The following is a 57,671-nucleotide window of genomic DNA, read 5'->3' on the forward strand; positions in this document are numbered from 1 at the left end:
GGGCGTGCGAAGGATTCTGCGCGGCCACTCGCGAAGCCCTTGACTTATTTGGAGCGGTGGCTACCTTTGCCTAGTAGGAAGGAATCCCTAGCTCAACTGTCAGATCAAGTACTAGCTATTACACCTAAAACGACAATCAAGATGACTTTTTCATATCCAACATCTGCTGCAACAACGCAATCTTCTCATCCTTCTCCTTCAACAAGGCCACATACAATGCCTTATTCTCCTGAAGAACTTCCTCAATCTTATCATTGAAATGACAATTATTGAACGGTCCGTGGTTCTGAGTGGTGTGATCGTAATTATTCTGAATATTATTAATCACCGCCTCATCACTATAATTCCGAATCACCTCCGGCGAAAAGCCCAGCACCTTGGCGATGCGCCCCAGCGTCACCTCTTCAATAGTTTCATTCTGCTCAATCTTCGAAACGGCCTGCTGGCTAATGCCCAGCTCTTCGGCCATGGTTTCCTGTTTAATTTCTCTGAGCTCGCGCAGCTTGCAAATGTTGCGGCCAATGTGGGGTGTTGTGGTCATAGAAACCAAAGGTAAGGAAAGAAGTCTTGAGTCGTTAGTATTGAGTATTGAGATTTTTTGGTGGTGAGCCGTGTTTTTGGTTGTGGGGGCGCCTATCTTTGAAACAGCACCCCCTATCTGCCACGTTGATGCGCCACCTTGCCCCCGCCCTGCTCCTTGCCTGCTGCACCCTTGCCTGCAAACCACCCACCCCGCCCACCGAACACGAGGCGGAAAACGACACCATCGCGCAAACAACCGAAACGGGTTCGGCAATCTATTATGCGCTTCCTCTTGCATTGCTCTACGACACGCTGCCAGTGTCTGAGTTTGTGGCGCTCTTTAAAGAAAAAGAACGACTTGTCTATAACCTCCCCAAAGACACGACCCTGCGTGCTGTCTGGAGTTCGCCAAGCACCTTTCGGGGGCACAACATTGCTGTGAACGATTCGTTAAAAAAAATCATTCCCTTCCACGGCTATGCCATGTCTTTCCGCGAAATGAAAGGCGGCACCAAACGCATCACCTTGTCAAACGAGGCAGAGAACATCACCTATGTCTCCGCCATCACCCTCGACCGGTTCTACACCATTATTGCCTCAGCCATACTAACCAAACAAAGCGGCGACGTTGATGTGGCTCAGGAAGCCGATGGCAAGTTTGTGAACGACTCCACCTATCTGCGCACCGATGTGTTTACACAATACGATGCTGAGGGGGATGATCCTCCGGAGAGAAACATCAGCAACGTGAAGGTGATCTTCCATGCCAATGGGCAGATTGAAGAGAAGGTGCTTCGGAACTATGTGGAATATGGCCCTTCACCAAAGTAAGATGTCAAAACACCACGCACGCCAAAACGTAATCACAATCCATTAATCTTTCTATGAAACCCAGCTTGCTCATCACCATCGTCATTCTCATGCTTGTTGGTCGCGGCGCCAAAGCCCAGGACTATTTCAAAGCAGGCGACACGCTCTATGTGTGGTCTAACACCAGCCTCAACGTGCGCAGCCAGACCACCGGGGCAGTGGCAGATCAACTGCCCTATGGCACCCAGGTGATTGTGCTGGAGGGTCAGCAGCCCGCTGCTCCCAAGCAAGAGGTCATTGCCGGTCAGTTGATCGGCAAAGAACAATTTCCGGCGTTTCATCTGGTGGGCAACTACATTCCCATTCGCTATGGCAACAAGAGTGGCTTTGTGTTTGGCGGCTACCTTTCCAAACTTCCTCCGCGCAAAACCCAACGCCTCAACGGCGCCAATGAGTCGACCAAGGAATATTTTGAACGTAACTTTGGTGTGTTCAAAACCACGCACAGCGAAAAAGAAGGAGATCACGGAAAATACAAAACCGATCGCGTCGTCTATGGCAACGGCGTGTGCCTCAACTACGGTGGCGATGGCTATGGCGGAAGCGAAATCCTCATCCTCCCCGACCTGTCGCTTGTGCAAGGCTATTTGTTCCTGAACCAGATGCATAATTTTGATGCAGCCAAAAAAAATGGCAGAGACCTGTATGTGAACAGTTATAACCAGCAGACACAAACCATTGACATCTCCATGGATTTCGAATTTTTCCAGTTGCATAAGATCGGCCCCTACCTGATCGTTACGTCGGGTTGGTCAGAGTGAGAACTTGCTCTTAGCCAGCGAAGGCTTCACCCATGCCAGCTCCTAATATCTGCTTGTGGTTTGTTCGCACTTCGTGGCGTGATGTGTCGCTTTCCGTTTGAGCATTTAATAGCATCAGGTGGCTCCTGCCGGAGCCCAATTGCATTCATTGCTGGTTTTCTATAGACAGAGGGTTCTTCAGAGCCTAACTGCGTTCGTTACGGGGTTCTGAACACACACATTGCCTTGCCCAACATTCCGACACTCGAACCAATCAAGTCAACAAGCCACTTTTGCAATGTCGCGCTATTTTCTCAAGCAGGCACATAGGTCTAATTTTGCCATCCAATCAACTTTTACATTTCGTTTACATCTTTTTACAAGCGATTTACAAAGCCGAGCACAAAGGCTTGTAGGTTTGTTGGAATAGAAACTAAAATGAGAAAATGATGAAATACACATCTGGTTTGCTCTTTATACTTATTTTTTATACCTCTTGTAACGAACAAAACGAAACAAGCCTGCAAAAAGATAGTACCGACTCCGGAATTAACTTTTCTGGCGAATGGAAATCCCAAGAGTCGATAAGTATGGGCGGAAATATTGTTTGCACATATAACGGGGGTGATCGTATGCTCTCTAAAATAATGAAAATAGAACAGCAGGCAGATTTTCTAACCGTAGAAGTACCGAACCTATCTCCTGGCGCAGCACTGGGTACAAGCCAGGAGAAACTGACATTCGATGGTAAGCAAAGCGAAATTAATCATAGCCCGGAAAGAGGAAAGAAGTTTACCGTAGAGCTGTCAGCTGATGGAAAAACTATGACTGTTAACTCGATTGTACACCTGGTGGCTGTCGTTCCTTTTACTACAAATACTCAGAAGCAACAATTTGTTTACGTAACAGAGGTTTGGAAGCTGAGCGATGATGGTAATACTATTTCTGTTCAGGCCAATGCAAAAGCAACCTTATTCGACGAGGAGCGTTCCTGGAAGACCGTGTTCTATAAAGTCGGTACTCAAAAACCTTTTGAGTTTCCAGATCCATCGCCAGAGAAAATCGACAGGGATTCGCTTATGGTGAAGTAATGAGCAACGGACACACACCGGGAAGTATTGCTATGGAAGAACGCCTTGGGAAACCTTCACCACCACAAAAGAAATCGCTCTTGCCAAAATGGTTGACCAAAGTTATCAATCAGCATGAGTACACTTTTTCATTTCTTCCTCATAGGCCGTAAACAGCAACAAGCGGAAAAAAAGTCAAGGTGGCTTTGACCTTAAATGCCTCCATGTCTTGTCTTTGCTAATTCAAGCTCATGTTGATCGCAGTTATAACAGGCAGCTTCCTGCGGGGCTATTGCTGGCGTATGGGTAGCGACACGTCTTCGTTGTACAATACAACCGAAACGACATGCTTCACAACCTGCTGTGGTGTGGCACGCGCTTTCTTCTTCTGAATATTGCCGTGCCCTCGCGTCTTTGGGTTTGGTTGCTCTGTGCACATGTGTTGTGTGAGGGCAGTGTTTTGTTTCACCAAACCATCAACCCCATGACCATCGACACCAAACTTCCCCCGGCCGTCATCGACCTGCTCGAAACCGTGTTCGAACACGACAGTCCCGAAGCCATCCGCAACACCCTCATCGAAATCTACCTCGTCTTCCTCACCCACGAACATGAACACCTGCCCGTGAACTTCGACGACATGGCCCGCCACGTGAATGCGCTGTCGAATGTATTGAAACTGTCGGCGCAGGAGTTGAAGGGTTAGCAGTGAGTATTTCGAAATCATCGAGCTTAAAATTGCTATTCCGGACATATTTTGATAATAATCCGGTTTCCATTATCCCCACTGAAGCGCTTTTGCAGTGAAAGACGTTTTATTTGCCGCAAGTACTTACCGGCTTAGCATGCAAACTACCCTTGTCTGATTTTACAAATGTTTAATGGATCGAAAAATATTCATACAAACCCCCATTTCCATTGAATCAATATCGCACGCTGAAATTCTATTTGTGAGTTTTAAGGCAGGTGTAACGTTGATAAAGCTTTTGTCCAATCGGGTTGTCGTTGCAAAGCGTTCCGTGAAGCAGATTGAGAAAACAATTGACTCCAAATATTTTTATCGCTGTCATGCAAAATATTTGATTAACCTTGCTTGCATGGCTAGATATGTTCCCAAACATTCCCTTGTCGTTATGGCCGACGGCACCGAAATCAGGGTTGCTAAGGAAAGAAAATCGAAGTTTAAGAAGTACTTAATCGACATAAACCTGGCAGGTTTTGAGGAGTGATCTATCAAGAAGTTTGTCAGATAGCAAAGGGGTAAATCTTGCTTTCAGGTATTGGCCATGTAGAAGGTGAACAGTATGGCGAAAATCAGGCCGGTGCTGAGCACTATGTCGATGCTTCGATTCTGATCTGCTTCAATCTTTATCGTCCAGCCAAAGGCAAAGCTTGAGATGAAAATAGCGGCAATGTCAAGGGTTCGATTCAATTGATACCACACCGTTGATGTTAATTGCTGTTGGAAATCAAAATCCATGGTTATGCTTTTTGCTTCGTTCTTTAGAAATATGAACAAGAGACCAATCTTCAATATCTCGTTCGCCACCAGTGCGTAGATGAAGTAGTGACTGGCATGCAAGAAAGTCTTCAGGGGAAGAGATGACTTTATATATTGCAGAACAAACCAGGGCAAGCCCAGCAGAAACATGATCGTTATAAAAGTAAGTGATACGGTAATGAGCAATGTCATGTAGCTGCTCACGCGGGCCGAATAAAGAAGTGTTTCGTCAACTACGGACAGCAGTATCTCTACCTTTACGACGCCTGACACAAACAAGACGACACTGTAGCATAGTATGATTTTGACAAGACCTGATACGGAAATTTCATTCATCGTATGTTCGTTTTTATCATATAATACTCAATAGTGGCAGCGATGACTAGCAAGAGGGTGGGCAGCAGGGCAAATTTCCAATTTATGAAGACCGCGGGGGGCATGGGGTCTTTCTCTATAAGGTTTTTCCAGAACGAAAAGCCTCGGAAGCCAATCGTGCCGAAAAGCAAAAAGGCACTGATCTCAAAGATTCCATGAAAGGCAAACAGTTCAACAATACTTTCATCCTGGCATTGACTAAGGGCTCTTATTGTGAGCATGAGTATGAAACCATTCCAGGTGAAAACTGCTGCTGTTAGAATGCCACCGGTAAGAAATCCTCCGGCAGAGACCAGAATACCTATCAGTAGGTTGTTGGCTACGATGCTCAGAAAAACACTTCCGTTGATATGTAGCATACCAAAATCAATACTATCGATTTTGGCATGATGGTTAGGAGGCCTAAGAAAATATGCATGTCTTTCTGCATCTATAGGATAAGCCATCATCATACCCAGGAGCCAAAATGCAATTCCGACCAGTATGTACCGGCAATCCCTGGCATCAATATACTTCATGAATTCTGGCTAGTCTTTTCTTCAATGATGGATAGTTAAGCCCCCCTTTCATCAAGCCTCCTTCAGAAAGAATGTTAAGATTTGTAAGGGCCGTCGCGTAGGCTGCGCCTGCATGGATAGCGGCAAACTTGTCGGCGGCATACTCTATGCGGCGCTGCACCAGCCCGGGTATTAAGGCCATTAATAAACCATAGAAAACTGCGCCGTGAAGAAACACGAAAAGCCCTGCATAGGGGGTGGTCTCATAAAGTGGGAATAGATAGTAGGAGGCAACCACGCCGATGGAATACGTGACTACGTTGATGCCGTAAAGAACCAGAAGGTGATGACGGACGGTGTGCCCGAGTTCGTGCAGTATCAACCCTTTGATGTCATCTTGGCTTAAACCGTCGAAGAGCGGCCTCCCCAGAATAATGAGTTTTGAAAAAGGTATCACACCTGTAGCATAGGCATTCACGACTTCTTTATCCAGTAGTCTGATATTTACTTTTATCTTAAACGTTGTCAATACCCATTGCTCCAAGGCCTTGGTTTCTTCAATATATCGGTAGGTCTCTTTGTAAATGAATAGGCTTAGCATAGGCTGAATAACAAAGCCATAGATGGGCGAGGCGGCTGCTACAAGCACAAAAATCATGACAACCGATAATTGCCCGGTGTGCGTTCTATCCAGTAGAACCAAAACATAAAGAAGGGCAGCGAAGAACAATGAAAATAATATCCACTCAAAAAATGTGTCGCGAAACGAAAATCGGAAGGATGCATTTCCGGGTTGGATACGTTTGCCGTGCACGAATTTAAAAAAGACCACTAGATAGTCGATCAAAATCCGAATGCCCAGCATTATCGACGGCAGCATTGTTATGAGAAATATTCTATTCATTGCGTCGGCGGAAGCCCGTTACAATAGGTGAAGGAACAGGCGCGTATCTGTCGGTTTCACAATGCCCCAACACCCGCTCCAACCATGCCGCCAACGACAGCACCCACCGGACCGCCGCCCGAGCCAATTAGCCCTCCAAGTTTTGCGCCTGCCCACGCACCGGCCAATCCGCCGCCATAGCCAACGGCGCCCGCAACAGCCCACTGAGCGCCCTCGCCTCCCCCAAGCCTCGACGTAGCATACCATCCGATATTGGCCACCGTGTTGTTGCGATTGATGTTCATGATCGCTAACAAAACCGTTAAGCAAACAATGACTCCAAGAAATGCTTTGTTCTTCTTCATATGTGATTGTGTTTTAATGGTGTGGATTTTCTTAACACTTTTAAACTACACATATGTCAGACATCTCATTGACGAAAAACTACAATCCGGACACAAACGACTACAAGCCGGCGTGTGGCTTTGTGTAATGACATAAAAAAAACAGAACCAGATAACTCCGGTTCTGTTTCTTTTAAAAACTTGGTGAAGCGCCTTGCTAGTACTTCGGCTGGGCCACTTCCTTGTAGCCTGCGGGAATGTCGAACTCTGACGAGGCTATGGATTGTTTTTTGATTTCGGTCACCAGCATTTCCATGTTGCCCTGGGGCATGGTCATGTCTATCTTGAGGGGCACGCCGTCTATCTGTTCGTAGAAAATGTTTTGTTGTGAGTTGCCCATGCGCTGGCGGGCCAGGCTTTTGAAGTCGATGCCTTTAATTTCGGTGGTGGCCCAGATGTTTTGGGTCATGGCGGTCATCTTTTCGTTGGGATCTTTGGGGGTCACCTTCACAATATATTTGGTGCAGGTGTAGCCCAGCACCTTTGTGGTTTCGGATGTCTTGGTCACTTTCACATCCACCTTTTCCTGCGTTTTGTCGTCGGTCGATTTGGGCAGTATTGAATAGGTTTTGCCTTCGCGATCGAGGCTGTAGGTAATGTCTTTGTCGCCTTTGTGCAGAATAGACATGTGGGCCATGAAGCCGCCGTCCATGCTGGTGATGGAGTTTGTGCCCTTCACTTTCATGTTCATGCCTTTGGGTATCATGGCCGAGAGGCCGCCACCGCCCTGTGCGGCTTTTATCATGTTCATGATCTGCGCTTTCATTTGGGGGTTCGACTCCAGCATGGCTTTAAATTGGGGGTCGTCCATCTTGGCTTCCATCTCCTTCATCTTGGCCTGGTTGGCGGGGTCTTTCATTTGTTTGTCGGCCGCTTCCATTTGTGCCTTCATTTGCGGATCGGTTACCTCCATTTTCATGGTCCACGCCACGGTGCCTTCAAAGTCCTGGGCATGAACAAAGGTGATGGCCGTGATGGCAAACAGGAAAAGGAGAATGAGGTTCTTTTTCATAGTGAATCGTTAATGGTGGTTAATCGTGTGTTTAAAAATTGAGGGTTTCACACGTAGGGTCAGAAACCGGGCAACAAGTTAACAAAGAATTGGAAATAGTGTTTTTGCTTTCTTCTTCCTCCATTTTGTTCTAACTTCCATACACATTCCTACTCATTTCCGATTTTCTAAACCGCTCGCCTTATGAAGTGCTTCTCTGGTGTGCTTTCCCGTCTGCTGCATTCTGCATCACCGCACGTCATGCGACGATCAAAACCAAACGCTCATGAAAATCTACGACGAAAAGCACCTCAAGAACATTGTTCTGTTGGGTGCGCCCAAGGCCGGCAAAACCCTGCTGGCCGAAGACATGATTTTTGAAGCCGGCATCATTCACCGGAGGGGTACCATCGAAGGTAAAAACACGGTGTCGGACTTTCACGAAATTGAACAGGAGCGCGGCAACTCAGTCTTCGCTTCATCGATGCACACCGAATGGCGTGACTACAAAATAAACATCATAGACACCCCGGGCTTCGACGACTTTGTGGGCGAAATGATTTCGTCGGTGCGCGTGGCCGACACCTGTGTGATGGTGATCAACGCCCAGCACGGTGTGGAAGTGGGCACCGAACTGATCTGGGACTACATAGACCAATTTCAGAAGCCAGTGTTGTTTGCCATCAACCTGGTTGACCACCCCCGCGCAAACTTCGACAACGCCCTGCAATCGCTCCAGGAAAGATTTGGAAGCGCCGTGGTGCAAATGCAATATCCCGTTAACCAGGGCGAACCCTTCAACGCCATTGTGGACTTGCTGAAGATGGTGATGTATAAATTTCCTCCCGAAGGCGGCAAACCCGAGAAGCTGCCCATTCCCGCAAACGAAAAAGAAAAAGCCGATCGCCTCCACAACGCGCTGGTAGAAAAAGCCGCCGAGAACGACGAGCTTCTCATGGAAAAATATTTCGAACACGGCACCCTCGACGAAGACGACATGCGCGAAGGTCTGCGCCTGGGCATGATTCACCACGATGTGTTTCCCGTGTTTGTTACCTCCGCCAAAAAGAACATGGGCACCGGCCGCATGATGGGCTTCATAGACAACGTGGCCCCCTGCCCCGTTGATGCCAAACCCGAACGCACCACCGACGGCAACGAACTGCCCATTGACCAGACAAAACCCACCGTGCTGTTTGTTTTCAAAACACACCTCGAACCCAACCTCGGCAAGCTGTCGTTTTTTAAAGTGATGTCGGGCGAAGTGACCACGGCATCCGAACTGGTGAACAGCCAGACGGGCGCCGTTGAACGCATTCACCAGCTCTTTATCATGGACGGCAAAACACGCAACCCTGTAGACAAACTGGTGGCCGGCGACATTGGCGCCACGCTGAAACTGAAAGACACATACACCAACCAAACCCTGCACGCCAAAGGCCACGACGTCACGCTGCAGCCCATCACCTACCCCGAGCCCCGCATCCGCACCGCCGTGATTGCCCTCAGCAAAAACGACGACGAAAAAATTGGCGAGGTGCTTCACAAAATCCATCACGAAGACCCCACGCTCATGGTGGCCTACTCCAAAGAAATTAAACAACTCATTGTGTCGGGCCAGGGCGAACTGCACCTGGCGGTGTGCAAGTGGATGCTCGAAAATGTATACAAGCTTCATGTAGACTTTGAAAGTCCGCGCATCTCCTATCGCGAAACCATTCGCAAGTCGGCCACGTCCACCTATCGTCACAAAAAACAATCGGGTGGTGCGGGGCAGTTTGCCGAAGTGCACCTGAAGGTGGAACCGCTCATAGACGGCATGCCCGACCCCACGGAGTTTCCCGTGCGCGGCAAGGAAGTGATTGACCTGGAGTGGGGCGGCAAACTGGTGTTCTACAACTGCATTGTGGGCGGCGTGATAGACGCCCGCTTCATTCCCTCCATTCTGAAAGGTGTGATGGAGAAAATGGAAGAAGGCCCCATCACCGGATCGTATGTGCGCGACGTGCGCGTGATGGTGTTCGACGGCAAGATGCACCCCGTAGATTCTAACGACATCTCGTTCAAGATTGCCGGCATGATGGCCTTCAAAGATGCCTTCCTCAAATCGGAACCCCAGTTGCTGGAACCGATCTTCGACGTGGAGATTATGTTGCCCGAAGATGTGATGGGCGAAGTGATGGGCGATTTGCAAACACGTCGCTCGCTCATTATGGGCATGGACAGCAAAGGAAACTACCAGGTCATCAAAGCCAAAACACCGCTGGCCGAACTCGATCGCTATTCCACCACGCTGCGCTCGCTGTCGCAAGGCCGCGCACGGTTCACCCAAAACTTTGCCGACTTCTCGTCGGTGCCTTTCGATCTTCAACAAAAACTATCACGCCAACTCCAGGAAGCCGAAGCGGTGTAAGCGATAAGGGCCGAAACAAAAATTGTGGAACGTGTTTCCTTCCCGAGTCCGCGCAGGTGAAAGTTTATGTTCACTGCGTTTGGTTCAGGCCTGCACGGGCATGTCGTTATTCAAAACAGAAGATAACGCTCCGCCTAGGGCATTGCCGAAAATGCCTGGACACTACCAAAATCAGCGCGACGCGCGCCCGAAAAGGAAGCGAAAAAACTGGATGCACGCGCTGCAACACCATCACCGCAACTCAATTTGCATTGCGGATCTCTACTTTTTTTGACGCTCATGCCGCATTAGTCGAGCAAATGCGCGCATTCATCTAATTGTAATCAAAAAATCGGAAACCAGGATTTGGAAACGATTGTTTAACTAATGACTTTTTTTAGATTTGTCAACTTAGGCTATCTCCGTGAGCAACGCAATTGTCATCATCCCTACCTATAAGGAACGCGACAACATCCGCGCGATCATCGATGCCGTGTTTGCTCTTCCCAAAGAATTTCACATCCTCATTGTAGACGACAACTCTCCCGACGGAACGCCCGAGATTGTGGAGCAGATGCAAGCCTACTACAACCAGACCGAACACAAACTTCACATGGTGAAACGCCCCGGCAAACTTGGCCTGGGCACGGCCTACATCACGGGCTTCAAATATGCCATGGACAAGGGCTATGAGTTTATCCTGGAAATGGATGCCGACTTTTCGCACGATCCCAAAGACCTGATCAATCTATACCTGGCCTGTTCAGAAGGCAAAAGCGATGTGGCCATCGGCTCGCGCTATGCCACGGGTGTGAACGTGGTGAACTGGCCCATTGGCCGGGTGCTCCTGTCATATTTTGCCAGCAGCTATGTGCGCCTCATCACCAGCATTCCCATTCGCGACACCACGGCAGGCTTTCTCTGCTATCGCAAAAAAGTGCTGGAAACCATTCCGCTGGATCAGGTAAAATTTGTTGGCTACGCCTTTCAGATAGAAATGAAATTCCTCGCCTGGAAGTACGGATTCGTACTGGAGGAAGTGCCCATCATCTTCACCGACCGCACACGGGGGGAATCGAAGATGTCGGCGGGCATCTTTAAAGAAGCCTTTTTCGGTGTACTTCAAATGACCGTACAAAGTTGGTTTAAGAAGTATATTCCGTTAGGTCAATCTTCTTAAACCAATCTGTATCCTTCGCTATTCTTGAAACCCTACAAAAGTTATCGGGCCCACGTGTGATTTCACCAGTTCCAGATCGGGTTCGGTGATTTCGACTTCGTAGCCATCTTCCTTGAGCATGTTCAAAATATCCTCGGCGGCTTCGTGCTGTTTGTAGATGTGATAGTCTTCGCGGGCAAACACGGGATAACGTCCCAGTTTTTGTTCGCGGTCCACAAAGTTAAAGCCACAGAGGTACAACTTACTTGCGCTGTGCTGAATGCGATATAGCGGCATCTGAGGATACTGCTGCAACCATTCCACCACTTCTTCACGCGTTCCTTGTATGATTTCCGTCAGCTTATAAATCTTCATCACTTCGCCTTGGTTGGGTTTGTCCAACATTCTAAGATCGAAGTTGTGAACATAGGCTGACAGGCCTACGCATCCGCACAATACCATCAATGGATTTTGCGCGTCACCATGCAATCGCACATCCAGATTCTTCGCATTGAAGAATGCCTGAAGTCTACGATTTCGCTTCTGAATCGTGTTTGTTAGGTCCGGCCTAACTGGATTTTTGAATTTTAATTGCATAACATTTTAAACGTTACTGATAAGGTGGGCTCCTTATGTAACAAAAATAGAAAAATATTTCAGTTTAATATATTGTTAACTAATCAAAACGGATGGCCTTAATGGGATTTATGCGGGCAATCACAATGGTAGGGATCAGTAACACGATTGTGACCACTAAAAACGTGAGCAGGTTCAGCATCGCAATCACTTCCCAATGCCAGGCGATAGGCACGAAACTCATGTAATAATCATGCGCATTTAGCTTAATTATCTTCGTTTGATCCTGCAAAAAGCACAAACCCAGTGCTAATGCATTGCCCAATAACAGCCCCTTCACCAATAAGTTTATGCCGTTGTATAGAAAAACAAACCGGATGGTGCGGTCGGTGGCCCCCATGGCCTTCAGCATGCCGATCATCTGGGTGCGCTCCATCACCAGAATGAGGATTATGGAGATCATGTTCACGCAAACCACCGTTAAAATGATAAAAAGCAGAATATTGACCTGTCGACTAATGAGATTGAGCCATTCAAACACCTGCACATATTTGTCGCGGATCAGTTCCACACTAAAATCCAGGTCCATGGCTTCGCTCAGCGCAAAGGCATCGGCCTCCACGGCCTCGGGGGCGGTGTCGCGCACAAAAACTTCGAGGCCACCGGCCAGGCTGTCTGACCAGTCGTTCAGTTTCTGAATCATGCGGATGTCGCCCAGAATCACCTGGCTGTCGAAATATTCGGAGAGGTTTGTTTCATAGATGCCGCTTACGGTGAGCTTGCGCGAACGGATGGGGTTCTGAAAAAAATGGATCACCAGGTTGTCGCCCACTTTGGCGTTGAGCTTGCCGGCAATGATCTTGCTGATGATGACCTGGTGGGCATAGCCGGAGTCGGGGAAATCGAAAAACTTGCCGTCCACCATGTTGTCGCGAAAGGCGTTCACGTCATAGCTTTTGCCCACGCCCTTCAGCAGCACGCCCAGCACTTCGTCGTCTTTGGTTTTAACGAGGCCGGGTTTGTGGGCAAACTCCTGCATGTGCACCACGAACGGATATTTTTCCGGATGCACATAGGGCTCCACATGATAGTTCATGGGCCGCTCTTCGGTGGAGTTGCTCATGGTGAGCCGCGTCACCAGCATGTGGCCGTTAAAGCCATACACTTTGTTCTTCACCGTTTCCTGAAACCCGTGCATCACCAGAAACGAAATGATGCTGGCGGCAAGACCAATGCCGATGCTGGCGATGGCGATGTTGTGAATGGCCGATGCAAAACCCTGCCGTTGCTCGCGGCTTATTCTTTTGGATATGAAATAGGAAAGGTTCACCTGTTATTGCTAACTTTTCAGCCGTTAATGATCCCTGCAAAATAAGACAACCACACACCACAATCAACAGCCCGAATCCGATAATGAAGAAAGTCATCGCCTTGCTCTTGATCGTTGCACACAGCACGTATTGCAGCAGCCATAAACAAACGCCCGCACAAGCCGCATCGCTCGCCACACCCGTGGCCACACAAACCACGGTGGTGACCGGCGCACAACAGCTCGACGTGCTGGTGCCGAAGCTCGCCGGCAAACGCGTGGCACTGGTCGTGAACTACACCGCCATGGTGGGCAAAACACACCTGGCCGATACGCTGAAGACACTCGGTGTGAACATCAAAAAAATTATGTCGCCCGAACACGGCTTTCGGGGCAACGCCGCCGCCGGCGAACATGTGAAAGACGGCGTGGACCCCAAGACGGGACTCGCCGTGGTGTCGCTCTACGGCAACAACCGCAAGCCCACCCCCGAACAACTGGCCGACGTTGACGTGGTGGTGTTCGACATCCAGGATGTGGGCATCCGGTTCTTCACCTATGTGGGCACGCTCCACTACCTCATGGAAGCCTGCGCCGAAAACAACAAGAAGGTGATTGTGCTCGACCGCCCCAACCCCAACGCCTCCTACATAGACGGCCCCGTGCTGTTGATGGAATACAAGTCGTTCATAGGCATGCATCCTGTGCCCATTGTGCACGGATTAACCACCGGGGAATATGCTCGGGTCATTAATGGCGAAGGATGGCTGGAAGGTGGCAAGAAATGCGAACTGGAGGTTGTGCCCCTCAAGCATTGGACACACGCCGACGCCTACTCGCTGCCCGTGAAGCCATCGCCCAACCTGCCCAACGACCAGGCTGTACGCCTTTATCCATCCATCTGCTTTTTCGAGGGCACGCCCATCAGCCTGGGTCGCGGAACACAAACACCTTTCCAGGTGATTGGCCACCCCGACCTGAAAACCCTCCCTTACCAGTTCACGCCCGTAGACATTGCCGGCATGGCCACCGACCCGCCACAGGAAAACAAACTCTGCTATGGCCTTGACCTGCGCAACGTGCCCGTGCCCAAGCGGGTGGACCTGCACTACCTCATCGACATGTATAAGCTCTATCCCGACAAGGCAAACTTTTTTGTGAAACACTTCGAACGCTGGTCGGGCACACCGGCGCTGCGTCAACAAATCATAGACGGCCTTTCCGAAGATCAGATCCGCGCCACCTGGCAAAGCGACCTGGACAAGTATAAACTGATGCGCCAGAAATACGTGCTCTACCCGTAAAGCATTTCCACTACCGTTCAACCCCTGGCACACACGCGCGGCATCACCATGACGAAAGCAGAAAAAGTAAACGACATTCTCGGCACACTCGATCACTATTATCCCGAGCCGCCCATTCCGTTGCATCACAAAGATGCCTACACCTTGCTGGTCTCCGTTTTGCTTTCGGCACAATGCACCGACGAGCGCGTGAACAAAACCACACCCACCCTCTTCAAGCAGGCCGACAATCCCTACGACATGGTGAAGCTGAGCGTGGAAGAAATTCGCGAGATCATTAAACCCTGTGGCCTCTCGCCCATGAAGTCGAAAGGCATACATGGCCTCTCACAAATCCTGATCGACAAATACAACGGCGAGGTGCCCAACACGTTCGAAGGGCTGGAAGAACTTCCGGCCGTGGGCCACAAAACGGCATCGGTGGTGATGACGCAATGGTTTGGCGTGCCCGCCTTTCCCGTAGACACACACATCCATCGCCTGGCCTACCGCTGGGGCTTGACAAACGGAAAAAGCGTGGAGCAAACCGAGAAAGATCTGAAGCGCCTCATTCCCGAATCGAAATGGAACAAAGCCCACCTCCAGATCATCTACTATGGCCGCGAATATTGCCCCGCCCGCGGCCACCACTGGCAAGAGTGCCCCATCTGCGCGAAATATCTGCGCAAAGACCTTAGAGACTAACACCCATCGCGCATAAAAAAAGCGAGACACAAATCCTTGCATCTCGCTTCATATTTTCACACGCTGGTGCTTCTCACTTCACCACCGCGGCATCTTCCAGCCACGTGGTGGTGATGTCGTTCAACACTTTCACCTTGTGATTAAAATCCCCTTTAATCTGGTTGCGTATCTTCTGCATGTTATCCAACAACACATTCGTATCGTCGGGGATGGCTTCGTCCAGGTATTCGCGTATGCGCTTGGCAACCGTGGGCGACTTGCCGTTGGTTGACACTCCGATTTTCAAATTGCCTTTGGTCACTACCGACCCGAGATAAAAATCGCAGAGGTCGGGTGTGTCGGCCACGTTCACCAGAATTCGTCGTGTGCGGGCCAGCTTCTGAATGGCTTCGTGCAAAATGCGGTTGTCGGTAGCCAGCAACACCAGGTCTTTGTCCCACAAATCCCACAACTTGAAATTGCGCTCAAACAACTTCACCTGCGGATGCGCCTTGGCCAGTTCCTTTATAGAATCCTGAATGGTACGGGCCACCAGCGTCACCTTTGCCAGGGGACTGTTCTTTAGAATGGCCGATAGTTTTTCAAGTCCTACGTTGCCGCCGCCCACAATCAGGGTGTCGAGCGACTCCAGTTTCAGGAAAACGGGGAAAAGGTTGTTGCGCTCCATGGGGATGTTTTATTTTATTGATACTGTGTAACTACTTCCTGCGTGAGGTCGGTCAGTGCACGGGCATGCCGCACCACTTCGCCCACAATCATGATGGCCGGGGAGCCAATGCCCACCGCCGCTACCTTGGCCACTATGTCGTTCACCTTGCCGGTGACCATGCTTTGACTTGGCAACGTGCCGTTCTGCACCACGGCCACCGGCGTTTCCGATTTGCCATGCTGTGCAAACAGCTGCATGATGGATTCAATTTTATTGAGCCCCATCAAAATCACCACCGTGGCCGACGACTGTGCGGCCAGGGCAATGTCGTTCGACAGGTCGCCCGACTTTGTGGTGCCCGTCACCACCCAAAAGCTTTCGCTCACGCCGCGCTCCGTCACCGGCACGTTCACGCTTGCTGGCACGGCCAGCGCGCTGCTAATGCCCGGCACCACGGCGGTGGTCACGCCATGCAGTTCGGCAAAGGCCACTTCTTCGGCACCACGGCCAAACACAAACGGATCGCCGCCTTTCAGCCGCACCACGTGGCCAAAGGCATAGGCATATTCCACAATCATTTCGTTGATCTCGTCCTGGCTGTGCGAATGCGCGCCCGCACGTTTCCCTACCGAAAACGCCGGCACCCCCACGGGTATGAGCGACAGAATTTCTTCCGACACCAGTGCATCAAACAGCACCACGTCGGCAGCCTTCAGCGCCATCAGCCCCTTCAAGGTTAGCAGTTCCGGATCGCCCGGTCCTGCTCCCACCAGCGTGACGCGTGGTGGTTTGCCAAATGTGAGCACGGTTGGTATCATTTTGCTACAGCGACTTTCACTGTTTCTTTTTCTCCACCATCCGTTTCTTCCGCTCTGAACGTGGAAACGCTGGCCATAAATTTCGTGGAGTCGGCCAGGAAGGTGCGCGCAAAACTTTCGGAAGGTTCGTTCTTGTTGATGCGCAACACGTGTTCTTTAAAGTTGCCTTCGAAGGCAAACGCGCCGGTTTCCACAAACAGTTTCTGGAAATCGAGTATGGTCTGAATCTGTGTGCTGGGCTTCACATCGCGACCCAGCAACAATGCTTTCGCCGTGTTGATGAATGCGCTGTAGCTGTGATAGATCGAGTCGGCATACATGCCCTGATCCAAAGCCTCTTTTGCCCAGCCCAATTTATCTTCCGAATCATAGAGCAATGTCGACACGAGGTCGATCATCACCCCCGCGCACTCGCCCACGGCGGTGTGCAGAATGAAGTTGTGGTCTTCGCCCCAGTCGATATATTCATCGGGCGTTGTGGCCGTGATGTCGCCAAGCGGTTTCAGCAATTGGTAGAAGTGGTTTCTGCCGATGCGTTTAAAGTAGTCGTGATAATATTCGCCGGGCAGACTGTTGGCTTCATAGTCGCCCAACAGATAGCGCAGCGCCACAGGCCCACGCTTGCTGGGGATCTTGATGATTTTGTCGGAGATGATGCCATCGCCGCCCTGCAGTTTGCCACCGCCCAACAACACGACCAGCGCGGGCAACACTTTGCCTTGCTTGTCTTTGATGGTGCTGCCGTGCAAACCAATGCTGGCCAACCCGTGCTGACCGCACGAGTTCGGGCAACCGCTGATTTTGATTTTGATGTCGTTGTTATAGATGAGGTCGGGAAACTCTTCGCGCACCACTTTTTCGAGCGCCAGCGAAATGCCGGTGCTGCTCGAGATGCCGAGGTTACAGGTGTCGGTGCCGGGGCACGCCGTTACGTCGGCCACGCTGTCGAAGCCGGGCTCGGCCAATCCCAAACGGTCGAGTGCGAGATAGAGGTGTTTCAGGTTTTCGCCGCGCACAAAGCGGAGCAGGTAGCCCTGGTTGATGGTGACGCGCATTTCGTCGGCCGCAAACTGATCTACGATGCTGGAGAACGAACGCGCCATGTTTGACGTGAAGTTGCCCAGCGGCACTTTCACATTCACACCAAAGAAGCCTTCCTGTTTTTGCTCAAACACGTTGGTGTCGTGCCACTGCTCATATTTCTTTTGATCGGTGACTTCGGCAATGCCGCCAGCCAGCTCTTCGGGAATTACCGGGTCGGGCAACGCCTCTGTGTTGATGGCGTAGCTTTTGTTTTTAATGGCCAGTCGCTCTTCCTGCACCAGCGCCAGCAAGGCTTCGAGCCCGATGTCGTCGAGCAAAAACTTGAGGCGTGCTTTCATGCGGCGGTTGCGTTCGCCATAGCGATCGAACACGCGCAACACAGCTTCGGTGAAGGGCACAATCTGGTCTTCTTCCAGGAACTCGTGCGCCACCGGTGCCAGATAGGGGTTGGCGCCCAGGCCACCGGCAATCACCACCTTGAAACCACGCTTGCCGTCCACGATGCGGGGAATGAAGCCGAGGTCGTGAATGAAGGTGTAGGCGGTGTCGTCGTCGCTGCTGGAGAAAGCAATTTTGAATTTGCGGCCCATCTCCTGGCAAATCGGGTTGCGCAAAAAGTATTTAAACATTTCGTTCGCATAGGGCGACACGTCGAAGAGTTCTTTGGGGTCGATGCCCGCGGTGGGCGATGCCGTGATGTTGCGCACGGTGTTGCCGCAGGCTTCGCGGGTGGTGATTTCGTCTTTCTCCAGTTTGGCCCACAGCTCGGGTGTGCGGTCCAGGCTCACAAAGTGAATCTGGATGTCCTGGCGTGTGGTGGCGTGCAGGGTGCTGCTGGCATATTCGTCTGAGATGTCGGCGATGCGGCGCATTTGTTTGGTGGTAAGCCGCCCGTAGGGCAGTTTGATGCGGATCATTTGCACGCCGGGTTGGCGCTGCCCATAGATGCCGCGTGCCAACCGGAGGCCACGGAATTTTTCACTGTCTATCTTTCCATCGCGGAAGAGCCTGATTTTCTTTTCCAGGTCAATGATGTCGCGTGCAACGATGGGGTTGTTCAAGTCTTCTAGTTCTGAGCGAAAGCTTTCCATGTTCTGAGCGGTTGTTCGTTTGGTATGGTGGTTAAATAAAAGAGCCTTTCCTGTGGCAGGAAAGGCTCGGTATGTTGTTCTGTTTTCAGTTTCTACTGTGTCTTACGTACCGGATGCTCCTGCCTCTACATGAAAATGTTTACAGCAACACTTCGCTGTATTGATCTTCTTCGGCATAATGGTCATCACATTCTTCATACGTTCCAACGAAAGTAGGCTACGCGCCTCAAATAATCAAATTAAAATCTATTTAAATTGTAGGGTATGTAGGGCTTATGGATTAACAGTCGTTCGGGAGGCGTTGCAATCGAATGCTTCAAGGGAATTCTCCCCTCTCCTTTTCGACCAATGTCTCGCCTGAAACTCCGTCGGGCCTTCTGCCGTCATAAGCATCCCTAACGTGGTCGCGAAACAATTCGTTTCCGCGTGTGTCAAAAAACAGTTTTCATCGCACCACCGGCGCCGCGGTGTCAGAACTTCACAACAAACAGCGCGGTGGGCGTGCCCCTCCTCCGTCGGGTCGGTTGTCCGTTGCAAGTCCTCGCCCCACCGCACCTCCCGCCCTTCGCTGTGGGCTTTCCTCTTCCACCCCTCACGCGGTGTCTCCTTCCATAAGCCCTTCGATGTTAATTTGACACACGCCCCTTTCAACATCAACGCCACCCTGCAACAATCTCCACACGTGTGGCATTCGCATCCTATTCTGTTCAACGCCGGGCATGTTTATCTGCGCGCATCAAACCATCCCTTAAACAAAATCGCCCTGCTGAGCCGGAATGAATTTTGAGAAGATATTTCTCAAACACTAAACACAAACATCATGAAAAACGAAGCATCGGAAATAAAAAACCTTACCCACGAAGAGGCCATCGACAAGTTTAAAGAACTTGTGAAACATGAATCGACCTGCCTCTTCACAACACAGCTCACGCAGCTTCCCTTAACCACGCGCCCCATGGGCATTCAGAAAGTGTGCGACCAAGGAAACTTCTGGTTTCTCAGCGCCTCCGACAGCGACAAAAATCAGGAGATCGCCGACGACCCCAGAGTGCAACTCTTCATCAGCAACACCTCGAACTACGAATTCCTGTCTATCTACGGCCATGCCACCATCACCCGCGACCCACAAAAGATCGACGAGCTATGGACCGACATCGCCAAAGCATGGTTCCACGAAGGCAAAGACGACCCCCGTGTAACGGTCATTAAAGTGACACCCGAACAAGGATTTTATTGGGACACCAAAGATGGAAAGCTGGTGTCGACAATCAAGATTCTCGCATCGGCCGTTTCGGGAAAAACATTTCAGGAAGGTGTGGAAGGAACTATCACAGTTCGGTAAGGCTAAATGCGATTCGTCAAACACGGATCAATGTAACGTCATACTCAGGAACCAACGTGTAAGGTCCTTTCGCCAAGAAAGACCTTACACGTCTCTTCTACAATTCTTCAATCGGCATTGTCGGCCATGGGCAAACGTATTTCGCTACTTCTGTTCTCATTCTTCGATTTTCGAATAAAGCATTCTGTAAGAAATATTCCTGCCGATAAAACCAGGACTCTCGTAAGCAAGTTAAAAATTGAATTGGATACGTTGTCGTTCTGCGACGTTACGAACAATGATTCCACGCCTTGATTCATCCCGAGTATTGAAAGCGTTAGGTTTAAACCCACGTGAATTCCTGTGGGTAGTGCAATGCCCTTAGATCTGATTGCTGCTATTCCAAATACAAATGCCCATACTCCAGGTCCCAGTGAAGCGGTGAGGATGCTCCACCCCAGAGATATATGATAAAGAATGAACGCAACCGAAATTATGAGCTGGGCCGGCCATAGCCCCATGGTCCTTTTCAGTTTTAACAGAGGATATGATCGAAAAGCAATTTCTTCCATAAATGCCGCCGGAAGTATGGCCAAATACCAGAACCAAATGCAGGGGTCTCGGGGTTGGGGATTTTTCTGAATGTCAAGTCCGGCCAATAGCACTAACATCAACATGATTAGGGCGATACTGGCCACGCCTGTTAATAGCCCTGCAATAAACCTGAACAATGTGCCCGGTTCCAAATCAGGTCATAATCTGCGAAAGAACTTCGCTCCGATCTCAAAAAGATCCAGGTAACAAACAAAGCCAAAGCTGAACCAAAAACACCAACGGCAAAGCGGTGAACATGCGTTGAGAAGATAGTGCCGGATTGAATCAAGAAAGGGATTAATACGATAAGAAACAACGCCCAATAGCCGGCGACTTTTATAATTGGCTTTAGTTTATCAGTTCTGAAATTTGAGACACGATTAAACATTGTTTGATCCTGTTTTTAATTGCTGAAAGGATGGGGTATGGAGCATCCCAATGAAACTAAAGTTATCGATTTCTATCAGGCGGGCATAGGCCTGGCACCAACCCTGCCTTTATTCCGCATGGAATAAACTTTTCACCATGCGCCCTAAACATCCGGATAAGTTCTCTGTTTCTGCTTCAGCAACCGCTATTAAAACTGGCTCGCCTTTCAAACGTTGCCAAGGCCAATGCATTTCCTGTGCTTCAGGGATTAAGGGTGTGAGCGTGCTCGATCAGAGATCACACACACGCACACTGTGTAAATAATTCCACACCGTATCTCCCACAAAAAACACCGACAAACCCAACGATGCTACCACTGCAATAAAATTTATTGGTATATTGCGGAACTGTAGACGAGCCCAAACCCTACAAAACCTAATGACTTCATCGCTCACTCGCGGCAACGTGATTCGTAATCTGGTTGCCCTTTTTTTCACCTTCTCTTCGGCCCTTTGTTTTTCTCAAACGTTCACAGGCGCCCCCACCATTTCAACCGCTGGCCCCTATTGTGCCGGTTCTTCCATCACCGTGAACTGGGCCATATCCAGCAATTTCACGGCGGGAAACACGTTCACCGTCCAGCTGTCGAACGCTGCCGGAACCTTTGGTGCGCCCACTACACTGGGATCGGTGAGCAGCAACAGCGCCACATCACTGGCCGTAACCATCCCCCTGACACAGGCGGCGGGCGCGGGCTATGTGGTGCGCGTCACCAGTTCCAACCCGGCGCTCAACAGCGCGTCGTCTGCGGCGTTCACCATCACGCCACTTGGGCTCAGTGCGCCCACCGTCGCAGGCTCACCGTTTTGTGCTGGCACTACCTTCAACATCACGAACAATCTGGCAAATGCCTGTAGCTTCGGAGCGGCCAACACCTTCACCGTGCAGCTGTCCAACGCGGCCGGAACGTTTGGTGCACCTGTTAACATTGGCTCTGTGTCGTCCACAACGGGCGGCAACATCTCCGTGACGCTGCCTGTGGGCACGGCGGCAGGTGCCGCCTATGCGATCCGTGTGGTCAGCTCCAGCCCGGCCATCACCAGCGCATCATCTTCTGCATTCACCATCACAGCACCCGCGCTCAGTGCTCCCACCGTGACGGGCTCTCCGTTTTGTGCGGGCACTACCTTCAACATCACCAACAACCTGGCAAACGCCTGCGACTTCGGGGCCAGCAACACATTCACGGTTCAGCTGTCGAACGCGGCCGGAACCTTTGGTGCGCCCGTTAACATTGGCTCTGTTTCGTCGGTGACGGGCGGCGCCATTTCCGTGACCCTTCCCTTGGGTACCGCGGCGGGTGCGGGCTATGTTGTGCGGGTGGTAAGCTCCAGCCCGGCATTGACCAGTGCCAACAGCGGCGCCTTCACCATCAGTGCCGTTAGCCTCAGTGCACCTACCGTGACGGGTACGCCATTTTGCGCAGGCACTACCTTTAACATCACAAACAACTTACCCAACGCCTGCGACTTTGGGGCCGGCAACACGTTCACCGTGCAGCTGTCGAACGCGGCCGGAACCTTTGGTGCGCCCGTTAACATCGGTTCTGTCTCGTCAGTCACAGGCGGTGCCATTTCCGTGACCCTTCCGTTGGGTACGGCAGCGGGCGCGGGCTATGTTATGCGTGTGGTCAGCTCCAGCCCGGTAGTGACCAGTGCCAACAGCGGCGCCTTCACCATCAGTGCGCTTGGCATCAGTGCCCCCACCGTGGCGGGCTCTCCGTTTTGCCAGGGTGCTACGTTCAACATCACAAACAACCTTCCCAACGCGTGTAGCTTTGGCGCGGGCAACACATTCACGGCGCAACTCTCCGACAACACGGGCAGCTTCACCACGCCCACCACCATCGGGTCTGTGGCGTCGCTCACAGCGGGTGCCATTTCGGTTACGCTTCCATCGGCTGCACCCGCCGGAGCGGCCTATCGCATTCGGGTGGTCAGCTCAAATCCGGTGGTGACGGGCACCGTGAGCGGTACTTTCACCATTAACGCACCCGGGCTCAACGCCCCTACCGTAACGGGCACAACCTTTTGTTTGGCCACCAGCTATAACATCACCAACAACCTCAGCAACGCCTGTGCGTTCGGGGCGGGCAACACCTTTAATGTTGAGCTTTCGGATGGGGCGGGGAGCTTTGCTGCGCCGGTTGTTATCGGCACTTCGGCCTCCACAGCGGGAGGAACTATTTCCGTTACCATCCCCGGCAACACCACGCCGGGAACAGGTTTCAGAATGCGTGTCACCAGCACCAGCCCTGCGCTCACCAGCGCGATCAACGGCGCCAACCTCACGGTGAGTGCCTACGGCATTAATGCGCCTACGTTTATTGGCACAACGTTGTGTCCCAACCAGCCGCTCACGGTGAACTATACCTTGCTGAATGCCTGCGGGCTTCCCAACACGCCGTCGGCCAACGTGTTCACGGCGCAGTTGTCGAATGCCTTTGGTGCTTTCTCGAGCCCCACGGTGATCGGCACAGTTACGTCAAACACCGGGGGTTCCATCGCCACCACCATACCTGTGGGCACCACGCCGGGCAACGGCTACCGCATCCGTGTGGTCAGCTCCAACCCGGGCATCGGGCTCATCAGCCCCGACAACGGTGCCAACCTCACCGTCAATGCCATCAACCTCAACGCGCCGACCTTTGGTGCCACTACCTATTGCGCGGGTGCCACATTCACGCTGAGCTATACGTTTGTGAGCGGGTGTAATTTCATTGCAGGCAACACGTTTACGGCGCAGCTCTCCGATGCCAGTGGCAGCTTTGCGTCGCCGGTCACCATCGGCACATCCAACGCCACCGCGCCCGGCAACTTCGCGGTTACCATTCCACCGGCAACGACCTTTGGCACGGGCTATCGCATTCGTGTGGTGGCGTCTAACCCGGCCGTTACCAGTCTCGACAACGGCGCCGACATCACCATCAATGCCCTGGGCATAAACGCGCCCACCTTCACGGGCACTTCGTTTTGTCAGGGCCAGGTGTTTAACGTAGCCTATACCATTCAAAGCGCCTGCGCGTTTCCCAACACACCGGCCAACAACATCTTCACGGCGCAATTGTCAGGCCCCACGGGCAGCTTCGCTTCACCCACCACGCTTGGCACATTGCAGGCCACGGGTTCGGGCACTATTGTGGCCACGATTCCCGGCGGCACACCGGCGGGCACAGGCTATCGCATTCGGGTGGTCAGCTCCAACCCGGGCACGGGGGTGCTGGGCGCGAGCAACGGAACAGACATCACCATCAACGCCAGCGCGGGCAATCCGAATGTGTTCGGAACAACCGCCTGGAATGTGTATGCCTATGCCGGCAATGCTTTTCCCATCACCAACAACACCTATGTGGGAACCTATACCGAAAACAACCTGAGCTTTGACTCGCGCAATCGCTGGGGCAACGCCGTTGGTCCAGGCGCAGCCGATGCAACATCGGGTTCCGCTTACGCGGGATGTCCTGTGGGGGCAACAAACTATGCCATGAGTTTCAAGCGAACCAACTTCACGTGCGGCTACTACCAGATCGACATCCCCGCCCACGATGATGATATACGCCTGTTCATTAACGGCACGCAGGTTTTCAGCCACGTGGGCTGCTGCGATGCGCACACCAATGTGTGGACAGGATTTCTGAACAATGCATCTACAGTTGAGTTTCAACTCTTCAACGGCGGGGGCACCGGCTATTTGCAGGCCAGCTTCAACACCGCGGCCAACCCGTTGACTGTGTCGCCCAACATTGTGCAGTGCTCTGCGCCCATCACACCGGCCACGCTGTCGGTGAGCGCACCCGTGGCATTGAGCTATGCATGGACACCCACCAACGGCCTCACACCGGCCAGCGGATTGGGTGCCAGCGTGCAGGCCGCACCCGCCACAACACGCACCTACACCGTGACCGGCACCGACGCCACCACGGGATGCTCCGTAACGGGCAACGTAACCGTGACGGTGTCTAACGCCACGCCTACACTCACCCTCACCACCGTGCCGGCAACGATATGTTCCGGCGTTGTTACGTCAACCTTGTCTGTCAGCGGCGCCTCCACCTACACCTGGTCGCCTGCCACGGGACTCAGTGCCACTACCGGAAATGTGGTCATCGCCAACCCACCCTCCACCACTACCTATACCGTGGTGGGCAACAACGGTTGTGCGGCGCCGGGAGGCAATGGCACCGCCACCAGCACGGTGACCGTGCAGACCATTCCGGGTTCGCCATCGCCATCGGCTTTTGGAAACGGTGTGTGGAACGTGTTCACGTATAACAGCACCAACCTCACCGACTTCTACGGCTACTATTCCGAAAACACGCTGAACTTCAACACGGCAACGCGATGGGCACCCGCCAGCGGTCCCACAATAGCGAATGCAACCACGGGCTCGGCCTATTCGGGCTGTACCGTTCCTGCCACGAACTATTCCATGAGCTTCAAGCGAACCAACTTCACATGTGGCTACTATCAGATCGACATCCCCTACCAGGACGACTACCTTACCATGCTTATTGACGGCGTGCAGGTGTTTCAACGCAACGCCTTCACCAGCGTGTTGCAGCCCAACGTGTGGACAGGATTTCTCGGCCCCACGTCTACGGTAGAATTCCAACTCATCAACTTTAATGGCCCTGGTCAGTTGCAAGTGTCGTTCGCGGCTTCTGCGTCGCGGCCTCAGTCGCTCAACACCGACATCGTGGTTTGTGCAGGCACGGGTGCCGTGCTCAGTGCCACGTCGGCACTGGCGGGCGCAACCTATTCGTGGGCCGTGAGTCCGGCCGATCCCACCATCACGTTCACACCGAGCAACACCGGCTCTGCTCCCACCATTCAAACCACGGCCGCCACGCCGGGCGGAGCCTACACCGTCATCAACACACTGACCGACGCCGCCACCACGGGATGTTCGGTGACCCGGAGTTTTACGATGACCGTGAACCCCGTTCCCAACACCACCGTGACACCTACTTCTGGCACCATCATCTGCCCCACGGCGGGCATCACCTTAACGGCCAGTGGTGCTGCGAGCTACACGTGGAGTCCTGCGGCGGGCCTTAGCGCCACCACCGGCTTCTCTGTGGTAGCCACGCCCACCACCACTACGACCTATACGGTGACGGGTTCGAACAACTGCGCTTCCAATGCCGCAACATCAACCATCACCGTTATTCCGCTGGCCACCGTTTCCACCTTTCCCACGGGCACGTGGAATGTGTATGGCTTCAACTCCACCACCATAGGCACAAGCTATCAGGGCTACTATACCGAGAACGGCAGCGGTGCCACCGGTTTGGATTTTGATACGCGTACACGCTGGGGCACAGGCCTGGCACCTTCAACAGCAAATGCCACCAACGGAAACGCATGGCTGGGTTGCACGATGAACGCCACCACCATAAGCCTCAGCTTCAAACGCACAGGCTTCACCTGCGGCACCTATCAACTGGATGTTCCCGGACACGACGACGACTTCCTGCTGTTCATTAACGGTGTGCAGGTGGCGCAACACACGGGCGGCTGCTGCGACGTGCACACCAACGTGTGGACCGGCGTGCTGAACGCCAACTCCACCGTGGAGTGGCAACTGAAGCAGGGCACGGGTGGTTCGTTTCTCCAGGTAGCGTTTACGCTCATTCCTCCCACGGCCGGGACCACGGTGTGGTTAGGCGGCACAAGCAACGATTGGTTCTCTGCGGCCAACTGGTGCAACGGTGTGCCCACGGCAACCACCGACGTAATCATTCCGGCAGCAGGTCCGCAAAACATGCCCGTCATCAACGCTAGCGGCGCCGTGGTGCGCAACATCACCATCAGCCCCGCCGTTGCGGCCAGCACCTTCACCAACCTGATCCCGGCCGGGATCCTCACCACCAACGCCTTCAACCTCGATGTGAACGGCAACTGGAACAACGGGGGCTCGTATGTGGCCAACACCGGATCGATAAGCTTTGTGGGCACCGGCGCGGGCAACACCATCACCAGCACCAACGCCGAAACCTTCAACAACCTGATCATCAACAAAACCAACGGCATCACCATGACGTCGGGCATACATCAGGTGTCGGGCAACATGACATTCACCAACGGCATCGTTACCCAAAGCGGCACGCTTCGCATACTGAACGGGGGCACTGTTTCGGGCGCATCCAACAGCAGCTTTGTGAGCGGCAACGTGACCAAGGTGGGCACAAACGCGTTCACCTTCCCCGTGGGCAAGGGCACGCTCTACAGACCCATCTCCATCTCGTCACCGGCCGTGGCCACCGATGCATTCACCGCGCAGTATTTCAACACCTCTCCTATCGGCACCTATCCCAATGCCCAACGCGCCTTCACACTCGATCACGTGAGCAACGCGGAGTATTGGATGCTGAACCGCACCACCGGAACAAGCACAGTGAACGTGACCCTTAGCTGGGCCAGCAACAGCGGTACCGTGGGCACCGTTCCTTCGTTGCGCGTGGCCGCCTGGAACGGATCGCTGTGGGCCGACCAGGGCAACGGCGGCACTACCGGCACATCGGCCGCCGGCACCATCATCAACGCATCACCTTCCACGGTCTATGGCCCCTTCACCCTGGGCACAGCCGACAACGGCAATCCGCTGCCCGTAGAAATGCTGAGCTTTGATTGCGGCCTCACAGCCGAAGGCGTAGCCGAACTGAAGTGGGTAACTGCCACCGAAAAAAACAGCGACTACTTTGATGTGGAACGAACCTCCGACGGAAAAACATTCAACACCGTGGGCCAAGTGAAAGCCAGCGGAAACAGCTTCGATCAAAAACACTACAGCTACGTGGACATGAGCGCCCGCAACGGAACGTTCTATTATCGCCTGAAGCAAGTTGACTACGACGGAACAGCAACCTATCATTCCTTGTGCATGGTGAGAACCAACGCCACGAAGGAAGACTTCACCCTCTATCCCAACCCTGCTTTTGGAAACACCAGCGTAAACCTGAACGGCTCTATCTTTGAATCGCTCACCGTCATCAACAGCTTCGGACAAACCGTGAACGTTGACTACCATGTTGCGGGAGACAAACTGAATATGTCTACGGAGACGTTGGCTCCGGGGATGTATGTGATTGATGCGGTTATTGATCAGCGGGCGGTTAAGTTTAAGTTGGTGGTTGGTAGATAGGGATTGTTTTCTAAGAATATTTTTCAGAATAAAAAAGGAGGCGTGTGCCTCCTTTTTTATTCGCGTGCACAAAACTTTACGAATCGTGTCGGCAGATGAACTTGTGAAATTCTACGGTGCTGCAACTTGATAAAACTTACGTCGCAGCTTTGTATCAGCCATCGACGCAAGACTAAATTCATCTGATCTCTTAGCCATCCTCATTGAGTAAATACTCGTAGCCTTCCCAATCTATCAACTTGATTTTGTTGCCCATCCACTGCATGGACTCCGTTCCATCGGGCCTGACAAATATGTCCATTGACGAGAACTGCCACTTTTCATTCCCCGCCATGTCAATCCTGGTTATTTGAAGTTCACCATGAACTATGAAATCCTCCTTGAAGCTTGAGTCGAAAAACACGTTTCCAGGTCAAGTTGCACTGGCCACCTCACGATTCTCTTTCTCCACTCTTATTCCGTGCTTAGACGTTGCGTATACCCGATCCGAATTTGGTTTTCCGTCGAAGTATTCAACGGCATACGACGTGAAATTGTCCGTCGAATTCAAAGTGTACAGTTGATCATCAATGATCTCAATCACATAGTCCTTGTACCTAACTTTCATTTTTACAACACTTATCTACCTTCTATCAAATCATAACTATCAAACAATTGTACTGGCGCGAGTCTCCGACTCGTGCCCATCATCCAGCAAGTCTCCGACTTGCCCTACCGATCCTTCAACCGAAACATAAACTTCAATCCCGACCACACCTCATCCACCGCGCAAACCTTCACGTCCACTAACCCATTGGCCAACCCGAAGTCGCGAATAATATTCTCATCCAGATCGGTTGCTACCTTCGATGCTTTCTTCGGCCAGGATATCCATAACATACCGTCTTTCTTCAGGACCTTTTGTGCGCGTAGAAATTCTTTTTCGAATACGGCTTGCTCTTTCACAAACAGGTGGATGAAATCGAGGGAGCCTGTCAGCTTTGCTTTTAGCATAGCGCCTTCGGGTAGCGGGCCCAGCAGTTGGTCGTAGTTGTCGGGGGCGCGAAAGGCGTAGAGGGTGGTATTTGCTTTCACACCGAGTTTTTTGATGAGGGGGGTTCCTGAATAGCCGGCCATAGTGCAATTCGTTAGCCCTGCTAAAATGCAAAATGCCCCGGCATTTACCGAGGCATTTCGTGCTTTATGTTTTTGGAAGGACGCTTAGTTGTTGCTGCCCATCTTTTCCATTTCCTTTTCGAAGGTTTCCTTAAACTTCTCGTAGTCGTAGTCGATCTTCAACCGGTCGTCTTTCGAAAGACGTTCGTTGTAGGTAGCGACCAGGTCTTCGGCCGAGAGTTCGATGGCGATGTAGGTTTTGTAGGTAGCGTTGTCGGTGCGCATCAGTTTTTCGCAGATGGTTTTGATGCCCGTGAGTTTCTGGTCCACGATTTCGCGGTTCAGTTGTTCGAAACGTTCTTCCACCTGCTCCTTGTTGTTCATCTCGCGCGAGTTGGTGTAGTTGTCGGTCACCGCCTTCACGGTGGTTTGGATGCTGGCGGCGAGTTCGGCACGGGCGTTGGCAAGCGCTTTCTTTTTGGAGGTTACCTGATCCTGGCTTTCACCGATCGAGTTTGCACGGAAAAATTTGCTCGACGTAAAAAAGTCAGGGCCGGAACACGGAACGGTTACTTCGGTTTCGCCTTTGGGTGTTTTCTCTTTGCTCTTACAGCCAACCAGAAACACGCCCCCAAGGGCAACCAGCATCAAGGTAGAATAGGTGATTCGTTTCATATTCTCACGTTTTATTTAGTTTATTAAGTTATACTTTACAATTTAAATACCAAAGTCTTTAACGACGCGCTTCATTCTTTCACCGCATCATCACCGCACAAGGCAAAGCCGGCGTTCAGCCCCCCTCCCACATCAAAACATCATTGCAGCACGGTATTCAGCAATTCGTTCATGCGTTCCTTTTCCAGTGTTTCCATGGTTTTGTTATAAGCATCCACGCTCGATTTGTCGTAGTCCAGGCCATAGCCTTTGATGCGGTCGAGCGTGGTGGCATAGATCTCCTTGCCTTCTTTCACGGCCGACACTTTGATCACGCTTGTCAGGTAGGTCACATAGATGCTTCCTGTCACAGATCCTTTTTCCGAATCGGCACGCACGTCGAACCAGAGGTCGGCGGCTTTCTTGTCTTCGGTAAATTCGAAGCCGTTGTTGGCCAGCAGGTTTTTCAGTTTGTTGGTGATCTGGAAAACGGCTTTCTGTTGCCCCAGGCTTCGCTCTTCGGCCGTCACGTAAACTATGGGGCGTTGCACTTTCAACTCCACTTGGGCGCGGGGCACGTTCAGGGTTTTGGCAATGAGGGCATAGATGGGCGAACTGCTCGATCCGCTCAGGGCGTCGATGTCAACTTTCACGCCAACGGTTTGTTCAAGGTCTTTGGAGCCGATTTTGGTGAGCAGAATTTTTGCCTGGCCCGCATCGTCGGCTTTGTAGGTGGGATACACATCGCCCGCGCCTTTTTCGAAACCGGCGAATAAAGGAACTCCGGCGGCAGGTTTGCTGGTATCTTTGTAAGAAGCCTTTGCGCTCACCGTTTGCGTTGACTGATTCACGCGACGGTTCAGTGTGATTTCAGAGGGTGTTACGCGGATGTTGATCTTGTCGAGTATGTTTTGCAGCGACGCATAAATCTCGTTCACGAGCAGCACTTCTTTGTCGTCTACCGTTACGCGTATGGCTTCGCCCAGGTATTTCTCCAGGCTCCGAAAGGCTTGAAAATAAAAGCTGACGGCGGGCAGACGGTCGCCGACTTTTTCGGCCTGGCGGGCTTTCTGCAGATAGTCGGTGGCCAGCAGCACGGCGTTGCGTTTTTGTTCTTCTTTGATCTGGCGGTAGCGGGCAATCGAAAGGCGGTAATACACCCAATAGTTGCCGGTGTCTTCCCAGGCGTCCACCAGTTCAAACTCTTCGATCTCGTCGGCGGCGGTGGTCTGGATAATCTGTTCGTATTGTTCGGTCAGCTTCTTGTCCAGCTCCAGCTGGCTGAGCACCGACGTGCTCGACACGTTCACTTTGATTTGCGACACCAGGTCGTCGAGCGCGCTTTTCTTGGCCGATTGGATGTAGTTGTTGCTTCCGTCTTTCACGCTATGGCCAATGCCGGTATAAAATCCGTCCTGATAGGGGGTAGTTTTAAGCCACGAGGGCTTTAATGATTCCGGGTCGGGCGGCTGAACCTTGGGGCTGCAACCGGCAAGGACGATGAGAATCGCAAAGAATCGTTTCACAAAATAAACTATTAGCGGACTACGTTAACACTTATGGCCACTTCCGTGCCAACTTTGGCTGGCCGACAAATCTAACGGGATTGGTGCCGCGATAGTGAAGAATGTAACAAAATATTTACCTTTAATAATCAAAGAAACAGGGGCTATGAAAAAGTTGATCTTGGGGATACTGGCAACCGGCACGCTATTGTCGGCCTGCCGCGAAAACGAACAAACCGCTGTGTCGGACTTCACGGGCAATGAAACCGTCTATGCCCTGCAGGCGGGCTCTACCTATAACATCAGTGGCACGGCCACCTTCAAAGAAAAGAAAGACGGCACCGCCTTCATCGAAATGGCCCTCACGGGAACCGAAGGCACGGCCCAATTCCCGGTGCACCTTCACCTGGGCAACATCGCATCTCCCGACGCGGCTGTGGCAGCCCAGCTCAACCCGGTGACCGGCACCAACGGCACCAGCCAAACCACCCTGCTGCAACTGGCCGACGAATCGAAAATAACCTACAAACAATTGCTTGACCTCAACGCCTGCATCAAGGTGCACCTGGCCGCCTCCGGCCCCGACCGCGACATCATTCTCGCCGCCGGCAACATCGGCAAATCAACCGGCGATGTGTCGTCAGGACGTTTGGGTGTGAGCACGTGCAAGAGTGAGTAGTTTTAGTCCTTAGTATTGAGTATTTAGTCCTTAGTATTTTTTAGTACTATTCAACAAAAAAAAAACACCGCCCAAAATGGACGGTGTTTTTTTGTGCTCTGAATACTAAAGACTCAGGACTAAATACTCAAGACTAAGAACTAGTCTCCTCCCTTCAGTTCGATTTCATACGATGTGGTGATGGCCGAGAAATACTCGCGGTTCATGCGGGCGATGTTGGTGAGGCTGATGCCTTTGGGACATTCGGCTTCGCAGGCGCCGGTGTTGGTGCAGGCACCAAAATCTTCGGCATCCATTTGTGCCACCATTTTCTCTACACGCTCTTTGCGTTCGGGTTTGCCTTGGGGCAACAAGGCCAGCTGCGACACCTTGGCGCTCACAAACAACATGGCCGATGCATTTTTGCAGGCGGCCACGCAGGCACCACAACCAATGCAGGCTGCAGAGTCGAACGCTTCGTCGGCAATCTTTTTCGAGATCGCGATTTCGTTGGCATCAGGCACGCCGCCGGTGTTCACCGACACATAGCCACCCGCCTGTTGAATGCGGTCGAAAGCTGTGCGGTCTACCACGAGGTCGCGGATGACGGGGAAGGCTTTCGCTCTCCACGGTTCAATGACAATGGTCTCTCCATCTTTGAACGAGCGCATGTGCAGCTGACACGTGGTGGTTTGCTGCGGTCCATGCGGACGGCCATTGATGTAGAGGCTGCACATGCCACAAATGCCTTCGCGGCAATCGTGATCGAAGGCTACGGACTCTTCGCCTTTGTGAATGAGGTCGTGGTTGAGCACATCCAGCATTTCCAGAAACGACATGTCGGTCGACACGTTGTCCAACGCATATGATTTAAAGGAACCTTTAGTATCCTTATTTTTCTGGCGCCAAATCTTCAGGTTAATCTTCATATTACTTATAGCTTCTTTGAGTCAACTTAACATTTTCAAACACCAGGGTTTCCTTGTGCAACACTTCCTGCTGGTTCTCGCCTTTGTATTCCCACGCGGCCACATAGGCAAACTCATCGTCTTTGCGCAGTGCTTCACCATCGGGTGTTTGTGATTCTTCGCGGAAGTGACCGCCACACGATTCGGAGCGGTTCAACGCGTCGTCTACCATCAATTCTCCAAGCTCCATGAAGTCGGCCACACGCATGGCTTTCTCCAGTTCCTGGTTCAACTCTTGCGAGCCGCCCAACACATTCACGTCTTTCCAGAAAGCTTCTTTCAGCGCCTGAATCTTTTTCTTGGCGCCTTTCAAACCTTCTTCGTTACGGGCCATGCCGCAGAATTCCCACATGGTGAGACCAAGCTCGCGGTGGAACTCGTCTACCGTGCGCTTGCCTTTGATGGAGAGGAATTTGTTGATGGTGCCGTTCACCTTGTCAATCGCTTCCTTAAACTCAGGACGGTCGGTTGTCACTTTTTCAGGCGACAGTCCGGCCAGGTAGTCACCGAGTGTATAGGGAATCACGAAGTAGCCGTCGGCCAACCCTTGCATCAGCGCGCTGGCGCCGAGGCGGTTTGCACCGTGGTCGGAGAAGTTGGCTTCGCCCAGGGCATAGAGGCCGGGCACCGTAGTCATGAGGTTGTAGTCCACCCAAAGTCCGCCCATGGTATAGTGAACTGCGGGGTAGATCATCATCGGCATCTCGTAGGGGTTGTCGCCCGTGATCTGCTGATACATGTCAAAGAGGTTTCCGTATTTTGCTTCGATCGTTTTCTTACCGTCGCGTTTGATGGCGTCGGAGAAGTCGAGGAATACCGCCAGGCCCGAGCCTACGCCGCGACCTTCGTCGCACATCTGCTTCGCATTGCGCGAGGCCACGTCGCGGGGAACAAGGTTTCCGAACGATGGATATTTTCTTTCGAGGAAGTAGTCTCTGTCGGCTTCCGGAATGTTGGCAGCATCTTTTGCCTTGAGGCCGGGACGCGCCGTCTTAGGCACCCACACACGACCGTCGTTGCGCAGCGATTCCGACATGAGCGTGAGCTTCGACTGGTGATCGCCCGACACGGGTATACAGGTAGGGTGAATTTGTGTATAGCAAGGGTTGCCAAACAAGGCGCCTTTCTTATGCGCTCTCCAGGCCGCGGTAACGTTCGAACCTTTGGCGTTGGTAGAGAGGAAGAATACGTTGCCATAGCCACCGGTGCAAATCAACACGGCGTGGGCCGCGTGCGATTCAATCTTGCCTGTCACCAGGTCGCGTGTCACAATGCCGCGCGCTTTGCCGTCTACCAGCACCACGTCCAGCATTTCGGAGCGGGTATACATCGTCACTTTGCCATTGGCAATTTGGCGGTTCAAGGCCGAGTAGGCACCGAGCAATAACTGTTGTCCGGTTTGTCCGCGGGCATAGAAGGTTCTTGAAACCTGTGCGCCCCCGAATGAACGGTTGGCCAGCAGTCCGCCATATTCGCGGGCGAAGGGCACGCCCTGTGCCACACACTGGTCGATGATGTTCACGCTCACTTCGGCCAGACGATACACGTTGCCTTCGCGCGCTCTGTAGTCGCCACCTTTAATGGTGTCGTAGAACAAACGATACACGCTGTCACCGTCGTTCTGATAGTTCTTTGCTGCGTTGATACCGCCCTGTGCGGCGATGCTGTGTGCACGACGGGGGCTATCCTGGAAGCAGAATGCTTTCACATTATAGCCCAGCTCTCCCAAAGAGGCGGCAGCCGAAGCGCCGGCCAGGCCTGTGCCCACCACAATCACATCAAACTTGCGCTTGTTGGCCGGGTTCACCAGTTTAAGGTTAAACTTGTGTTTTGTCCATTTCTCGGCCAGCGGTCCTTCCGGTATTTTCGAATCTAATTTCATCTGTCTGTTTATTTTTTTGATCGGGACACGGGCTGTGTCCATGCTCTAACTTTTTTTGCCTGTCAGAAGTTTAATTCAGGTACATCCAAATGGGAATGATGGCGAATAGTGCCGGCACAATGATGGCGTAGGCCCTTCCCACAAAGCGGATGATGGGGTTATACTTGAGGTGATTTAAGCCCAGTGTCTGGAACGCGCTGGCAAAGCCGTGCCACAGGTGAAAGCCTAACGCACACATGCTGAACACATAGAGGGCCACAAAGCCGATGTTCTGGTAGGCGGCGTCCACCACGGTGTAGAGGTCTTTCACATCTTTTCCATCAACGGTGACAAAAGGCACATTTCCAAACTTCATCTGGAACCAGAATCCCTGAAGGTGAACGATAAGGAAGATCAGGATAAGTGTTCCCAGAATCCCCATGCTGCGCGACATCCATGCGGAAGAGTTATTGCTGACGGCGTAGCCCACTTCGCCGCGTGACCGGCGGTTGTGAAGGGTGAGGAGCAATGCCCAGATGGCGTGAATAAGAATGAAGGCGAAATTTCCGATCGAAACGGTCTGAATAAGAGGGTTGTGCCCCATAAATTGGGCATATACATTAAACGCGTTGCCACCGTCGCTTTTCAGAAGCTGCAGGTTGCCGATTAAGTGAATTACTAAAAACAAGACGAGAAAGAGGCCGGTAAGGGCCATGATCATTTTTCTGCCAAGCGTACTGGTCAGAAGGCTGGTGAACCAATTCATAGGATGTAGTTAATCGAGATTTTTGATGTGGCCAAAAATACTCCCCAATCACTATTCCACCAAAGACAACCTTATTTTATAAGTATTCTAAATAGTTAGACGGCACATCGCATCAGAGCAGTTCAAATAGCAAAACAATAAGGGCGATCGCCACCACGGCGATCAACAAAAACCACTCTCTACGTAAAAAATTCCAGATACAGGAAAACAAGCGTTTCATAGCTTTAAAAGACATTTCCTGCTATGTGCCAAGAATCAGGCCCTGTTTTATGAACAATTGATTCTCAGGCCATTAGTGGCATCGCCTTCAGCCGCCAATGCAGATTTAAGAGTCAAAATTGTAAGGATTTCCAGATTCGGGAAGACGATTTACTGCAAATCCGGAACGAAAATGCCAGCATTACAATTGAATTGAAGACGTACATTTACGTCACAACCACTTTTTCGGAAAGATGTATTTGATATTTGATACGGAGACCACCGGTCTCCCACGCAATAAGACTGCCCCATTAACTGACCTCGACAACTGGCCCCGGCTGGTGCAGCTGGCCTGGCAGCTGCACGACGCCAGCGGCAAGCTCATCTCCCAACAGAATTTCCTCGTCAAACCCGAAGGTTTCGACATTCCTTATAATGCGGAGCAAATCCACGGCATTTCCACCAAACGCGCCCTCGAAGAAGGACACGACCTCCGCTTTGTGCTCGAAACGTTTGGCAAAGACCTGCTGGGCACACGCCAGCTGGTGGGCCACAACATCGAGTTCGACATCAACATTATCGGTGCCGAACTCATTCGGCAGAACCTCAGCACCGACACGTTCCTGAACCTGGCCAAACTCGACACGGGCATTTCGTCTACCGAGTTCTGCGCGTTCACGGGCGGCATCGGCGGAAGACTCAAGATGCCCACGCTGCTGGAGCTTCACAAAAAACTCTTCAACCGCGACTTCGGCGACGCGCACGACGCGTCCTATGACGTAGCGGCCACCGCGCGCAGCTTCTTCGGGCTGATCCGCGAAAAAGTGGTGAAACCCTTCGACGACACAGCCTTCGACACCATTGTGTACGAAGAGCCAAACCTAGACGCTGCCAACTTCGCCAAGCGCGAAAAGAAAAAAACGGCGGGCTATTCGCTCACGGGCGAAACGGTGGCCCTCACCGACAAGCCCTTTGTGCACCTCCACGCCCACTCGCAGTTCTCGGTGCTGCAAGCCACACCCGATGTGAAGTCGATGGTGGCCAAAGCGAAGGCGCTGAACATGCCCGCCATTGCCATTACCGACCTGGGCAACATGTATGGTGCCTTCAAGTTTGTGCGCGAAGCCACCAACAACCAGATCAAGGCCATTGTGGGCTGCGAGTTCTATGTGGCCGAAGAGCGCCTCAAGCTCAAGTTCACCAAAGACAATCCCGACAAGCGATTCAACCAGGTGTTGCTGGCCAAAAACAAAAACGGCTATCACAACCTGGCCAAGCTCAGCTCCTACGGTTTCACGGAGGGGCTATACGGCATCTATCCGCGCATCGACAAGGCGTTGATCGAAGCCTACAAGCAAGACCTCATCGCCACAACGGGGTCGCTCTCCAGCGAAGTGCCCTACCTCATTCTGAACGTGGGCGAAAAGCAGGCCGAAGAAGCCTTCAAATGGTGGCACAACCTTTTTGGTGAAGACTTCTACATCGAGTTGAACCGCCACGGCATTCCGCAGGAAGATCACGTGAACGAAACGCTGCTGCGCTTTGCTGAAAAGTATGGCGTGAAATATTTCGCGGCCAACGAAGCCTTCTATCTGCAGAAAGAAGAATCGAATGCCCACGACGTTTTGCTCTGTATCAAGGAAGGCGAATTCAAGTCGACCCCCATCGGCTATGGCCGTGGCCATCGCTATGGTCTGGCCAACGAAGAATATTATTTTAAGTCGCAGGATGAAATGAAATCCATTTTCCGCGACCTCCCCGAGGCCGTTGAAACCATCAGCGAAATTCTCGACAAAATTGAAAGCTACACGCTCGAACGGAATGTGCTCCTTCCCAAGTTCGACATCCCGTCGACGTTCACGACGGAAGATGAGTATCTCCGTCACCTTACCTACCAGGGGGCTGCGAAACGCTATCCTGAAATCACGCAGGCCATTCGCGACCGTCTCGACTTTGAGCTTGACACCATTCAGAAAACGGGCTACCCCGGCTACTTCCTCATCGTGCAGGACTTCACGTCGAAGGCGCGCGAGATTGGTGTGTCGGTGGGGCCGGGCCGGGGTTCGGCGGCGGGTTCGGCGGTTGCCTATTGCATAGGCATCACCAACGTCGATCCCATCAAATACGATTTGCTGTTCGAGCGTTTCCTCAACCCCGACCGCGTTTCCCTCCCCGATATTGATATTGACTTCGACGACGAAGGTCGCGACCGCGTGTTGAAGTATGTGATCGCCAAATATGGCAAGAACCAGGTGGCACAGATTGTGACCTATGGCACCATGGCCGCCAAGTCGTCTATTCGCGACTGTGCGCGTGTGATGGAGCTGCCGTTGTCGGACGCCACGTTCCTGGCCAAGATGATTCCGGAAAAACCCGGCACCTCCCTGTCGGATGCGTTCCAGGAAGTGAAAGAACTTTCCGACATCAAAAAAGGATCGGACCTGAAAGCTCAGGTGCTTCAGCAGGCCATCATCCTCGAAGGCTCTGTGCGCAACACGGGCACCCACGCCTGCGGTGTTATCATCACGCCCGACGACCTCACCAAGTTTGTGCCGGTGTCGACAGCGCGCGACTCCGACATGCTGGTGACCCAGTTCGACAACAGCGTGGTGGAAAGCGCCGGCATGTTGAAGATGGACTTCCTGGGCCTCACCACCCTCTCGGTCATCAACACAGCCCTGCGCAACATCAAAAAAGGCCACGGCGTCGAAATCAACATCGACGATGTTCCCCTCGACGATGTGAAAACCTACCAGCTCTTTCAACGCGGCGACACCACCGGCACATTCCAGTTTGAAAGTGTGGGCATGCAGAAATATCTGCGCCAGCTGAAGCCCGATAAATTTGAAGATCTCATTGCCATGAACGCCTTGTACCGGCCAGGCCCCATGGAATATATACCCGCCTTCATCAACCGGAAACACGGACGCGAGCCCATCAAGTATGACCTGGCCGCCATGGAGGAATTTCTCCACGAAACGTATGGCATCACGGTGTATCAGGAGCAGGTGATGTTGCTCTCGCAGAAGCTCGCGGGCTTTAGCAAGGGCGACGCCGACGTGTTGCGGAAAGCAATGGGTAAGAAGCAGAAGGCCGTGCTCGACAAGATGAAAGGCAAATTCATCGAAGGCTGTAAAACAAACGGACATGCTCCCGAGATCTGCGAGAAAGTGTGGACCGACTGGGAAGCCTTTGCGCAGTATGCCTTCAACAAATCGCACTCCACGTGCTATTCCCTAGTGGCCTATCACACGGCCTATCTCAAAGCAAACTATCCGGCCGAATACATGGCCGCCGTATTGACGCACTCGCAAAGCAACCTCGAGAGTGTTACGTTCTTCATTGAAGAATGCCGCAACCTCGGTATCAAGGTGCTGGGCCCTCACGTGAACGAATCGGGTGTTTATTTTGCCGTGAACAAAGACGGCGAGATCCGCTTTGGGCTGGGCGCCATCAAAGGTGCCGGCGACGCCGCGGTGGAAGCCATCATCCAGGAGCGCGAAGCCAACGGGCCGTTTGAGGACATCTTTGATTTCTCGAAACGACTGAACCAGCGTTCGGTCAACAAAAAAACATACGAGTGTCTTGCCTTGTCCGGAGCGTTCGATTGCTTCACGGGCATTCACCGTCGCCAATATGTGTTTGCCAAAGACGGCGAAGTGAGTTTGCTGGAGAAGGCCATCAAATATGCAGCACGCACACAACAGGAAGAAGCCAGCGCACAAGCCAGCCTGTTTGGCGGAAGCTCGGGCATTGTGATGCCAAAGCCCCGCATCGACTTTGTGGAACCGTTCAGCGAAATCGAAAAACTGAACCTCGAAAAAGAAGTGGTGGGCATCTACATCTCAGGCCATCCGCTCGACAACTTCAAGTTCGAAATGGATGCCTTCTGCAAAACGGCGTGCAACGAACTGAATGAGTTGGAAGCCATGCAAGGTCGCGAAGTGAAGCTGGGCGGCATTGTGTCGGGCGTGGAGCATCGCACCACCAAAACGGGCAAGCCCTTTGGCAAGTTCACCCTCGAAGACTACACGGGCAACTTCACGTTCACGCTCTTTGGCGAAGACTATCTGAAGCTGAAGAACTTTATGAACGTGGGATGGTTCCTGTTTGTGGAAGGCGCCGTGATTAAGAATTCGTGGGGACAGCAAAACCTGGAGTTCAAAATACGCAACATCGACTTGTTGAACGAGTTGGGCATCAAGCGCAGCAAGGGCGTGAAGCTGCGCATCAACGCACACGATATCACCAAAGACATGATCGGCATCATCGAAGAGGTGTGTGGCGAATACTCCGGCAACACCCCCCTCTACCTCAAAATTCAAGACCAGCAGGAAAACATCAACCTGGACCTGTTGTGCCGTAAATTCAGGGTCAATCCCATCAACGACATGGTGCGGCAGATGAAAAAAGCCGGTGAAATCGAGGTAGAAGTGATGTTTTAGGCCAACGCCCAACCTAGGTCAAACAGGCGGTTTCGAACTCTGAACTAAAACCTATACCTTTGCGTTGGCTATTTGAAAGCAATAAAAAAGAACTTTATAACACATACTCAAATGGGAAAAGCAATTGAAATTAACGATGGCAACTTTGATGAGATCATCAATTCAGATAAGCCTGTACTGGTAGACTTCTGGGCAGAATGGTGCGGTCCTTGTAAGATGATCGGCCCTGTGGTAGAAGAACTTGCCGGCGACTACGAAGGCAAAGCCGTGATCGGAAAACTGAACGTAGACGAAAACCCTAACGTGACCGCACGTTTCGGCGTCCGCAGCATACCGACCCTGTTGGTTTTCAAAGGTGGTCAAATCGTAGACAAGCAGGTGGGTGCAGTACCCAAGTCTGTTCTGAATCAAAAGCTTGCTGCACAGGTTGTTTAATCACAACCGTGTTGCCACATAAAAAAAGAAGAGGCCCGAAGCCTCTTCTTTTTTTATGCAGTTACGTCTTGATCCGTTCTCATTCAGCCCAGTTGTCGCTGCGAAAGCTGCTCACCGGCAAACCTTCTTTGCTGAACAGGTTGGGGATGGACCCGTTGCTCCATCCAAACCTGACGGCTACGGGCTTCTTCACTTCTTTGGCCGACACCACCACGGTGTTGCCGTCGATCACGGCTTTGGCAGGATAGAACTTCTTGTCTTCGCCGGCCACCATAAACTCAGTCACTTCTTTACCTTTGGCCATCAGGCCTGTGGGGATGTTGTGAAAGGCGATTCTGAGTTTGCCTTTCTCTTCCTTTGCTTCTTTGTAGAGCGGGTTCAGATACACGATGCCTTTCTTGCCATAGGTATCGGCCAGGGCCAGGTTGGCCAGGCGTTCGCCCACGGGCTTTTTATATTTCGGATGAATATCCTTCACATCATCCACCAGGTCCGACACCACCACCATGCCCGACTTGGCAATCTCTAGCATCTTCACTTGCTGTTCGCGCACCAGTGTGCCGCTCGATCCGCCATAGCCGCTAAAGGGCGCGATCTGCACATAATAGAACGGGAAGTCGTGGAGGAAATGTTTGCGCCACTCGGTCACCACGTTTTCCATCAGCAGCTTGTACGTTGACGGTGCCGCGGTGTTGGCTTCGCCCTGATACCACAAGGCTCCGGCAATGCGGAAGGGCAGCATGGGGTTTACCATGGAGTTATAGACCACGCCTGGCGACGAAGGGCACCAGGGTTTGTCGTCGATTTGTTTTGCGGCCGAGGCTTTGAGTTCGGGGTTGCCCTCTACTATTTCGCGTGGCAGCCAGGTTTCGGCAGGTGTGCCGCCCCAGCTCACGTTGATAAGGCCGATGGGCACGTTGAGGTTGGTGTTCAGTTTCTTTCCGAAGTAGTAGGCCACGGCGCTAAAGCTTTTCACATTGGCGGCGTTGGCCACCTTCCACGTGCCTTCTCCCCTCACTTGTGGTGTGATGGCAGCCGAGTTGGGAACGTCGAAGAGGCGGATGTTGGGGTCGTTCACGTTGGCCACATCGGTGCGGCCGTCGGCCGACGCGTCCATGGACCATTCCATGTTCGACTGGCCTGCGCAGAACCATACCTCGCCGGTCATCACGTCGCTCAGCGTCACCGTTTCGCCACCGGCGGTCACCGTGATGGTGTGCGGGCCGCCGGCCACGGGGGTGAACAGTGTGGTGCCCCAGAAGGCCGTGTTGTCTGTTTTCACTTTCACGGTGGTGGTATCCCAGCTCACTTTAATGCTGATGTCTTGCGTGGAATACGACCATCCCCAGATGGGCACGGGCGATTGTTGTTGCAGAACCATGTGATCGTCGAAGATGGCGGCCAGTCGCAGCTGGGCCTGCAGGTTGATGACGACGAAGAGGAAGGTGAACAGGAGGAGAAGTTTTCGCATGAGTGTGTTCGTGAGGCGTTTGATGATTCCTTCAAAAATACAAAGGTATTGGCACAATCAGAACGGCCGGCTGCGGCATCTGGTGTTTGCCTACAGAATTTTTTTCAGTCGCTCCACCATTTCCAACACCGCCGGGCACACCTGCGTGTTCTTGTAGGTGAGGTCCATGATCTGCACCATCTTCTTGCGATCGGTGTGCGGGTATTCGCGACAGGCTTTGGGCCGGTCTTCATAGACGCTGCAATAGTTCTCGTTGTCGAGAAACGGACAGGGCGACGACTGCAACACATAGTCGCGGTCTTCATCCACACGCAGATATTTTTCGATGAAGTCGCCGGGCTTCATGCGCAGCGCTTTGGCTACCCGCTCGATGTCGGTCTGGTAGAAAATGGGCGATGTGGTTTTGCAGCAGTTGGCGCAGGTGAGGCAATCGATCTCTTCGAACACGGCGTCGTGGGTGTCGTGGAAGACATCATCCACTTTGCGGGGGTCCAGCTTCTTCACACGCTGCAGGAATTTTTTGTTCTCCGGCGCCTTGTTTTTTGCCTGCTGATAGAATTTCTCCAAGTTCAAAGCATTACCTTCACTGGCCATGGTGCAAAGATCGCAAAATCCACATGTCTTCGTAACCCGCTGAAAAATTATGACCACAGCCACCCCCAATGTGCTTGTTGAAAAACCCCGCATCTCATCCATCGACATGATGCGCGGCATCGTGATGGTGATCATGGCGCTTGATCACACCCGCGACTATTTCCACATCGACGCGTTCACGTTCGACCCCACCGACCTGACCAAGACATCGCCCATCCTTTTTTTCACACGGTGGATCACGCACTTCTGCGCGCCCACGTTTGTGTTTCTCTCCGGCCTGTCGGCGCGCATCAGCCGGCAAAACAAAACCGTGAAAGAACTCAGTCGTTTTTTGCTAACGCGCGGCCTCTGGCTTGTTGTGCTGGAAGTGACGGTGGTGCGCTTTGGTCTGCTGTTCAATTTCTATTACGACTTCACCATGCTGCAGGTCATCTGGGCCATTGGCGCATCCATGATGGTGCTGTCGGCGCTGGTCTATTTGGGCGATCGCACGGTGCTCGTTGTTGGTCTTGTTATCGTGTTTGTTCACAACGCGCTTGAGCTCATCAATGTCTCGCCCGAAAGTGCATGGTCGGCGCCGTGGGCCATGCTGGTTCGCGCGGGATTCTTTCCTGTTGTGCCCGATCATTTCATTGGCGTGCCCTACCCTGTTCTGCCGTGGCTGGGCATCATGCTCACGGGCTATGGACTTGGCACATGGTATACCAAAGGGTTTGATGCCACACGAAGACAAACCTTGCTGCTGCGTTGCGGCCTGGGTGCGCTCGCGTTGTTTGTGGTGTTACGCTTCATCAACGTCTATGGCGACGCGGCGCCGTGGTCGGTTCAGAAAGATGCCTTGTTCACCTTCATGAGTTTCATCAATTGTTCAAAATATCCGGTGTCGTTGTTGTTCACGCTTATGATTCTCGGGCAAACGCTGATTATACTTTCGCTTCTGGAGCGTCGGAAATGGAAAGCAGCACCGTTCTTTCTGGTGTATGGCCGTGTGCCGTTGTTTTATTTTCTCGCACACTTCTATCTCATACACCTTTGCGCCATACTGTATCGCGTGGCCGCGGGCACTCCATTCTCCGAAATAGATTTCCATTTCAGTAAAGGCTTTGGGGGCATCGCGGCGGGCACGGGCGTGTCGTTGCCCTGGGTTTATTTTGTGTGGATTAGTGTGGTGCTTGTTCTTTATCCGGTGTGCGCGTGGTACAATCGCTACAAGAGCACGCATAAAGATTGGTGGCTGAGTTATTTGTAGAACCACCCTGATAAAAGCAACTCTATTTTTTTATCTGAAGACTACATCGTCTAACGCCGAACGATGATACCGGGGTTGTGCTGCCTCACCACAGCGGCAAATTCGTCCAGGTCCTTATCGTCCCACGTTTCCCAGACCGGTTGGTCGTCAATCCCGGCCGCAGGATCAAACGCTACATTATACTTCCAGAAGGTGATGCCCATCACTTTCAACATTTCGTTTGTAATTTGAATTCTTGTGACCATTTGTAATGGCACTTTCCGCTGGCTTAAAACTCCTTTCAGATAGAGAAACTGGTCGTCGTAAAATAAATTGAATGTGTTTCGCATGGCAGCATAGATCCAGGCCGCAAGGCAGACACAACCGAAAATAGTCAGACCATATTGCCCGGCGGTGGAAGGTTGTTTGAACTTAACAACATAGATGACCAGGCCCACCAGGAGCAGCACCGGCGACGCGAGGGCGTTGAATATGTTGGACCCACTTAACTGCTTCACGATTTGAATGTATAGAAATTTAATCCACGAGAAAACAGGGGCACCCAGGCAGGTTTCATCATTCCTTTAACTTCGGCAGGCCGAAAATCCGAACAATTTTACATCCACACGCTAATCTAATAAAACTATTTTCGTTAGTTTTTACAACTAATTATATTAGTTTTTATATCTTTGATCCACCAACCACTAAAGGCTATGAAAACAGTAAGAACATCTATGGGAGTCCGCAAAATTGAAGATTGGAACGCCAACCTGATCCCCCTCCAACTCCGTGAAATTTTGCAGGAGCAACGCAAAGCCCTCGTCGAACGCATGCTCGTAGAAAATGGCCTGCAAATTTATGCACACGGCCAACTCGGCATAAAACTCACCCCCGAGCAAAACGCAAAGGCCCGCAATGGACTCATCCAACTGATGAACGCCGGCATCGACATCAACAATTACCAGACCGTGCTGGAAATGGTGCTAACAAGCGAAAACAGCTACATCGACAGCGCCTACTTCTATCGCGAAATAGACCACAGCATCCACATGTCCCTCCAAGAGTCCCAACTCAGAATACCACATTTTGTATCCCTCTTTGGCTAACCCCAAAGGCACACAAAATGCCCAGTGAAAGCTCCCCCCATAAAGTCACAACCAAACAACATTACCCAGCCCTCACTCCCCAACGACACTCAAATTCACATTCACAATAAAAACACAAAACAACAAACCCAGGCCTCACACCCAAAACACACCCAAGCCCACACCATTTTCCAGCATATTGCCATCAGGGCCTAAGCCTGTCTTCGGCCTGGCATTGGCATGTGCGGACAGGGTTAAGCCCTGATGGCAATATGCGGGGCCTAGCGGCCCGGGAGCGGGCTATGAAAAAACGCGAAAACCATTTTCGCACAAACCCTCCTATCCTACCAACATCAACATCACTAACAACAGACCATAAAGCTCCATTGTCAAGAGATCACCTCCCCCGCAAATACATCAATCAAAAAAATACTGGATTAAAAAAACAGATACCTCACGAAACACTCGGCACCTGCTGCCCATAATGCACCGTCAACTCCTCCACCAATTCCACAATCGTATCCTTCGCCGATTCCGGAAACTCAAGATCAGCCGAGGCCCCAAACGTAAGCAACCACCGGCAAAACGATTTCAAATGCGCCGTCAGAAACGTCATGCGCAATTTCGCACCAACACTCTCCTCCGAAACAAATCCATAAAAATATTTTGCATGATTCAGATAACGCGCCGCAGAGGCATCGAACTGCACAATCACCTTCTGAAGCTCCTGATTTCCCTGCACCATAGAAGCCAGATATTCCTGAAGGCTGATCAAATTACGACCATCAAATTTTATTCCGGGCTGTGACAAATTCTTAATGCGATCCGCGCGAAAATCGCGATAGCCATTGCGCAAGCGACACCACGCAATGAGGTGCCACGCGCCGCTATAATACACAAGCCCGATCGGCTCCACATCGCGTTGCGTAGACTCTTCGTTGTAGCTGCTGAAGTATTCAATGCGCACCACGTCTTTCGCCACCACAGCGCGTTGAATGCCCGTGAGGAAATCGTTGGGAAACTTATGTTCGTCCATGGGATGACGGCGCACTTCAATGTGAGCATGGAGGTCTTCGAGGTGATCTTTCTCCGTGGCGTTCAGCACCGCCTTGATTTTGAGCAGCGACGATTCAAACGCTTGCCGGATAGAATTGTCGGTCATCTTCTCCACCAGCTTTCCGGCCAGCAACATGGCACTGGCTTCGTCTTGTGTGAACATGACCGGGGGAAGATGATAGCCGTCCACAATAAAATAACCTTTGCCGGCTTCCGAACCAATGGGCACACCGGCTTCCATAAGCGCCTTCACATCGCGGTAGACGGTGCGCAGGCTGATCTCGAACCGGTCGGCAATCTCTTCGGCTTTGACAACACGCTTGGATTGCAATTGCACAAGGATGGCGGTGAGGCGGTCGATTCGGTTCATACCCTAAAGTTACGGCTTCGCGAGAAATTAGTTATAAAAAAAATGTCCTGCACCTCGCGGCACAGGACACTTTCCTTCTTGTGATCCGAACACGGTCTCTATTCGGGGCCAACCACCGGTGCGCTGCCCAAGGCGGGGTTGTTGTATTCCACCTCGTTCTTTGGCACATCGAAATAGCTCATGTAGTTGTAGTTGATGAATGCTTTCGTGTTCACCACGGTGCTTCCTGTGAAGTTTGAAAGCACCACAGCATTGGCACGGCCACCGCCCTTGCTTTTGTCTTCCGTAACACCCCAGCGACGTGCGTCATAGAAGGCCATGCCGCGGAAGGCCAGCCCAACCCTGCGTTCGCTGCGAAGTTCTTCGAGCGCTTCAGCTTTTGTTACACCGCCAATGGCAGCAAGGCCCGCACCCTGATAGGCACGCACGTTGTCGATGAGCGCTGTGCCGCCACCAACGTTGCCCGATTGAATGAGCACTTCGGCCTTCATCAATTCGTTTTCTTCAAAGCTGCCAGCCAGGTAGGTATCGTCTGCTCCGGATTCCTGGGTGTGGGTGTAGGTCACCACGCCATCCATGTTCTTGCCGCCGTCTACCAGGTAATAGCGTGTGCCAAAGCCGATGCCACGGCCGCGTTTGTTCACTTGGGGTGAAGTGAGCAGTTCGAAATTATTTTCCATGCGCTGGTCGCCGTCGCGATAGTCTTGAATGAGGCGTTCGCTGACGTAGAACGTCTGGCCCGTTTCGGTGGCCGACAGCGATGCTACAGTGCCGAAGTTGGGATCGATAACGGAGCGGCTAAAGTCTTCGGTGGTCTTCACGATAAACACCGGGTCGTTTTCCTGAATGCCATCGTTAACAAGATTTCCAACTGCGGTCCAGTCGGCCGACGACATGCTCGCCACGGGTGTGTTCACCAGAATGTTGCGGGCACGCAGCGTGTTGATGTTGCGTATCCAGGCATCGGGCGACGGAATGCCGCCTTTGCCCTGCTGGCAATAGCCGGGAATGACGATGCTGAGCACACCTGCATAAACGCCTTCATCGCTAACCGCTTCCAGTTCCGTTTGTGCCTTGTCGAAGTTGGCAGCGGCTTCTGCAAGAATGTCGACATGATCTGCGTAGTTGTTGCTGGTGGCGTTAGGTTCGTCGTTGATGATGCCGGCCACATACATGGAGCCGATGCGCGAATAGGCATAGCCTTTCCACCAATAGCCCCACGCTTTTAGTGTGCGCTTTTTATCTTCGGCGTTTTCCGTATAGGTGGCGCCGTCCACTTTTTTCAGCAGGATGTTCATGGCGTTGTTCAGGAAATACATCTGCGTCCATTCCATCAGCTGGGTGTTGGCCGGGCCATAGGCGCGGTCGTTGCGTAGCTTCAGCTCGTAGGGTTGCGAGAGACCAATGGGCATGGGCACGTTGGTGCCGTCGTCTATAGTGATGTCGGTGGGGTTGTTGGCAAAGCGGAAGCTTTGGTTTCCCCACGGAATGTAGATGATATCGCCCATGGCATCGTGCAGTCCGAAAACTTGTGCGGTGAGGTAGCCCAGGTTGCGGCCCGCGCGCGGACCAAGCTGGTCGTCGACCGATGCGTAGTAGTTGCCCACGCCGTTGATGTAGGCTCCGCCTTTGGCATAGGCCACGAGGCCGGCTTCGGTAGACAGTGCGTTCTCCAGTGGTTCATTTTTGTTCACCACCTCGGTGAGCTCGTTCTTGCAGGCTTGCGTCAGCAAAAGCAACCCGAGGGCTATATAGATTTTTGTGTGTTTCATAGCATGCTTGGTTTTTTTACTTAGTTAAAAGAAACATTCAACCCCACCTGGAACGATTTGAAGTTGGGAAACGACCAGAAGTCCAGTCCGCGTTGCGTGGCCACCTGAGGCGATGCCGATGTGGTTCCGCCGCCAGATGTGTTCTGGCTGGCTTCGGGGTCCATGCCTGTGTAGTTGGTGATGGTGGCCAGGTTTCTTCCCGTGAAGATCAGTTGCAGACGCGAGAAACGTTTCATGTCAAAAAACTTCGCGAAGTCGAAGCCCACCGATACGTTGCGCAGGCGCGCGAACGATGAGTTTTCGAGGAAGTAGTCTTTCGTGCCGTTGCTTTCGGACGCATCGTAGAAGCTTTTGTAGTAGGCTGTGAAGGCTCCTGTTTCGCCGTTGATGGTTACCGGGTTGTCGTAGTCACCGTGCAGGCCTTCGGAATACATCCACTCTTTGGTTTGGTTATAGGTCTTCGAACCATAAACCCAATCAACCTGGAACGAGAAGGTGAGGTAATTTTTGTATGCAAAGTTGTTGATGAATGCCATGTTGAACTTTGGCGTGGTGTTGCCCAGGTAATATTTGTCGGGCGTGAATTGCACCAGCTTCGAGTTTTTGTCCACTACACGGCCGTTCACCAGTTCATAGTCTGAAGCGTTGGCCGGATCGATGTAGGGGGCGCCGTTCTTATCTTTTTGATCGACGCTGGTGAGGGCTTTGTAGCCATAGATGGTTCCCACCTGCTCGCCGGCGCGTAGGGTGTACGTGGCGGCGTTAGACCACACCAGGGGAATGTCTTTGCCATCGGCCGTGCGGGTGAGCGTCGACTTCTGTGTTCCGAAGTTGGTCACAAAATCCCATTTCAGGTTGTCGCCCGAATACACATCCATATCGATGCTGAACTGCACGCCTTTCGACTCCATATCGATGTAGTTGTCCCAGATGGTTTCAGAACCTTGCGACACGGGCAGCGTGCGTTGCCACACCACATCGTGGCTGGTGCGGTTCCAGATCGACACGTTGGTAGCGATGTAGTTGAACCACGCGCCGTTCTTCACCGGCGAGATGCCAAAGTCAAAGCCGTATTCAAACTCTTTGGTGCGTTCCACCTGTAGGGCCGCGTTGGCAAAGGTGGGATTGCTGTAGATCAGGAAACCGTTGTCGACGGTGCCGGTCTTGAACGACGGAATGCGCAGGTAGTGATTGGGCACACCGCCGGCCAGGTCGCGCGAAGCGTCCAGCGTATAGCCAACCGGTTGAATACCGGCTTCGCCATAGGCCGCCCGGATTTTAAATTCCGGCAGAAACGATGTGATGCCGTCCCAGAAGCCCAGCTTCGACAAACGCAGGTAGGCATCGCCACGGGGGAAGGTGAAGGGCGATTTTGCGTCGCCATAGGTAGAGCTGTAGTCAGAACGGAAGCCGCCCGAAATGCCCGCCATGTCTTTGTATTCAAAACGCTGATTCACTAGGTAGCCATAGGTGATGAAGAGGTCTTCATATTCGCTCGTGCTGTTCGACGACGACTGTGCGCCGTTAATGTCGTCAATGTCTGAGTACGAAGGCAGCCCGGTATAGATCAGGTATTGGCGATGAAAGTTGCTCTTGCGCCAATCGAACGCCAGTTGTGTTGTGGACGTGATGGGAAGGTTCAATCCGAAATCTTTCGCGAAGTCGAGCTTCACGGTGGCCGTGGCCAGCGAATTGATGTTATAGTTGTTGGTGACCGATTTGTTGAGACCGCCGGCCAGCGATTCGCCGATGAAGCTGTTGTTTGCAACAGACGAGCGGTTGCCTTCCTGGTTCTGCGTTTCGCGTGCAAAGTTGTTGACCGAATAGTTGATGCCTACTTTATAGTCAAGCTCCAGGATCTTGTTGGCCGTGTAGTGCAAGTTCAGCGTAGGGATAATGTCGATGGCCTTGCTCTTGAAGTTTTGATATTGCCAGAAATATTTGGGGTTGGAGTTGTTGGCCCCTGCCCCACCAAACTGATACGTATAATTTCCGTCGGCATCTTTATAGTCGAGGTCGCCAAACGGATAGGTATACATGGCCGACGACAGCGGTGCGCTGTTCACGTAATATGGGTTAACCGAGTTGTCGGTATAAATAAGCTGTGTGATCGACCTGAACTTCAGGTTTTTCAACAGGTCCACACCGATGTTTGACGTGAAGTTGGTGCGGTCCAGCACGCCCTGCACCACCGACTCCTGCCGCAGCTTCGAGAACGTGAAGGCATAGTCGGCATTCTCTTTTCCACCCGAGAGCGAGAGGCTGTAGTTGGACGTGCGCACGCTCTTGAACAGCTGGTCGATGTGGTCGTGATATTGGGTGTTATTTTTATACGGCCTGTTGTTGAGTGCGGCCGGTCCGTTTTCCCAGTTGGCTTCGCCCCACAGGCCCAGTTCGTCCTGGGTGAGCAGGCCGCCGTTGTTGTCGAGGATGTCGCCATTGGCATCGGTGGTGAACGAGTGATTGTAGGGCTGATGAAGGTTGCCGATGTTCAACGCCTGATCCACGCTGGTGCGGGCCGAAGCATCGATGTGCATGGGACCTTGCTTTCCTTTCTTCGTGAAAATCTGGATCACGCCGTTGGCACCTTGCGCGCCATAGATGGTGGCGGCCGATGCTCCCTGCACCACTTCAATGCGCTCCACGTTGTTCAGGTCAAGGGCATTGAGCGAGGTGGATCGCATCTCCACACCATCGACCATGATGAGCGGTTGCGTTCCGCCGGAGAGTGTGTTGATGCCGCGCAGCTGAATGCTGACGGGAGCACCCGGGTTTCCGGAAGAAGACATGATTTGCGCGCCGGCAATTTTACCCACCAGGGCCTGATCGATAGACGCCGTGGGAATGGACGGCAGGCGATCGCCGGACACCGACTCGACCGAGATAGCCAGCCGTCGTTTGTCGGTGGCTACGCCAACCCCCGTCACCACCACTTCCGACAGTTGGGTGACATCGGCCGACAGTTGCACATCAATGACGGCGCGGTCGCCCAAAGTCATCTCCTGGGTTTGCAGACCGATGAACGAGAACACCAGTGTTCCGCCGGCATCGGCACTGGGAATGGAAAGCCGGTAGGCGCCGTCAGAATTGGTGACCGTGCCAAACGACGTTCCTTTCAAAACAACATTTACGCCGGGCAGTGCGGAGCCGTCTTCCAAAGACGAGACCTTGCCCGACACAACGCGCTCCTGGGCACGCGCACAAAGCGTCGCACCCAACAGGCATGCTAACAGTAGAAATTTTCTCATAGTGTGGTATGTTTTTGTTAATGAATTGTTACTTATCAAAGCTTGAGAAATCCGCTCTGAAAAGAATCACACCGGCAAGGGGAAGTATTGCGAAATCCAACTCACCTCCTGCGCGGGAGGCTATGGGCCGGAAAGGCATTGTTGTGAAGTCTTTTTAGTGCACCGTTACGCGCTCAGTTTATGTGTTCACAGAAGTTTCCATCGATAGCATAAAACACAACGGGCCGAAAAGTAAAAGCGTCGTGCAGAAGTTTTCTGCACGACGCTTCATATACCGAAACATGAATTCAAAAACGCGACGGTGTGTTTCTTTTTTTCTTACGCGCCCGCGTTTGCTTCACGAAATTTTCACTACCAGAAGATGGTGTAGAGCGCAGCCAATATGCCGCACACAATCACCGCACCCACCGCAAAGCCACCTTTGGGTTTGAACATCGACGCATCGATTTCCAATCCTTTGGCTTCGGCTTGTCCTTTCTTATCGGCAAGGCTCACCACAATCATGATCGCTGCTACAAACACAAACACAAGCCCCATGCGATCGATGAACGGAATTTCGTACAAGCCCGAGTCGTTATTGAGGGCGGCCAGTCCGAAGTTGCTCAGTGCCGAAAGGTCGGTCCATTGCGGCAACGCCTTCAACAATACCGAAAGCGGGAACACAATGATGGCCGCAACCAGCGCAGCTTTGGCCGTGGTGCGTTTCCAGAAAAAGCCCAGGATGAAAATGGCGAAGATGCCCGGCGACACAAAGCCTGTGTATTCCTGAATGAACTGGAAGCCACCCTTCTTGTCGATGCCCATGAATGGAGAAATCACAATGGCGAGGATCATGGCCACCAGAATGGCAATCTTGCCCACGTATACCAAATGTTTTTCGGAAGCCTCGGCGTTAAAGAATTTCTTATAGATGTCGAGTGTGAAGATCGTCGAGATACTGTTTGCCTTGCCGGCCAGCGACGCCACGATGGCCGCGGTGAGGGCCGCGAACGAAAGACCTTTCAAGCCTACAGGAAGCAGGTTGAGCAGGATGGGATAGGCGCGATCGGGATTCAGTTCACCGTCAGAAAGCATTTCGGTTTGGAACATGCCTTCCTTATGCAGCACATAGGCCGCGATACCGGGCAACACCACAATCACAGGCATCATCAGTTTCAAGAATGCTGCGAAGAGAATGCCGTTGCGGGCTGTGGGCAGATCGGCGCCCAACGCGCGTTGTGTGATGTATTGGTTGCATCCCCAATAGTTGAGGTTCACAATCCACATACCGCCTAACAAGATAGACAAGCCCGGCAAGTCGAGGTAGTTTGGATTGCCCTGCTTGAAGAGCATGTGGAAGTGGTCGTCGGAATGTTCCATCAACAGGTTGAAGCCGTTGAACACACCCGTGGTGTTGAAGTGTTCAGACACGAGGTTCAATGCCATGTAGGTTGTGGCGAGACCGCCGAGGATGAGGAAGAACACCTGGATCACATCGGTGTAGCCAATCACCTTCATACCGCCCAGGGTAATCACGATGGCAAAGATGGCGAGGCCACCCATACACACCCAGAAGTTGATGCCCGAAATGGCGTTGATGGCCAGCGCACCGAGATAAAGAATAGACGTGAGGTTCACGATAACATAGAGCAACAGCCAGAACACGGCCATGATGGTGCTCACCGTGCTGCTATACCGTTGTGTGAGGAATTGCGGCATGGTGTAGATCTTGTTCTTCAGGTAGATGGGCATGAAGAAGATGGCCACCACCAGCAGGGTTGCCGCCGCCATCCATTCGTAGGTGGCAATGGCAAGGCCCATTTTGAAGCCGGAGCCCGACTGGCCGATGAACTGCTCGGCCGATATGTTGGAGGCAATGAGCGACGCGCCAATAGCCCACCAGGTGAGTGATCCTTCTGCAAGGAAAAAATCCTTGGAGTCCATGGAAGCTTTTTTCTTGCGATTGTAAACCCAGTACCCGTAGAAGGAAACGATGAGAAAATAGATGAGAAAGACGATGTAGTCTGTCGTTTGTAAGTGCTGCTGCATCTGTGTTTAGGGATATTTGTTTAGGCGAATGAATGTTAGGTTTGCCTTCACATGCTCGTCTTCAGGAGCCGGCGTGTTGGCGCTTTTGTGTTTGTGTGTGCGGGGTCTGGAAAATAAAAGTCAGGTTCTTTTTTGACACTACAAAGGATGCAATCGATTTTTTAGGCATTTATCACAAACTCCCGCCCAGGATTTGAATTTCAATAAAATAACCTTCAACTTTTGGAGACCGAAAGGTTCTACCAAAAAAAAGCATTATGGCGAAAGGTTTATTGATTGATATGGACGGCGTGATCTACGGTGGCGACCTCATGATTCCCGGGGCCGACACGTTTATTGCCCGCTTACTGAAGGACGGAATTCCCTTCGCATTTATGACCAACAACAGCCAGCGCACGCCGCTGGAAGCCGTGCGCAAGCTGAAGCGCCTCGGCATTGAGGTCACCGAAAATCACATCTACACCAGCGCCATGGCCACCGCCAAATTTCTGGCCGGGCAGGTGCCCAAAGGAACCGCCTATGTGCTGGGCGAGGGTGGCCTCATCAGCAGCCTCCACGACCACGGCATCACGCTGGTTGACACCGAACCCGACTTTGTGGTACTGGGCGAGGGCCGCAACTTCACCCTCGAAATGGTTCAACGCGCGGTAGACATGATTCTGGCCGGTGCCAAGTTCATCACCACCAACCGCGATCCCTCTCCCAAAAAGAAAGGCTGGAACAACCTGGGCATCGCCGCCACCACCGCCATGATTGAAGAAGCCACCGGCATCAAAGCCTTTGTGGTGGGCAAACCCGGCCCCGTGATGATGCGCTCGTCGCGCAAACACATCGGCCTCGAAACCGCCGACACTACCGTGATTGGCGACACCATGGACACCGACATACAAGGCGGCGTGCAAATGGGCTACCGCACCATTCTGGTGTTGTCGGGAATTTCAAAAAATGAGGAGCTGAAGAAATACGCGTTCAAACCCGACCTGGTGGTGAACTCCGTGAATGATATAGAGCTACCGTTAGAGTGGTGGAAATAAAAAACGTTTGAAAGCCCGGCCAGTCCGGGCCTCTTTTTTGTTAGCGGGCAACAACACCCATCACCTGCCGCAGCGAGTTGTAGTCGGTGTCTGATGCTTTCACAAAACCTTCGGAGCCGTAGAGTTCGCGGAGAACTTCTTTGCCTTTTTGCTCGGTAGAAAGTTTCACCAGCGCTACATAAAGCTTGCGGGCCGTGTCGGCGTCGAACGCTTTCGAAAACACGATGGGATCGTTGGGAATGGGATCGGTCTTCACAAGTGTGATCACCTTCTTCTCCACATCGGGATATTGATCTTTGATGCGACCCCGCGCATCGTGCAGTTCGCCGTTGGGGCCGGGGGGCGAATAGAACGCAGCGCCAGCATCTACCTTGCCTTCATAGACCATGCGCACCACTTCGTCGTGTTTTTTGGCGAACACGATCTTCGACGGTGTTATACTGTTTTTGTCCAGTATCTGTTTGGGATAGAGATAGCCCGACGTGGAAAGTTCGTCGGTGTAGGCCATGGATTTACCTTGAATGTCTTTGATGGTTTTGATGCCCGAACCCGCCCGGCAGATGATCTGTCCATAATATACAGATGCGCCATAGCGCAGCGACCGCAGCTTCACGAGGGCGCCGTGTTTCTGATGGGCAAGCACATAGCTCTGGCTGCTCATGATGGAGAAGCACGGCTCCGGGTTCCCGAATTTATCGACCAGGTTTTCGTACGACGGCGGCACGCCCAGCTTGATGGTGAGGCCGGTCTCCTTCTCCAGAAAATCTTTGATGAAATTTGCGCTCTTGTCCATCGACTCCACCGATACTGACGGGGTGAGATAGAAGTAGATCACTTTTTGCGATTGTCCCACAGAGAGCCTGGGGGCCAGGGTCAGAACGAGAACGATGCCGAGCAGCACAACTGCTTTCACTTTTTGCATGACGGGGGTCTTTTTAAAGTTAACTGATACAATTTTAATAACGCTTCTCCAGAATCATCTCACCGGCGGTTGCTTCCCCTCCAAGCATTCACTATTCAACCCAACCCATTGGAAACATCACGGCGATGCATCCCTGAAACCAGTGTCGTTTTTTAAACGATTACCAATCAAATATAGTAGCTTTTTAGATTGCCGGGCTTCTCAGGTAATGTTCCCGCAGGAATTTACGGCGGATGACGGCTGGATGTGGCCCTCCGGCCGATATGAGGCTTCGTTGTTTTTGGGGATGTGTAAGAATTTTAGTTTTTTCGAATCTTATTAACACCTGTATCTATCATGAAGCATCTGTTTATTGTTCTGTTGGCGGCGGCGGTAGTTGTGTTCGCTTCGTGTTCTAAAAAATCTTCCGACACCGAGACGCCGGCCGACACCCTGGCCCTGTCCTACAGCGTCCTGAAAACCCTTCCCCACGACACGGAGGCCTACACCGAAGGGTTGCTCATTCACCAGGGAAAAGTGCTGGAAAGCACCGGCCTCAACGGCAAGTCGTGGGTGGCCGAAGTGGACCCCGGCAGCGGCGTGCACACCAAGAAAATCGTGCTCGACAACCAGTATTTTGGCGAAGGCATTGCTGTGCTTCACAACAAACTCTACCAGCTCACCTACAAAACCCAGATCGGCTTTATCTACGACGCCACCACCTACAAACAGATCGGCGAATTTAAATACGAACCCGAAGGCTGGGGCATGACGCACGACAACAAAAACCTGATCATGAGCGTGGGCACCGAAAAACTTTATTACCTCGACACCACTAACCTCAGCGTGGCCCGCACCCTCACCGTGACCAACGAAGGCCAGAAACTGAAAAACATAAACGAACTCGAATTTGTGGACGGCTACATATTCGCCAACGTCTACGAAACTTCGTGGATCGTGAAGATTGACCCCGCCACCGGCAAAGTGGTAGGCCGCGTAGACCTCTCGCCCCTCACCGAAGAAGTGCGCCGCATGTCGCCCAACATCGACTACCTGAACGGCATTGCCTACGACCCTAACTCGAAAGCATTTTTGGTGACCGGGAAGAATTGGCCGAAGACGTTTTTGATACGGATTCAAAAGCCTGCGGCGGCGACAGGAGTCTAGGTTGTAAATGGCATTGCTTTTTCGAAACATTAATTTTTATGAGAATCAAAAGAAATGTTTTTATTGTTTCATGGCTTCTCCTATTGGCGCTCTCCTGCAATCAAATCGAGACTAGCAAGACCCTGAAGCAAGACGATATAGACCGTTTAAAAGGTCTAAAGCTTCTTGATGAAGGGGAAATTGTTATCAAGTTTTATAGTGAATTTAGGAAGAACGTTGCCGGTAATTTTTTTACAGACCGACGCATCGCGACCTATTGGATTGACAACCGAAATGCAGAGAAAGACAAAAAAGATTTCGCCTACTATAAAGACATTGCCAGAATTGACACAGTCTACAATGCCGGGGTTACTTTTTCTCCATACATGCTTGTCACTAAAACTAATGGCGAGCACTTTAAAGTAAGTGTTAATGGAAAGAAGGAAGACATAAGGTCATTTTTTGAAGATGCTCTTCAGGAGTGGAACCACAAGAAGCAATAAAACGCCGATCCACCCCTCACACCTTCATCCGCTGAATCCTCACCGCATTCAAAATCGCGAGCAACGCCACCCCTACATCGGCAATCACAGCTTCCCATAAGGTGGCCACGCCGCCAGCGCCGAGCAGCAGCACCAGCACTTTCACCGTGAGGGCCATCGAAATGTTTTGCCACACAATGTGGCGTGTGAGCTTGCCGATTTTTATGGCGGCTATAATTTTGGAAGGCTGATCGTTTTGAATAACAATGTCGGCGGTTTCGATGGTGGCGTCGCTGCCCAGGCCA

47 protein-coding genes (1 of these 47 running past the window's edge) are annotated in these 57,671 nt (G+C 52.2%); 20 read left to right on the forward strand and 27 right to left on the reverse strand.

All coding sequences use genetic code 11. The features are described from left to right. Positions 1-136 precede the first annotated feature (136 nt). Complete coding sequence (locus JI741_RS15505) at positions 137-541, reverse strand: helix-turn-helix domain-containing protein (protein ID WP_202011092.1); 405 nt, start codon at positions 539-541, stop codon at positions 137-139. Between the two features lie 128 nt (positions 542-669). On the opposite strand from JI741_RS15505, the gene JI741_RS15510 reads away from it, so the two are divergent. From JI741_RS15510 to JI741_RS15530, 5 genes are all read left to right on the forward strand, one after another. Beyond that, positions 670-1,353 carry a hypothetical protein gene (locus JI741_RS15510; protein WP_202011094.1) on the forward strand — a complete coding sequence of 228 codons (684 nt, stop codon included), beginning with the start codon at positions 670-672 and terminating at the stop codon, positions 1,351-1,353. A 53-nt stretch (positions 1,354-1,406) separates the two neighbouring features. Then, complete coding sequence (locus tag JI741_RS15515) at positions 1,407-2,153, forward strand: SH3 domain-containing protein (RefSeq protein ID WP_202011095.1); 747 nt, start codon at positions 1,407-1,409, stop codon at positions 2,151-2,153. A 425-nt stretch (positions 2,154-2,578) separates the two neighbouring features. Beyond that, on the forward strand, positions 2,579-3,223 hold the full coding sequence (locus tag JI741_RS15520; protein WP_202011097.1) for a hypothetical protein: 645 nt from the start codon (positions 2,579-2,581) through the stop codon (positions 3,221-3,223). A gap of 325 nt (positions 3,224-3,548) precedes the next feature. Continuing rightward, on the forward strand, positions 3,549-3,908 hold the full coding sequence (locus tag JI741_RS15525; RefSeq protein ID WP_202011099.1) for a hypothetical protein: 360 nt from the start codon (positions 3,549-3,551) through the stop codon (positions 3,906-3,908). A gap of 175 nt (positions 3,909-4,083) precedes the next feature. Then, the gene (locus JI741_RS15530; protein WP_202011101.1) at positions 4,084-4,431 is read left to right on the forward strand and encodes a LytTR family transcriptional regulator DNA-binding domain-containing protein; all 348 of its coding nucleotides are present in this window, start codon (positions 4,084-4,086) and stop codon (positions 4,429-4,431) included. A gap of 44 nt (positions 4,432-4,475) precedes the next feature. Here the strand turns inward: JI741_RS15530 and JI741_RS15535 are convergent, their stop codons facing one another. The 5 genes from JI741_RS15535 to JI741_RS15555 all read right to left on the reverse strand — a co-directional run bounded on the left by JI741_RS15535 (position 4,476) and on the right by JI741_RS15555 (position 7,874). After that, complete coding sequence (locus JI741_RS15535; RefSeq protein ID WP_202011103.1) at positions 4,476-5,039, reverse strand: hypothetical protein; 564 nt, start codon at positions 5,037-5,039, stop codon at positions 4,476-4,478. After that, a complete protein-coding gene (locus JI741_RS15540) occupies positions 5,036-5,596 on the reverse strand; it encodes a stage II sporulation protein M (RefSeq protein WP_202011105.1) in 561 nt (186 codons plus the stop codon). The genes JI741_RS15535 and JI741_RS15540 overlap by 4 nt, the downstream gene beginning before the upstream one ends. Next, positions 5,583-6,440 carry a M48 family metallopeptidase gene (locus tag JI741_RS15545; RefSeq protein ID WP_202011107.1) on the reverse strand — a complete coding sequence of 286 codons (858 nt, stop codon included), beginning with the start codon at positions 6,438-6,440 and terminating at the stop codon, positions 5,583-5,585. The genes JI741_RS15540 and JI741_RS15545 overlap by 14 nt, the downstream gene beginning before the upstream one ends. A gap of 95 nt (positions 6,441-6,535) precedes the next feature. Continuing rightward, positions 6,536-6,763, reverse strand: a complete 228-nt coding sequence (locus JI741_RS15550; RefSeq protein WP_202011109.1) for a hypothetical protein — start codon at positions 6,761-6,763, stop codon at positions 6,536-6,538. Positions 6,764-7,019: 256 nt separating this feature from the next. Continuing rightward, a complete protein-coding gene (locus JI741_RS15555; RefSeq protein ID WP_202011111.1) occupies positions 7,020-7,874 on the reverse strand; it encodes a DUF4412 domain-containing protein in 855 nt (284 codons plus the stop codon). A gap of 265 nt (positions 7,875-8,139) precedes the next feature. On the opposite strand from JI741_RS15555, the gene fusA2 reads away from it, so the two are divergent. After that, entirely contained in the window at positions 8,140-10,266 is a 2,127-nt protein-coding gene (gene fusA2 / locus JI741_RS15560; RefSeq protein ID WP_202011113.1) for an elongation factor G2, read from the forward strand. 403 nt (positions 10,267-10,669) lie between these two features. Then, positions 10,670-11,425, forward strand: a complete 756-nt coding sequence (locus JI741_RS15565) for a polyprenol monophosphomannose synthase (protein ID WP_202011115.1) — start codon at positions 10,670-10,672, stop codon at positions 11,423-11,425. Between the two features lie 18 nt (positions 11,426-11,443). Here the strand turns inward: JI741_RS15565 and JI741_RS15570 are convergent, their stop codons facing one another. Next, positions 11,444-11,809 carry a hypothetical protein gene (locus JI741_RS15570; RefSeq protein WP_202011117.1) on the reverse strand — a complete coding sequence of 122 codons (366 nt, stop codon included), beginning with the start codon at positions 11,807-11,809 and terminating at the stop codon, positions 11,444-11,446. Between the two features lie 271 nt (positions 11,810-12,080). After that, positions 12,081-13,310, reverse strand: coding sequence for an ABC transporter permease (locus tag JI741_RS33075; RefSeq protein WP_202011119.1), 1,230 nt, complete (start codon positions 13,308-13,310; stop codon positions 12,081-12,083). An 83-nt stretch (positions 13,311-13,393) separates the two neighbouring features. Between JI741_RS33075 and JI741_RS15580 the strand changes: the two genes are divergently transcribed. Together JI741_RS15580 and nth are read left to right on the forward strand one after the other, a co-directional pair. Continuing rightward, positions 13,394-14,593, forward strand: a complete 1,200-nt coding sequence (locus tag JI741_RS15580) for an exo-beta-N-acetylmuramidase NamZ family protein (protein WP_202011121.1) — start codon at positions 13,394-13,396, stop codon at positions 14,591-14,593. Between the two features lie 48 nt (positions 14,594-14,641). After that, entirely contained in the window at positions 14,642-15,277 is a 636-nt protein-coding gene (gene nth, locus JI741_RS15585) for an endonuclease III (RefSeq protein WP_202011123.1), read from the forward strand. 73 nt (positions 15,278-15,350) lie between these two features. On the opposite strand, the gene JI741_RS15590 is transcribed toward nth, so the two are convergent. The 3 genes from JI741_RS15590 to JI741_RS15600 are packed head-to-tail and all read right to left on the reverse strand — an operon-like array spanning position 15,351 to position 18,879. Next, a complete protein-coding gene (locus tag JI741_RS15590) occupies positions 15,351-15,944 on the reverse strand; it encodes a precorrin-2 dehydrogenase/sirohydrochlorin ferrochelatase family protein (RefSeq protein ID WP_202011125.1) in 594 nt (197 codons plus the stop codon). A 14-nt stretch (positions 15,945-15,958) separates the two neighbouring features. Continuing rightward, positions 15,959-16,744 carry a uroporphyrinogen-III C-methyltransferase gene (cobA, locus tag JI741_RS15595; protein ID WP_202011127.1) on the reverse strand — a complete coding sequence of 262 codons (786 nt, stop codon included), beginning with the start codon at positions 16,742-16,744 and terminating at the stop codon, positions 15,959-15,961. Further along, positions 16,741-18,879: a ferredoxin-like domain-containing protein gene (locus JI741_RS15600; protein WP_202011129.1), complete on the reverse strand. Its 2,139-nt coding sequence runs from the start codon at positions 18,877-18,879 to the stop codon at positions 16,741-16,743. Before JI741_RS15600 ends, cobA begins: the two co-directional genes overlap by 4 nt. Positions 18,880-19,510: 631 nt before the next feature. On the opposite strand from JI741_RS15600, the gene JI741_RS15605 reads away from it, so the two are divergent. After that, positions 19,511-19,666, forward strand: coding sequence for a hypothetical protein (locus tag JI741_RS15605; RefSeq protein WP_202011131.1), 156 nt, complete (start codon positions 19,511-19,513; stop codon positions 19,664-19,666). Positions 19,667-19,699: 33 nt separating this feature from the next. Continuing rightward, positions 19,700-20,221 carry a pyridoxamine 5'-phosphate oxidase family protein gene (locus tag JI741_RS15610; RefSeq protein WP_202011134.1) on the forward strand — a complete coding sequence of 174 codons (522 nt, stop codon included), beginning with the start codon at positions 19,700-19,702 and terminating at the stop codon, positions 20,219-20,221. Between the two features lie 107 nt (positions 20,222-20,328). On the opposite strand, the gene JI741_RS33080 is transcribed toward JI741_RS15610, so the two are convergent. Continuing rightward, positions 20,329-20,877, reverse strand: a complete 549-nt coding sequence (locus JI741_RS33080) for a CPBP family intramembrane glutamic endopeptidase (RefSeq protein WP_369411820.1) — start codon at positions 20,875-20,877, stop codon at positions 20,329-20,331. A gap of 724 nt (positions 20,878-21,601) precedes the next feature. Here JI741_RS33080 and JI741_RS15620 point away from each other — a divergent pair. Continuing rightward, positions 21,602-28,366 (forward strand): T9SS type A sorting domain-containing protein, encoded by a 6,765-nt coding sequence (locus JI741_RS15620; RefSeq protein WP_202011138.1) that lies wholly within the window; start codon positions 21,602-21,604, stop codon positions 28,364-28,366. 711 nt (positions 28,367-29,077) lie between these two features. Here JI741_RS15620 and JI741_RS15625 read toward each other — a convergent pair. The 3 genes from JI741_RS15625 to JI741_RS15635 form a co-directional block, all read right to left on the reverse strand. Then, on the reverse strand, positions 29,078-29,482 hold the full coding sequence (locus tag JI741_RS15625) for a DUF3052 domain-containing protein (RefSeq protein WP_202011140.1): 405 nt from the start codon (positions 29,480-29,482) through the stop codon (positions 29,078-29,080). Between the two features lie 84 nt (positions 29,483-29,566). Continuing rightward, the gene (locus tag JI741_RS15630) at positions 29,567-30,136 is read right to left on the reverse strand and encodes an LPP20 family lipoprotein (RefSeq protein WP_202011142.1); all 570 of its coding nucleotides are present in this window, start codon (positions 30,134-30,136) and stop codon (positions 29,567-29,569) included. Between the two features lie 140 nt (positions 30,137-30,276). Further along, positions 30,277-31,641, reverse strand: a complete 1,365-nt coding sequence (locus JI741_RS15635) for an LPP20 family lipoprotein (RefSeq protein ID WP_202011144.1) — start codon at positions 31,639-31,641, stop codon at positions 30,277-30,279. Positions 31,642-31,786: 145 nt separating this feature from the next. On the opposite strand from JI741_RS15635, the gene JI741_RS15640 reads away from it, so the two are divergent. Then, complete coding sequence (locus JI741_RS15640) at positions 31,787-32,299, forward strand: hypothetical protein (RefSeq protein ID WP_202011146.1); 513 nt, start codon at positions 31,787-31,789, stop codon at positions 32,297-32,299. A gap of 140 nt (positions 32,300-32,439) precedes the next feature. Here JI741_RS15640 and JI741_RS15645 read toward each other — a convergent pair whose 3' ends face one another. From JI741_RS15645 to JI741_RS15655, 3 genes are all read right to left on the reverse strand, one after another. Further along, positions 32,440-33,207 carry a succinate dehydrogenase/fumarate reductase iron-sulfur subunit gene (locus tag JI741_RS15645; protein ID WP_202011148.1) on the reverse strand — a complete coding sequence of 256 codons (768 nt, stop codon included), beginning with the start codon at positions 33,205-33,207 and terminating at the stop codon, positions 32,440-32,442. Position 33,208: 1 nt separating this feature from the next. After that, complete coding sequence (locus tag JI741_RS15650; protein ID WP_202011150.1) at positions 33,209-35,128, reverse strand: fumarate reductase/succinate dehydrogenase flavoprotein subunit; 1,920 nt, start codon at positions 35,126-35,128, stop codon at positions 33,209-33,211. Positions 35,129-35,198: 70 nt separating this feature from the next. After that, positions 35,199-35,873, reverse strand: a complete 675-nt coding sequence (locus JI741_RS15655) for a succinate dehydrogenase cytochrome b subunit (protein ID WP_202011152.1) — start codon at positions 35,871-35,873, stop codon at positions 35,199-35,201. Positions 35,874-36,325: 452 nt separating this feature from the next. On the opposite strand from JI741_RS15655, the gene dnaE reads away from it, so the two are divergent. Both dnaE and trxA read left to right on the forward strand, forming a co-directional pair. Continuing rightward, positions 36,326-40,516, forward strand: a complete 4,191-nt coding sequence (gene dnaE, locus JI741_RS15660; protein WP_202011154.1) for a DNA polymerase III subunit alpha — start codon at positions 36,326-36,328, stop codon at positions 40,514-40,516. A 111-nt stretch (positions 40,517-40,627) separates the two neighbouring features. After that, positions 40,628-40,951, forward strand: a complete 324-nt coding sequence (gene trxA, locus JI741_RS15665; RefSeq protein ID WP_202011156.1) for a thioredoxin — start codon at positions 40,628-40,630, stop codon at positions 40,949-40,951. Between the two features lie 79 nt (positions 40,952-41,030). On the opposite strand, the gene JI741_RS15670 is transcribed toward trxA, so the two are convergent. Further along, the gene (locus JI741_RS15670; RefSeq protein WP_202011158.1) at positions 41,031-42,422 is read right to left on the reverse strand and encodes a sialate O-acetylesterase; all 1,392 of its coding nucleotides are present in this window, start codon (positions 42,420-42,422) and stop codon (positions 41,031-41,033) included. Positions 42,423-42,512: 90 nt separating this feature from the next. After that, positions 42,513-42,989, reverse strand: coding sequence for a YkgJ family cysteine cluster protein (locus JI741_RS15675; RefSeq protein ID WP_369411794.1), 477 nt, complete (start codon positions 42,987-42,989; stop codon positions 42,513-42,515). A 76-nt stretch (positions 42,990-43,065) separates the two neighbouring features. Here JI741_RS15675 and JI741_RS15680 point away from each other — a divergent pair, with 76 nt between their 5' ends. Next, entirely contained in the window at positions 43,066-44,265 is a 1,200-nt protein-coding gene (locus JI741_RS15680; protein ID WP_202011161.1) for an acetyltransferase domain-containing protein, read from the forward strand. Between the two features lie 50 nt (positions 44,266-44,315). Here the strand turns inward: JI741_RS15680 and JI741_RS15685 are convergent, their stop codons facing one another. Beyond that, a complete protein-coding gene (locus JI741_RS15685) occupies positions 44,316-44,762 on the reverse strand; it encodes a hypothetical protein (RefSeq protein ID WP_202011163.1) in 447 nt (148 codons plus the stop codon). A gap of 195 nt (positions 44,763-44,957) precedes the next feature. Between JI741_RS15685 and JI741_RS15690 the strand changes: the two genes are divergently transcribed. Beyond that, positions 44,958-45,350 (forward strand): hypothetical protein, encoded by a 393-nt coding sequence (locus JI741_RS15690; protein WP_202011165.1) that lies wholly within the window; start codon positions 44,958-44,960, stop codon positions 45,348-45,350. A 433-nt stretch (positions 45,351-45,783) separates the two neighbouring features. Here the strand turns inward: JI741_RS15690 and JI741_RS15695 are convergent, their stop codons facing one another. The 4 genes from JI741_RS15695 to JI741_RS15710 all read right to left on the reverse strand — a co-directional run bounded on the left by JI741_RS15695 (position 45,784) and on the right by JI741_RS15710 (position 53,803). Further along, the gene (locus tag JI741_RS15695; RefSeq protein WP_202011167.1) at positions 45,784-46,755 is read right to left on the reverse strand and encodes a helix-turn-helix transcriptional regulator; all 972 of its coding nucleotides are present in this window, start codon (positions 46,753-46,755) and stop codon (positions 45,784-45,786) included. Between the two features lie 98 nt (positions 46,756-46,853). Beyond that, positions 46,854-48,527: a RagB/SusD family nutrient uptake outer membrane protein gene (locus tag JI741_RS15700; protein WP_202011169.1), complete on the reverse strand. Its 1,674-nt coding sequence runs from the start codon at positions 48,525-48,527 to the stop codon at positions 46,854-46,856. 20 nt (positions 48,528-48,547) lie between these two features. Further along, a complete protein-coding gene (locus JI741_RS15705; protein ID WP_202011171.1) occupies positions 48,548-51,775 on the reverse strand; it encodes a SusC/RagA family TonB-linked outer membrane protein in 3,228 nt (1,075 codons plus the stop codon). 351 nt (positions 51,776-52,126) lie between these two features. Further along, positions 52,127-53,803: a sodium/sugar symporter gene (locus tag JI741_RS15710; protein WP_202011172.1), complete on the reverse strand. Its 1,677-nt coding sequence runs from the start codon at positions 53,801-53,803 to the stop codon at positions 52,127-52,129. 257 nt (positions 53,804-54,060) lie between these two features. Here JI741_RS15710 and JI741_RS15715 point away from each other — a divergent pair, with 257 nt between their 5' ends. After that, positions 54,061-54,837, forward strand: a complete 777-nt coding sequence (locus JI741_RS15715) for an HAD-IIA family hydrolase (protein WP_202011174.1) — start codon at positions 54,061-54,063, stop codon at positions 54,835-54,837. A gap of 40 nt (positions 54,838-54,877) precedes the next feature. Here the strand turns inward: JI741_RS15715 and JI741_RS15720 are convergent, their stop codons facing one another. Next, positions 54,878-55,759, reverse strand: coding sequence for a phosphate/phosphite/phosphonate ABC transporter substrate-binding protein (locus JI741_RS15720; protein WP_202011176.1), 882 nt, complete (start codon positions 55,757-55,759; stop codon positions 54,878-54,880). A gap of 336 nt (positions 55,760-56,095) precedes the next feature. Between JI741_RS15720 and JI741_RS15725 the strand changes: the two genes are divergently transcribed. Then, positions 56,096-56,905: a glutaminyl-peptide cyclotransferase gene (locus JI741_RS15725; protein ID WP_202011177.1), complete on the forward strand. Its 810-nt coding sequence runs from the start codon at positions 56,096-56,098 to the stop codon at positions 56,903-56,905. A 38-nt stretch (positions 56,906-56,943) separates the two neighbouring features. Continuing rightward, entirely contained in the window at positions 56,944-57,387 is a 444-nt protein-coding gene (locus tag JI741_RS15730; RefSeq protein WP_202011179.1) for a hypothetical protein, read from the forward strand. A gap of 16 nt (positions 57,388-57,403) precedes the next feature. Here the strand turns inward: JI741_RS15730 and JI741_RS15735 are convergent, their stop codons facing one another. Then, positions 57,404-57,671, reverse strand: the final stretch of a protein-coding gene (locus tag JI741_RS15735; RefSeq protein ID WP_439647550.1) for a heavy metal translocating P-type ATPase. The gene runs 1,652 nt beyond the window's last position; the window shows 268 of its 1,920 coding nt (coding positions 1,653-1,920); the start codon falls outside the window, past its right edge; the stop codon is at positions 57,404-57,406.

The organism is Chryseolinea lacunae (assembly GCF_016735595.1).
GTDB classification, from domain to species: domain Bacteria; phylum Bacteroidota; class Bacteroidia; order Cytophagales; family Cyclobacteriaceae; genus Chryseolinea; species Chryseolinea lacunae.

Excerpts from the sequence above, each read along its gene's own strand:
- JI741_RS15505 (WP_202011092.1), bottom strand. The coding sequence starts at position 541 with ATGACCACAACACCCCACATTGGCCGCAACATTTGCAAGCTGCGCGAG.
- JI741_RS15510 (WP_202011094.1), top strand. The coding sequence starts at position 670 with ATGCGCCACCTTGCCCCCGCCCTGCTCCTTGCCTGCTGCACCCTTGCC.
- JI741_RS15515 (WP_202011095.1), top strand. The coding sequence starts at position 1,407 with ATGAAACCCAGCTTGCTCATCACCATCGTCATTCTCATGCTTGTTGGT.
- JI741_RS15520 (WP_202011097.1), top strand. The coding sequence starts at position 2,579 with ATGATGAAATACACATCTGGTTTGCTCTTTATACTTATTTTTTATACC.
- JI741_RS15525 (WP_202011099.1), top strand. The coding sequence starts at position 3,549 with ATGCTTCACAACCTGCTGTGGTGTGGCACGCGCTTTCTTCTTCTGAAT.
- JI741_RS15530 (WP_202011101.1), top strand. The coding sequence starts at position 4,084 with ATGGATCGAAAAATATTCATACAAACCCCCATTTCCATTGAATCAATA.
- JI741_RS15535 (WP_202011103.1), bottom strand. The coding sequence starts at position 5,039 with ATGAATGAAATTTCCGTATCAGGTCTTGTCAAAATCATACTATGCTAC.
- JI741_RS15540 (WP_202011105.1), bottom strand. The coding sequence starts at position 5,596 with ATGAAGTATATTGATGCCAGGGATTGCCGGTACATACTGGTCGGAATT.
- JI741_RS15545 (WP_202011107.1), bottom strand. The coding sequence starts at position 6,440 with ATGCTGGGCATTCGGATTTTGATCGACTATCTAGTGGTCTTTTTTAAA.
- JI741_RS15550 (WP_202011109.1), bottom strand. The coding sequence starts at position 6,763 with ATGAACATCAATCGCAACAACACGGTGGCCAATATCGGATGGTATGCT.
- JI741_RS15555 (WP_202011111.1), bottom strand. The coding sequence starts at position 7,874 with ATGAAAAAGAACCTCATTCTCCTTTTCCTGTTTGCCATCACGGCCATC.
- fusA2 (WP_202011113.1), top strand. The coding sequence starts at position 8,140 with ATGAAAATCTACGACGAAAAGCACCTCAAGAACATTGTTCTGTTGGGT.
- JI741_RS15570 (WP_202011117.1), bottom strand. The coding sequence starts at position 11,809 with ATGTTGGACAAACCCAACCAAGGCGAAGTGATGAAGATTTATAAGCTG.
- JI741_RS15580 (WP_202011121.1), top strand. The coding sequence starts at position 13,394 with ATGAAGAAAGTCATCGCCTTGCTCTTGATCGTTGCACACAGCACGTAT.
- nth (WP_202011123.1), top strand. The coding sequence starts at position 14,642 with ATGACGAAAGCAGAAAAAGTAAACGACATTCTCGGCACACTCGATCAC.
- JI741_RS15590 (WP_202011125.1), bottom strand. The coding sequence starts at position 15,944 with ATGGAGCGCAACAACCTTTTCCCCGTTTTCCTGAAACTGGAGTCGCTC.
- cobA (WP_202011127.1), bottom strand. The coding sequence starts at position 16,744 with ATGATACCAACCGTGCTCACATTTGGCAAACCACCACGCGTCACGCTG.
- JI741_RS15600 (WP_202011129.1), bottom strand. The coding sequence starts at position 18,879 with ATGGAAAGCTTTCGCTCAGAACTAGAAGACTTGAACAACCCCATCGTT.
- JI741_RS15610 (WP_202011134.1), top strand. The coding sequence starts at position 19,700 with ATGAAAAACGAAGCATCGGAAATAAAAAACCTTACCCACGAAGAGGCC.
- JI741_RS33080 (WP_369411820.1), bottom strand. The coding sequence starts at position 20,877 with ATGTTGATGTTAGTGCTATTGGCCGGACTTGACATTCAGAAAAATCCC.
- JI741_RS15620 (WP_202011138.1), top strand. The coding sequence starts at position 21,602 with ATGACTTCATCGCTCACTCGCGGCAACGTGATTCGTAATCTGGTTGCC.
- JI741_RS15625 (WP_202011140.1), bottom strand. The coding sequence starts at position 29,482 with ATGGCCGGCTATTCAGGAACCCCCCTCATCAAAAAACTCGGTGTGAAA.
- JI741_RS15630 (WP_202011142.1), bottom strand. The coding sequence starts at position 30,136 with ATGAAACGAATCACCTATTCTACCTTGATGCTGGTTGCCCTTGGGGGC.
- JI741_RS15640 (WP_202011146.1), top strand. The coding sequence starts at position 31,787 with ATGAAAAAGTTGATCTTGGGGATACTGGCAACCGGCACGCTATTGTCG.
- JI741_RS15645 (WP_202011148.1), bottom strand. The coding sequence starts at position 33,207 with ATGAAGATTAACCTGAAGATTTGGCGCCAGAAAAATAAGGATACTAAA.
- JI741_RS15650 (WP_202011150.1), bottom strand. The coding sequence starts at position 35,128 with ATGAAATTAGATTCGAAAATACCGGAAGGACCGCTGGCCGAGAAATGG.
- JI741_RS15655 (WP_202011152.1), bottom strand. The coding sequence starts at position 35,873 with ATGAATTGGTTCACCAGCCTTCTGACCAGTACGCTTGGCAGAAAAATG.
- dnaE (WP_202011154.1), top strand. The coding sequence starts at position 36,326 with ATGTATTTGATATTTGATACGGAGACCACCGGTCTCCCACGCAATAAG.
- trxA (WP_202011156.1), top strand. The coding sequence starts at position 40,628 with ATGGGAAAAGCAATTGAAATTAACGATGGCAACTTTGATGAGATCATC.
- JI741_RS15670 (WP_202011158.1), bottom strand. The coding sequence starts at position 42,422 with ATGCGAAAACTTCTCCTCCTGTTCACCTTCCTCTTCGTCGTCATCAAC.
- JI741_RS15680 (WP_202011161.1), top strand. The coding sequence starts at position 43,066 with ATGACCACAGCCACCCCCAATGTGCTTGTTGAAAAACCCCGCATCTCA.
- JI741_RS15690 (WP_202011165.1), top strand. The coding sequence starts at position 44,958 with ATGAAAACAGTAAGAACATCTATGGGAGTCCGCAAAATTGAAGATTGG.
- JI741_RS15695 (WP_202011167.1), bottom strand. The coding sequence starts at position 46,755 with ATGAACCGAATCGACCGCCTCACCGCCATCCTTGTGCAATTGCAATCC.
- JI741_RS15700 (WP_202011169.1), bottom strand. The coding sequence starts at position 48,527 with ATGAAACACACAAAAATCTATATAGCCCTCGGGTTGCTTTTGCTGACG.
- JI741_RS15705 (WP_202011171.1), bottom strand. The coding sequence starts at position 51,775 with ATGAGAAAATTTCTACTGTTAGCATGCCTGTTGGGTGCGACGCTTTGT.
- JI741_RS15710 (WP_202011172.1), bottom strand. The coding sequence starts at position 53,803 with ATGCAGCAGCACTTACAAACGACAGACTACATCGTCTTTCTCATCTAT.
- JI741_RS15715 (WP_202011174.1), top strand. The coding sequence starts at position 54,061 with ATGGCGAAAGGTTTATTGATTGATATGGACGGCGTGATCTACGGTGGC.
- JI741_RS15720 (WP_202011176.1), bottom strand. The coding sequence starts at position 55,759 with ATGCAAAAAGTGAAAGCAGTTGTGCTGCTCGGCATCGTTCTCGTTCTG.
- JI741_RS15725 (WP_202011177.1), top strand. The coding sequence starts at position 56,096 with ATGAAGCATCTGTTTATTGTTCTGTTGGCGGCGGCGGTAGTTGTGTTC.
- JI741_RS15730 (WP_202011179.1), top strand. The coding sequence starts at position 56,944 with ATGAGAATCAAAAGAAATGTTTTTATTGTTTCATGGCTTCTCCTATTG.